Raw genomic sequence first — 55,929 nt, 5'->3', positions numbered from 1 at the left:
GCCTTGCCAGCGATGGCCTTCTACCTGACCGTCACCACCAGCTTGCCCACTGCCTTGCGCCCCGCCAATTCCCCAATCGCCACTCCCGCCTCCGCCAATGGATAGGTCTTCGACACCAGTGGCTTGAGCTTGCCCTCGGCAAACCAGGCGAACAGTTGCTGGAAGTTCGCCGCATTGTCTGCCGGCTGACGCTGGGCGAACGAGCCCCAGAACACCCCAAGCACCGCCGCACCCTTGAGCAGCACCAGGTTGGCCGGCAGCTCCGGAATCCGCCCGCTGGCAAAGCCCACCACCAGCAACCGGCCATTCCAGGCCAGGCCGCGCACCGCCTGGTCGAACAGGTCACCGCCCACCGGATCGTAGATCACGTCCACACCCTTGCCGCCGGTCAGGCGCTTGATCTCGTCCTTGAGGCTGTGCTGGCTGTAGTCGATCAGTTCGTCCGCGCCCGCAGCCCTGGCGGTTTCCAGCTTCTCGGCGCTGCTGGCCGCGGCAATCACTTTTGCGCCCATGGCCTTGCCGATCTCCACGGCCGCCAGGCCCACGCCACCGGAGGCGCCGAGCACCAGCAGCGTTTCGCCAGGCTGCAACTGGCCACGCTGGCGCAGGGCGTGCATCGAGGTGCCGTAGGTCATGCCGAAGGCCGACGCGGTGGTGAAGTCCATGCCCTCGGGGATCGGCAATACGTTGTAGGCCGGAACCGCCACCTGCTCGGCGAAGCTGCCCCAGCCGGTCAGGGCCATGACCCGGTCGCCCGGTTTGAACGCGCCGGCGTGTTCGCCCGCAGCGGCCACTACGCCGGCAGCCTCGCCACCGGGCGAAAACGGCAGCGGCGGCTGGAACTGGTACTTGCCCTGGATGATCAGGGTGTCGGGGAAGTTGACGCTGGCCGCATGCACGTCCAGCAGGATCTCGTTCTTCTTCGGCGTCGGGCTGGTGACGTCTTCCAGTACCAGGTCGCTGGCCGGACCATGGGCTTTGCACAACACGGCTTTCATCGGGGCTATTCCTTTGCGGGTGGTGGCCGATAAGTACAGGTGTGCAAGGTGCCAGGTCAACGAGCATGGCCTGGGCTGAATGGTCGGGCATAAGCCCGGGCTTGGGTTTGGCCGGTGGGCTGGGTATGCTGGCGCCAACTGTTTGAGGAGCGAATTCGTGAAAGCGTGGATCTTGATGGTACTGGCGCTGATGCTGCCAGCGGCTGCCATGGCCGAAGAAAAGGAAGAGGCTGCAGCGCCCAAGGTTTCCTATATCAGCCTGACCCCGCCCTTCGTTGGCAACTATGCCCTCGATGGTGGCCCGCGGCTGCGGGTGTACAAGGCCGATGTGGCGCTGAAGGTCGAGGGCGATGCCGATGCTGCCGCGGTCAAGCACCACGAGCCGTTGATCCGCAACCAGTTGGTCGCGCTGTTCACCCAGCAGACCCTGGACGCCATGAGCAACGTCGAAGCCAAGGAAAAACTGCGTCAGGAAGCCCTGAAGCAGGTTCAGCAGGTACTGGAAAACGAAGAAGGCCGTCCGGTCGTCGAAGACCTGCTGTTCAACAACCTGATCGTCCAGTAATCACGAGGTCAGGCTGCGGCGGAACCGCGCCAGGGCGATCGCGAAGAACGCCAGGCCGATCGCTGTCAGGGCCAGCAGGTCTGGCCAGACCACCGAAGCCCCGGCGTCGCGGAACAGAATCGCGGCGCCCAGGCTGACGAAGTGGGTCGAGGGCGACAACTGCATCACCCATTGCAGCCACTGCGGCATGCTGTCCAGCGGCGTACTGCCACCCGAGAGCAACAGCATCGGGATGATCACCGGGATCGCCAGCAGGCCGAACTGCGGCGTCGACTTCGCCAGGGTCGCGAGAAAGATCCCCAGCGCCGTACTGGCGAACAGATACAGTGCTGTCACTGCCAGGAACAGCGGCAGCGAGCCGGCCAGCGGCACACCCAGCGCGCCCTTCACCACCACCTCCAGCGACACCCAGGTGCACAGCACCACCACCAGGGCGTTGCTGCCGATTTTCGCCAGCATGATTTCCAGCGCCGTCAGCGGCAGCACCAGCAGATGGTCGAGGGTGCCGTGCTCGCGTTCGCGCAGCAGCGCGGTACCGGTGAGGATGATCGCCAGGATGGTGATGTTGTTGACGATCTGGATCACCGCCAGGAACCAGCCGCCTTCCAGGTTCGGGTTGAACAGCGCCCGTGGCTCCAGCAGCGCCGGGCTGCGGCTGGCGCTGCCGGCGGGGCTGGCGTAGTCCAGCAGCTCGCGCTCGAAGATCCGTCCGATGTAGCCGGCGCCCATGAAGGCCTGGCTCATGGCCGTTGCGTCGACGTTGATCTGGATTTCCGGCGAGCGTCCGGCCAGCAGGTCGCTGTGGAAATTGACCGGGATGTTGATGACGAAGGTGAACAGGCCGCTGTCCAGGCTCGGGTCCATGCGCTCGTAGCTCAGTGGCACGGCGGGCTGGAACTCCGGCGGCTGCAGCGCTTCGGCGAGTTTACGTGAAACCAGGCTGTGGTCTTCGTCGACCACCGCGACACTGGCGTTGTGCACGCCGATCACCGAGCCCGCCGCCGGCATGTAGATCGCCACGCTGAAGGCGTAGAGCAGAAACAGCAACAGGACGCTGTCGTGGCGCAGGCTGGTCAGCTCTTTCAGGCCCAGGCGCAGGGTATGTGCCAGTCGCTGCATCAGGCCTCCTGTTTCTTCAGCATGACCAGGCTCAGCCCGGTGAAGGCGGCAAAGAAGCCCAGCAACGCCAGGCACTGCGGCCACAGTTCGCGCAGGTCCAGCGCCTTGGTGAAGGTGCCGACAGCGATGTCGAGGAAATAGCCGGCGGGGAACAACTGACCCATCAGCGCCGCCGAACCGTCCAGGGACGAACGCGGCACGATCAGCCCGGAAAACTGGATGGTCGGCAGGCTGGTAAGAATCATGGTGCCGAGGATCGCGGCAATCTGGGTACGGGTGAACGCCGAGATCAGCAGGCCCAGGCTGGTGGTCGCCAGCAGGTACAAAATACCGCCGCAGGCCAGGGCCAGGGCGCTGCCCTTGAAGGGAACGCCGAACAGCCAGCGGTTCATCGCCACCAGCAACGCCAGGTTTACCAGGCTCACCGCCAGGTACGGCGCCTGCTTGCCCAGCAGGAATTCCAGGCGGGTCAGCGGCGTGGCGTAGAAGTTGGTGATGGAGCCCAGTTCTTTTTCGCGGACGATGCCCAGCGCAGTGAGCATGGCCGGGATGAAGGCGAGGATCAGCGCCATCACGCCGGGGCCGATGGCGTTCACGCTGATCACGTCCTGGTTGTAGCGAAAGCGCGTCTCCAGTTTCACCGCGGCCTGCCGCGATTGCGCCGGGCTGCTCAGCGCTGCCAGTTGTTCGAGGTTGGCCTGATGCACGGCCTCGACGTAGTTGCGGCTGGTCTCGGCGCGAAACGGCATGCCGCCATCGAGCCAGGCGGCGACCACCGGCTGACGCCCGGCCAGCAGGTCGCGGCCGAAGCCTGGCGGTATTTCCAGGGCCAGCTTGATCTCCGAGCGTTGCAGGCGCTGGTGCAACTGCGCCGGGTCGTGGATCGGCGGCTGTTCGGCAAAGTAGCGCGAGCCGCGGAAGGCTTCGAGGTAGGCGCGGCTCTGCGGGCTCTGGTCCTGGTCGTAGACGGCGAACGCGAGGTTTTCCACATCCAGGGAAATGCCGAAGCCGAAGATCACCATCATGAACAGTGCGCCGAGCAGGGCGAAGGCCAGGCGCACCTTGTCCCGCAGCAGTTCCTTGCCTTCGCGGCTGGCCACGGCGATCAGCCGGATCAGGCTGAAGCCCCGGCGGGGTGGCGGGCTGGCCGGGGCGGCGGGAGAGTCGATGGTCGCAGCCGGGGCTTGCGGGGTGCTGCCCTGGGCCTGTTCCAGGCAGGTCACGAAGGCATCTTCCAGGGTCTCGCCGCCGTAGTACCGCTGCAGCGCCGCCGGGGTGTCGCAGGCCAGCACCTTGCCGGCGTGCATCAGCGAGATGCGGTCGCAGCGCAGGGCTTCGTTCATGAAATGGGTGGAGAGGAAGATGGTCACGCTCTGTTCCCGCGACAGCTCGATCAGCAGTCGCCAGAAATCGTCACGGGCGGCCGGGTCGACGCCGGAGGTGGGTTCGTCGAGGATCAGCACCTCCGGCCGGTGCAGAACCGCCACTGCCAGTGAAAGACGCTGGCGCAGACCCAGCGGAAGGGCACCGGATTGCTGTTCGGCCACGGAGCCCAGGTCGAAGCGCTCGATCAGCTCGGCGATACGCGGGGTGCTGTCGGCGGGCTTGAGGTCGAACAGCCGGGCGTGCAGTTCCAGGTTCTGCCGCACGCTGAGTTCGCCGTACAGCGAAAAACTCTGCGACATGAAGCCGACCCGCTTGCGTGTCGCCAGGTCGCCGGCGTCCACCGGGCGGCCGAGCAGGGTGGCGCTGCCCTCGCTGGCCGGCATCAGGCCGGTGAGGACTTTCATGGTGGTGGTCTTGCCGCAGCCGTTGGAGCCGAGGAAGCCGAAAATCTCACCACGGCCGATGGCGAAGCTGACCTTGTTCACCGCCGTGAAGTCGCCGAAGCGCAGGGTGAGTTCGTGGGCCTCGATGGCGATGGGGGTGTCGCTGGCATCCCGGGGCGGGATCTGCAGCGGCTCGGCGTTGTGCCCGGCGTCGCCCTGGAAGTGAGTGAAGGCCTCGTCCAGCTTGCCGGACGGTGTGACGGCGGCCAGTTCGCTGCTGGGGCCGGCGGCAATCAGCCGGCCCTGGTCGAGCATCAGGCAGTGCTCGAACTGTTCGGCTTCCTCCATGTATGCCGTGGCCACCAGCAAGGTCAGTTGCGGGCGCTGCTGGCGCACCTGCTCCACCAGTTCCCAGAAGCGCCGTCGTGACAGCGGGTCGACGCCGGTGGTGGGCTCGTCGAGGATCAGCAGGTCAGGTTCGTGGATCAGCGCGCAGCACAGCCCGAGTTTCTGCTTCATGCCGCCAGACAGCTTGCCTGCCGGGCGCTCGGCGAAACGGGCGAGGTCGGTGGCGTCGAGCAGGGTGCGCATGCGCGCTTCGCATTCGGCGCGGGACAGGCCGAACAGCGTGGCGAAAAAACGGATGTTTTCGCTGATCGACAGCTCCGGGTATAGGTTGCCACCCAGGCCTTGGGGCATGAAGGCGATACGAGGGTAGAGGCTGGCGCGGTGCGAACGCTTGCGGATCGGGCCGCCGAGCACGTCCAGTTCGCCCTCTTGCAGGCGCTTGACCCCGGCGATCAGGCCGAGCAGCGAGGATTTGCCGGCGCCGTCCGGGCCGATCAGGCCGCAGCGGGTGCCGGCGGGCAGTTCGAAGCTGATGTCGCGCAGGGCCTCCAGATCGCCATAGCGATGATGGATGCCCCGGGCCTGCAGGGCCGCGCCGTTCATTGCAGGTTGGCCGGCCAGTCCACGGTGGCGGTGCGCACATAACCGGCGCCGGGCATGCCGGGTTTGGCCTGGGGCACGGCATCGGGCGCGGTCAGGCGCAGTTTGACCCGGAACACCAGCTTCTGCCGCTCGTCACGGGTTTCCACCTGTTTGGGGGTGAACTGTGCCTTGGCGGCGACGAAGCTGATCTTTGCCGGCAGCGCCTGGTCGGGCAGAGCGTCGAGGACGATCCTTGCCTCGTCGCCAATGGTCAGGCGTCCGGCGGTGGAGGCGGGCAGGTAGAGGTTCATGTACTGGTCGCTGGGGTCGATCAGCAACAAGACTCGGCCGCCGGCACCGAGCACTTCGCCGGGCTCGGCCAGGCGCAACTGGATCACGCCGTCGAGGGGCGCGCGCAGGCTGCTGTCGTCGATTTCGCTGGCCAGTTGCGCCACCTGGGCCTGCGCCGCGCCGATGGCGGCATTGATCGCGGCCAGTTGCGCCTTGGCGGCGACCACCGCGGAGTTGCTGGTGTCGAAGCGCGCCTGTTGCTGGTCGAGCAACTGCTGGCTGGCGTACTTGCGCTGGAACATCTCGCGGATCCGCTTCAACTCCTGGCTGGCCAGCAGTTGCTCGCTCTGGCGCAGTTGCACCGTGGCCTGGGCGGCGGCGTAGTTCTCCCGGGCACGGGCCACTTCGGCCTCGGCCTGGGTGCGCTGGGCTTCGAGGGTGCGGTTGTCGATACGGGCGAGCAACTGGCCGCGGGTGACCTTGTCGCCTTCATCCACCAGGACTTCGGCAAGGCGCCCCGGGACTTTGCTGGCAATCTGCACTTCGGTGGCTTCGAGCCGCCCGTTGCCCATCGCCAGGCCTTCCGGCAGGCGGTCATGCAGGGATTTCCAGTAGCCCAGGCCACCTGCGGCCGCCAGCAGCACGAGCAGTGCGCCGGCGAAAATCCTGGGAGTGTGTTGGCTCATCGAATAGCTCCTGCTGCTGACACGTCAGAGTGTGACGTCCCGCCTGCCCTGGCGGTTTGATTCGCGTCAAATGAGCCCCGATCCTACGCGGATCAGCGGAGATTGAGTATCGCCGCCCACTGTTCGGCTGTGACCGGCATCACAGACAGGCGACTGCCTTTCTGTACCAGCGGCAGTTCATCCAGTGCGGCCTGCTGCTTCAGGTAGCCGAGTCCAAGCACTTTGGGGAAGGTTTGCACGTGGGCGACATCCACTGCGCTCCAGGGATTTTTCTCGGCGCTGGCCTTGGCGTCGTGATAGTGGCTTTGCGGATCGAGGGCGGTGGGGTCGGGATAAGCGGCCTTGCTGATCCGGGCGATGCCAGCGATGCCTGGCTCGGGGCAACTGGAGTGGTAGAAGAAGAATTCGTCGCCTTCGGCCATCGCCCGGATGAAATTGCGCGCCTGATAGTTGCGCACCCCGTCCCAGCGGGCCTCGCCGAGCCGTGCCAGATCGCTGATCGAGAGTTCGTCGGGTTCGGATTTCATCAGCCAGTAGGCCATGGGTTCAGCTCCTGTCATTCGCTGAAACAACCTGTTGCATCAAACCGACGACCGGCTGACGTCAACATTTGATTGTGGAAGAGTGTTGTCGGAAAATGCGCCAATTTTAAGCTTGACGCTGCTGCACGGCCTATAAAAAGAACCGTCGCGGACATCGTGATCAGTTTGCCTTAGGGGGGCAATCGATGAATCGCAAACCGGACCTGCTCTGGATTCTCGTTTTTGTATTTGGTCTGGGTGTCGTCACCACCGGTTACGCCCAAAGCTTCTGGGAACGCAAAGCCGAAATCGCCTATCAGCAAGCGCCGGTGAACACCGCTCAGCGCTGATTCCGTGGCGCCTGTCAGTGCGCCAGATACCAGCTTCTATCCGACACGGTGCCCTGTAGCGGCACGTCCCAGCTGGCCTGAGCCAGTCGTTCCACCTTCTGGCATTCGTGGGCCAACCCCAGCAGCAGGGGTTTCTTCCACGCCTTGCGCCGGGCCTGATACGCCAGGCTGCGGTCATAGAAGCCACCGCCCATTCCCAGGCGGCCGCCTACTTCATCGAAGCCCACCAGCGGCAGCAGGATCAGGTCCAGCGCCCAGACCGGGCGTTGCCGCGCCTGGCTGATGCGCGGCTCGGGAATGCGGAAGCGGTTGGGCCGCAGTTTTTCACCCTGGTCGAAGCGCTGGAAGGCCATCTTGGTCCGCGGCCAGGCATGCAGGACCGGCAGATAGGTGCGCTTGCCCCGGCGCTGGGCCTCGCGCAGCAGCAGGCGCGGGTCGATCTCGCTGTCGTTGGGCAGGTACAGGGCAATGTGGCGGGCTCGGCGGAACAGCGGATGCTGCGCCAGTTGCCGGTACAGGCCACGGGCGGCCTGGCGTTGCTCGGCCGGACTGAGGGCGCGGCGGGCATTGCGTAGCAGGCGTCGGAGTTGGGGGCGGGTGAGCGGCGCGGTGTCGGTCATGGCACTTACTACCCCTTTGAGCGAGCGTCACGTTTGACGTCGCGAATGTTCGCGCGAAGGGAGAGGGCGCGAACAAATGAAAGCAGGCTCCCCGGATGAACCGCTGTCGGTGTAGCCCTTGAACCCGAGAGTTCAAGGTGGAGATTGCAGGGGGCGTTAAGGCTTTCCGTCAAGCGGACATGCACACCTGCCCCAACGTGCAACCCCCGTGGTTGTGCGTATCGGCTCAGGGACATGACCGACTGGCAAGCACTCCAGGGAGTGGGCGGGAGTATACAGAAACTCAGTTGGCTTTTGTATCCGCGTCGTCGGCCAGGGCCTGGTCGACGCGATCGAGCAACTCGCGGACCTGCTCACGGGTGGCGCCGCCGCTCTGGGCGTCCGGGCGCTCCTGGTTGTGCAGCAGGTCGTGGGTGATGTTCAGTGCGGCCATTACGGCGATGCGGTCGGCGCCGATCACTTTGCCGCTGCTGCGGATCTCACGCATCTTGCCGTCGAGGTAGCGCGCTGCGCTGATCAGGTTGCTGCGCTCTTCCGGCGGGCAGATGATCGAATACTCTTTGTCGAGGATCTGCACGGTGACGCTGTTGGTTGAACTCATGAGTCTTGCTCCAGGGCCTTGAGCCGCGAAATCATCGATTCGACTTTCTGTCGCGCGATTTCGTTTTTTTCGATGAGGTGAGCGCGCTCCTCGCGCCAGGACTTTTCCTGCCCGGATAGGAGTGCGTTTTGCCGTTTTAGTTGCTCGACCCGCTCAATCAGCAGTTCGAGCCGGCTCTTCAGCGTTTGCAGCTCGTTTTCTTGCATTGCTCGCCACCCGATTCGGTCTGACTGTGACTGCTTGACTACTTGAGCCCGATGCGCCGCACGCGCCGCAAATGCCGCGTCGATGGTCTTGGCGCGCCTGCCGGTGCTAGGATACAAGGCCTTCATTCTAGTCATTGCGCCGTCTGGCGCCTAGTTGCCATGTCCAATACCCAATCGCCGTACACCGCTTTCGCCACCCTGCTCAACAGCAACGGTCACCCCGTTTCTCCCGCCGAATTGCACGGCCTGCTGCTGGGTCGCAGTTGCGCCGGTGCCGGGTTCGACGCCGACGCCTGGCTCGCCGACGCCGCCAACGTTCTGGAAACCGAGCCGGTAGACAACGTTCGCAATGCTTTGATCGGCCTGCAGGAAATGGTCAAGGGTGAACTGACCGGCGAAGACATCACCATCGTCCTGCTGCTGCCGGGCGACGACCAGTCGCTGACCGAGCGCGCCGGTGCGCTGGGCCAGTGGTGCCAGGGCTTCCTGACCGGTTTCGGCCTGAACTCCGGTGGCCTGGACCTGAGCGACGAGGCCAGGGAAGTACTGCAAGACCTTACCGCTATTTCGCAAGTCCAGGACGCCCTGGAAGAATCCGAAGACGGCGAAAGCGACTATATGGAAGTGATGGAGTACCTGCGCGTTGCGCCGCTGCTGCTCTACACGGAGCTGGCCAAGCCGGTCGCCACCGCTGCCAAACCTTCCTTGCACTGAGGCCGAACAGGGGTTCCCCGTGGCAACCACCCATATCCCGAAAGCGGAATACGCCCGGCGCCGCAAGGCGCTGATGGCGCAGATGGAACCCAACAGCATCGCCATCCTGCCGGCGGCCGCGGTGGCCATCCGCAACCGCGACGTCGAGCATGTCTATCGCCAGGACAGCGACTTCCAGTACCTCAGCGGCTTCCCCGAGCCCGAAGCGGTGATCGCCCTGATTCCCGGACGCGAGCACGGCGAGTACGTGCTGTTCTGCCGCGAACGCAACCCCGAGCGTGAGCAATGGGATGGCCTGCGCGCCGGCCAGGACGGTGCGGTCCGTGACTTCGGTGCCGACGACGCGTTCCCCATCAGCGATATCGACGACATCCTTCCCGGCCTGATCGAAGGCCGCGACCGGGTCTACTCGGCCATGGGCAGCAACCCTGAATTCGACCGTCGGCTGATGGAGTGGATCAACGTGATCCGCTCCAAGGCGCGTCTGGGGGCATCGCCGCCGAACGAATTCGTTGCCCTGGATCATCTGCTGCACGACATGCGCCTGTATAAATCAGCGGCGGAAGTGAAGGTCATGCGCGAGGCCGCGGAGATTTCCGCCCGTGCCCATGTGCGGGCCATGCAGGCCTGCCGTGCCGGCCTTCACGAGTACAGCCTGGAAGCCGAGCTGGACTACGAGTTCCGCAAGGGCGGGGCGAAGATGCCGGCCTACGGGTCGATCGTCGCCGCCGGGCGCAACGGCTGCATCCTGCATTACCAGCAGAACGACGCACCGTTGAAAGACGGCGACCTGGTGCTGATCGATGCCGGTTGCGAGATCGACTGCTACGCCAGCGACATCACCCGCACCTTCCCGGTCAGCGGGCAGTTCTCGGCGGAGCAGAAAGCGATCTACGAACTGGTGCTCAAGGCGCAGGAAGCGGCTTTTGCCGTCATCGCGCCGGGCAAGCACTGGAACCACGCCCACGAGGCCACGGTGCAAGTGATCACCGAAGGCCTGGTGGAGCTGGGGCTGCTCAAGGGCGAGGTCAGCGAACTGATCGAAAGCGAGGCCTACCGGGCCTTCTACATGCACCGCGCCGGACACTGGCTGGGCATGGATGTACATGATGTCGGCGAGTACAAGGTCGGCGGTCAATGGCGCGTGCTCGAACCGGGCATGGCCCTGACGGTCGAACCGGGTATCTACATTGGCGCCGACAACCCGAACGTCGCGAAGAAATGGCGCGGCATTGGCGTACGGATCGAGGACGACGTAGTGGTCACCAGACAAGGTTGTGAAATCCTCACCAGCGGCGTGCCGAAGACGGTCGCCGAGATCGAGGCCCTGATGGCCGCCGCGAGAAGCCAGGCCGCATGAGCCGGGTCAATCTGGCAATCATCGGTGGCGGCCTGGTGGGCGCCAGCCTGGCGTTGGCCCTGCAGGCCGGCGCTCGCGCCCGCGGCTGGAAGATCCTGCTGATCGAGCCCTTCGCCCCCGGCGACAGCTATCAGCCCAGCTACGACGCACGTTCCTCCGCGCTGTCGTTCGGCACCCGGCAGATCTACGAGCGCCTCGGTATGTGGCAGGCCATCAGTCGCCGCGCCGAGCCGATCCGGCAGATTCAGGTCTCCGACCGTGGCCGCTTCGGTGCGACCCGGCTCGATGCGCTGGAAGAAGGCGTTCCGGCCCTGGGCTATGTGGTGGAAAACGCCTGGCTCGGTCAGTGCCTGTGGCAGGGCCTCGATGCCGACGTGGTGAGCTGGCGCTGTCCGGCGGAAGTGACCGCGATGCAGCCACTGGGCGACGGTTACCGCCTGTCCCTCAACGACGACACGGTACTGGACTGCGATCTGGCCGTACTCGCCGATGGCGGTCGTTCGGGCCTGCGCGAGCAGTTGGGCATCCACGTCAGCCAGCGCCCGTACCACCAGAGCGCGCTGATCGCCAATATCACTCCGAGCGAGGCCCACTGCGGCCAGGCCTTCGAACGCTTCACCGACGAAGGCCCGATGGCCCTGCTGCCGCTGCCGGAAAACCGCTGTGCGCTGGTCTGGACCCGTGCCGGGATGGACGCCAGGCGGCTTGCCGAGCTGGATGAGCGCAGCTTCCTCGCCGAACTTCAAAGTGTCTTCGGCTATCGCCTCGGCGCCTTGCGCCAGGTTGGCGCAAGGCACCTGTACCCGCTGTCGCTGGTGGAAGCCCAGGAACAGGTCCGCCCACACCTGGTGGTGCTGGGCAACGCCGCCCACAGCCTGCATCCGATTGCCGGGCAGGGCTTCAACCTGTCGCTGCGCGACGTGCAGTCGCTGGCTGACGGCCTGCTGGCCGGGCCGCAGGTGCCGGGCGACTTCGCGACGCTGCGGGTCTATCGCGAACGCCAGCGCCTCGACCAGGACCTCACCGTCGGTTTCTCCGACAAGGTCACCCGCCTGTTCGGCACCGCGCAGCCGTTGATCGCCACCGGCCGCAACCTCGGCCTGCTCGGTCTCGACCTGTTGCCGCCGGCCAAGCGCTGGTTCGCCCGCCAGGCCATGGGCCTCGGCACCCGCCCTGATCTCCAGGGCAAGGCATGACCCCTCTTTTCTCTTACGCGGAACAGGCTTGAAGCATGGACATGCGCGCGGATCTGTTGATTGTCGGTGCCGGTATGGTCGGCAGCGCCCTGGCACTGGCCTTGCAGCACAGTGGCCTGGAAATCCTCCTGCTGGATGGCAGCCCGATGTCGGTGCAGCGCTTCGATGGCGATGCGCCGTTCGAACCCCGGGTCAGCGCCCTGTCGGCGGCCAGCCAGCGTATCCTTGACCGGCTCGGTGCCTGGCAGGGCATTGCCGAACGGCGTGTCAGCCCCTACTCGGACATGCATGTCTGGGACGGTAGCGGCACCGGGCAGATCCATTTCTCCGCCGCCAGTGTGCACGCCGAGGTGCTTGGCCATATCGTCGAGAACCGCGTGGTGCAGGACGGCCTGCTGGACCGTCTGCACGATAGCGAGATCGGTCTGTTGGCCAACGCCCGGCTCGAGCGCATGCGCCGCTCCGGCGACGAGTGGCTGCTGACCCTGGCCGATGGCCGTCACCTGCGGGCGCCGCTGGTGATCGCCGCCGACGGCGCCAACTCGGCGGTGCGCCGCCTGACCGGCTGCGAAACCCGCGAATGGGATTACCTGCATCATGCGATCGTCACCAGCGTGCGCTGCGCCGAGCCGCATCAGGGGACGGCGTGGCAGCGCTTCACCGACGAAGGGCCGCTGGCGTTCCTGCCGCTGCTGCGCGATGGCAGGCAGGACTGGTGTTCGATCGTCTGGTCCACCACGCCAGAGCAGGCCGAGAAACTCATGGAGCTGCCTGAAGAGGCGTTCCTGGCTGCGCTGGAGCGAGCCTTCGAAGGTCGTCTCGGCAAGGTGCTTCAGGCCGATCCGCGGCTCTGCGTACCCTTGCGTCAGCGCCATGCCAAGCGCTACGTGGCCGAAGGTCTGGCACTGATCGGCGATGCGGCCCATACCATCCACCCGCTGGCGGGGCAGGGCGTCAACCTGGGCTTCCTGGATGCCGCCGTCCTGGCCGAAGAACTGCAACGGGCCTACGAGCGCGGCGAGCGCCTGGCCGACGTGAAGGTTCTGAGCCGCTTCGAGCGCCGGCGCATGCCTCACAACCTGGCGCTGATGGCGGCCATGGAAGGTTTCGAGCGTCTGTTCCAGGCCGATCCGTTGCCTTTGCGCTGGCTGCGCAACAGCGGTCTGAAGTGGGTCGAGCAGATGCCCGAAGCCAAGGCGTTGTTCGTGCGTCAGGCGCTGGGCCTGAGTGGTGATCTGCCGGAGCTGGCGAAGCTCTGACGCTGGCCGAATCGCCCGCAACATCTGGTAACGCCTCGGCGGGTCGTTCGGTTTGTGATGCCAAATGACATTAACTACCATTTGCGCCTCATTTGACTTCCCGAGGAGCGCTACCGATGTCGCCACGCAAGCACTTACTGGCTGCCCTGACTCTCACCCTGTTCAGCGGCGTTGCCCAGGCGGCGGACGAGGTGGTGGTGTATTCCTCGCGCATCGATGAGCTGATCAAACCGGTGTTCGACGCCTACACCGCCAAGACCGGCGTGAAGATCAAGTTCATCACCGACAAGGAAGCGCCGCTGATGCAGCGCATCAAGGCCGAGGGCGAGAACGGCGTGGCCGACCTGCTGCTGACCGTCGACGCCGGCAACCTCTGGCAGGCCGAGCAGATGGGTATCCTGCAGCCCATCAAGTCGCCGGTGATCGATGCCAACATTCCGCCGCAGTACCGCGCGTCTTCCCATGACTGGACCGGCCTGAGCCTGCGGGCGCGGACCATCGTCTACTCCACCGACCGGGTCAAGCCCGAAGAGCTGAGCACCTACGAGGCGCTGGCCGACAAGCAATGGGAAGGCCGCCTGTGCCTGCGCACGGCGAAGAAGGTCTACAACCAGTCGCTGACCGCCACCATGATCGAAACCCATGGCGCCGAGAAGACCGAAGCGTTGGTCAAGGGCTGGGTCAACAACCTGTCCACCGACGTGTTCTCCGACGACAACGCGGTAATCCATGCCATCGCCGCCGGCCAGTGCGACGTCGGCATCGTCAACACCTACTACTACGGCCGCCTGCACCAGCAAGACCCGAAACTGCCGGTCAAGCTGTTCTGGCCCAACCAGGGCGACCGTGGCGTTCACGTCAATCTCTCGGGCATCGGCCTGACCAGGCACGCCCCGCATCCGGAAGCGGCCAAGGCGCTGGTCGAATGGATGACCGGCGAGGAAGCGCAGAAGATGTTCGCCGGTATCAACCAGGAATTCCCGGCCAACCCGAAAGTCGCGCCATCCGAGGAAGTAGCGGCCTGGGGCAGCTTCAAGGCCGACAGCCTGCCGGTGGAAGTGGCCGGCAAGCGTCAGGCTGAAGCGATTCGCTTGATGGATCGCGCTGGCTGGAACTGAGTTTCAAGCCTTATCCTTGCGGCACCTCTGAGGGCCTCATCGCTGCCTGGGTGTCTACACCGCTTGCGATCTTGTGGGAGCGGATTCATCCGCGAAGGGCCGCGACGCGGCCCCAAACCGGTATCCCGGGTGTCTCAGCCAGACCGGGGATTCAGGCTTTACGACGGCTTCGCCGCCGTTCCGGTGAATCCGCTCCCACCGGATCGTAGTAGCCTGACGCTCTGCGCTTGCCAGCGATGAGGCCGTCAAAACACTCTATTCCCCGAGATCTGACCCGTGTCCCGCCCCGCCCAACGCCGCTGGTATCCCCTGGTTTTCGCCATCGCCGCGCTGGTGATGCTGCCGCTGAGCGTGCTGCTGCTGTCGTGGCAGAGCGTCGATGTGCAGATCTGGTCGCACCTGCTCGACACCCAGATGAACCGTTTGCTGGGCAACACGGCGACGCTGGTGCTCGGCGTGGGTATCGGCGTCACCCTGTTGGGGGTGAGTCTGGCCTGGCTCACCAGCCTCTGCGAGTTTCCCGGCCGGCGCTGGCTGGACTGGGCCTTGATGCTGCCGTTCGCGATTCCCGCCTACGTGCTGGCTTTCGTGTTCGTCGGCCTGCTGGACTTCTCCGGCCCGGTGCAGACCCTGCTGCGTGAGTGGTTCGGGCCGATGCGCCTGCCGCGAGTGCGCTCCACCGGCGGGGTGATCATTGTCCTGGTGCTGGTGTTCTACCCCTACGTCTACCTGCTGGCGCGCACGGCCTTCCTGGCTCAGGGCAAGGGCCTGATGGAAGCGGCACGGGTGCTGGGCCAGTCGCCACTGCAGGCGTTCTGGCGGGTGGGCCTGCCCATGGCGCGGCCGGCGATTCTGGCGGGCGTCGCGCTGGCCTTGATGGAGACCCTGGCCGACTTCGGCGCGGTCTCGGTGTTCAACTTCGACACCTTTACCACGGCCATCTACAAGACCTGGTACGGCTTCTTCAGCCTTCCCAGCGCCGCGCAACTGGCCAGCCTGCTGTTGCTGGTGGTGATGCTGGTGCTGTACGGCGAGCGGCGTGCCCGTGGCGCGGTGCGGGCCAGCAACGAGCGCCCGCGAGGCAAGGCGCTCTATCACCTGCGCGGGATCAAGGCACTGGCGGCCAGCGGCTGGTGCCTGCTGGTGTTCGCCTGCGCCTTCGTGGTACCGGTGTTGCAACTGCTGGCGTGGTTCTGGCAGCGCGGCCGCTTCGATCTGGACGAGCGCTATGCCGCGCTGATCCTGCACACCCTCTACCTCGGCGGCATGGCGGCACTGATCACAGTCAGCGCGGCCATGCTGCTGGCGTTCGCCCGGCGTCAGTCCTCGGCGCCCGGCATTCGCGCCGGGGTCAGCCTGGCCAATCTCGGCTACGCCTTGCCCGGCTCGGTGCTGGCGGTATCGATCATGCTGGCATTCAGTTACCTGGACCGTGAACTGGTGATACCGCTGTCCGGCTGGTTGGGCGGCGCTGGCAAGCCGCTGTTGCTGGGTAGCGTGTCGGCGCTGCTGTTGGCGTACCTGGTGCGTTTCATCGCTGTGGCCTACGGCCCGCTGGAAAACAGCCTGGGTCGCATCCGTCCGTCGTTGCCAGAGGCGGGGCGCAGCCTCGGTGCCAGTGGCCCGCGATTGTTTTTCAAAGTGTATTTCCCGCTGCTGGTCCCCGGCGCCCTTAGCGCCGCCTTGCTGGTGTTCGTCGATGTGCTCAAGGAAATGCCGGCGACCTTGCTGATGCGCCCGTTCGGCTGGGACACGCTGGCGGTGCGGATCTTCGAGATGACCAGCGAGGGCGAGTGGGCGCGGGCTTCGCTGCCGGCCCTGACGCTGGTGCTGGTGGGGCTGTTGCCGGTCATCGGGCTGATACGGCGTTCGGCGCGGCACCCCGGTCAAAGCCACTGAGGATGTAACCCGGTCGCCTTGCGGATACAATGCGCGGCATTCGCTGCGGCCGGTCACTGGCCGGGTAGCAGGAACGCTGCCTTCAGTCGCAGCTTCGCCACGCCCGGAAGGAGAAACCCATGGGACAGCGTACGCCTCTGTATGACCTGCACCTGGCGCTTGGCGCCAAGATGGTCGATTTTGGCGGTTGGGATATGCCCCTGCATTACGGCTCTCAGGTCGAGGAGCACCATCAGGTGCGCCGCGACTGTGGAGTCTTCGACGTGTCGCACATGACGGTGATCGACATCAATGGTGCCGACGCCACCGAATGGCTGCGCCACCTGCTGGCCAACGATGTCGCCCGTCTGGGCGAAACCGGCAAGGCCCTGTACAGCACGCTTCTGAACGATGACGGTGGAGTCATCGACGATCTGATCGTCTACCGCACCGACGACGGCTATCGCCTGGTGGTCAATGCCGCGACCCGCGACAAGGACCTGGCCTGGCTCGAAGCACACAAGAGCGGGTTCGAGGTACAGTTCCGCGAGCGTCCCGAACTGGCGATCCTCGCCATTCAGGGGCCGCATGCGCGGGAGAAGGTGGCAGAGCTGCTGAGCGCGGCCCGCGCCGAACTGATCCGCGAGCTCAAGCCGTTCGAAGGTCGCTTCGAGGGTGACTGGTTCATTGCCCGCACCGGCTACACCGGTGAGGACGGTCTGGAGATCATCCTGCCTGCGCTGCAGGCGCCGGCGTTCTACAACGACCTGGTCGGCGCCGGCATCGCTCCGAGCGGTCTGGGGGCACGCGACACCCTGCGTCTCGAGGCCGGCATGAACCTGTACGGCAACGACATCGACGAAACGCACTCGCCGTTGACCTCGAACCTGGCCTGGAGCATCGCCTGGGAGCCGCAGGACCGCGATTTCGTGGGCAGAAAGGCACTCGAGGCCGAGCAAGCGCGCGGTATTTCATTGAAACTGGTGGGCCTGGTGCTCGAAGAGCGCGGCGTCCTGCGTGCCCACCAGGTGGTTCGTGTAGCGGAAATTGGCGAAGGTGAGATTACCAGTGGTAGTTTCTCTCCTACGCTGAGCAAGGCGATTGCACTGGCGCGCCTTCCAATGGCGACTGCCGACCGTGCCGAGGTGGAGATCCGCGGCAAGTGGTACCCGGTGCGGGTGGTCAAGCCGACGTTCGTGCGCCACGGCAAGATCCTGATCTGAATTCATTCCGGCGGGCCGACCGCTGACCTGTTGAGGAAAAACAACTATGAGCAATGTTCCCGCCGACCTGCGTTTTGCCGAAAGCCATGAATGGGCACGGCTGGAGGCCGATGGTACCGTGACCGTCGGTATCAGTGACCATGCCCAGGAAGCCCTGGGTGACGTGGTATTCGTCGAACTGGCGGAAGTGGGCAAGGTCTTCGCCGCGGGCGATGCAGCGGGCGTTGTGGAATCGGTCAAGGCCGCCTCCGACATCTACGCCCCGGTGGGCGGCGAAGTGATCGCCGTCAACGAAGAGCTGGCCGACAACCCGGAGCTGCTCAACGAAGAGCCCTACGAATCGTGGATCTTCAAGCTGAAGCCGTCCAACCCGTCCGAACTGGACAAGCTGCTGGACGCCGCAGGCTACAAGGCTGCCATCGGCGAGTAATCGCGATAGCAGTTTTTCCCACGCAATCGGCGATCCCTTCCTAGACTCTATAAGCCCCGAGCTGACTCGGGGCTTGGTCCAGGAAGAGAGAGCCGTTATGTCGTTGCCATCCCTCAGCCAACTGCAAGACCTCAATCCTTTTCTGCGTCGCCACCTCGGCCCCGACGCCGCCGAACAGCAAGCCATGCTCGACGCCCTGGGTGTCGCCAGTCGTGCCGAGCTGATCGAGCAGACCGTACCGCCCGGTATTCGCCTCAACCGCCCCCTCGACCTGCCGCCGGCGCTGGATGAACAGGCCGCCCTGGCCCGGTTGCGCGAGTACGCCGAGCAGAACCAGTTGTGGACCAGCCTCATCGGCATGGGCTACCACGGCACCCGCACGCCCACGGTCATCTTGCGCAATGTGCTGGAGAATCCTGGCTGGTATACCGCCTACACGCCGTATCAGCCGGAGATCGCCCAAGGCCGGCTGGAAGCCTTGTTGAACTATCAACAAATGGTCATCGACCTCACCGGCCTGGACCTGGCCAATGCTTCGCTGCTGGACGAAGCCACCGCCGCAGGCGAAGCCATGGCCCTGGCCAAGCGGGTGGCCAAATCCCGCAGCAACCGTTTCTTCGCCGATGAGCATTGCCATCCGCAGACCCTCTCGGTGCTCCAGACCCGTGCTGAAGGCTTTGGCTTCGAGCTGATCGTCGACTCGCTGGACAACCTTGACCAGTACGAAGTCTTCGGCGCCCTGCTGCAATACCCCAATACCCATGGCGGCGTGCACGATCTGCGTCCGACCATCCGGCATCTGCATAGCCAGCAGGCGATCGCCTGCGTCGCCGCCGACCTGCTGAGCCTGGTGCTGTTGTCGCCGCCGGGAGAGAAAGGCGCCGACGTGGTGCTCGGCTCCACCCAGCGCTTTGGCGTGCCCATGGGCTATGGTGGCCCGCACGCGGCGTATTTCGCCTGTCGCGACGACTTCAAGCGGGCCATGCCCGGGCGCATCATCGGCGTGTCCAAGGATGCCCGTGGCAGTCTGGCGCTGCGCATGGCCCTGCAGACCCGTGAGCAACACATCCGCCGCGAGAAGGCCAACTCGAATATCTGCACCGCCCAGGTGCTGCTGGCCAATATCGCCGGGTTCTACGCGGTCTACCACGGCCCGCAGGGGCTGAGGCGGATTGCCCAGCGGGTGCACCGGCTCACCGTGATCCTCGCCGCTGGCCTTGAGCGCGGGGGGATCAAGCGCCTCAACCGGCACTTCTTCGACACCCTCACCCTGGAGGTGGGCGGTACTCAGACCGCGATCATCCAGAGTGCCGAAGCGGCGCAGATCAACCTGCGCATCCTCGGCCGCGGACACCTGGGCGTGAGCCTGGACGAGACCTGCGACGAGAGCACCGTACTGCGCCTGTTCGACATTTTCCTCGGTGCCGATCACGGCCTGCGGGTCGACGACCTGGACCGTGAGGAACTGCCCGCCGGCATCCCCGAGTCGCTGCTGCGTCAGTCGGATTTCCTGACCCACCCGGTGTTCAACCTGCATCACAGCGAAACCGAGATGCTGCGTTACCTCAAGCAGCTGGAGAACAAGGACCTGGCGCTCAACCAGTCGATGATCCCGCTGGGCTCCTGCACCATGAAGCTAAACGCCAGCAGCGAGATGATCCCCATCACCTGGCCGGGCTTCGCCGACCTGCACCCGTTCGCGCCGGTAACCCAGGCAACGGGCTACAAGGCGATGATCGACGAGCTGGAGCGCTGGCTGTGCGCGATCACCGGCTTCGACGCCATCTGCATGCAGCCCAACTCCGGCGCCCAGGGCGAGTACGCCGGGCTGCTGGCGATCGCCAAGTACCACCGCAGCCGCCAGCAGGGCCAGCGCGACATCTGCCTGATCCCTGCTTCGGCCCACGGCACCAACCCGGCATCGGCGCAGATGGCCGGCATGCAGGTGGTAATCGTGGCCTGTGACAGCGCCGGCAACGTCGATCTGGAAGACCTCAAGACCCGGGCGGCGGAGGCCGGCGAGCGGTTGTCCTGCCTGATGGCGACCTATCCCTCGACCCACGGAGTATACGAAGAGGGTATCAGCGAGATCTGCGAGGTCATCCACCGCCATGGCGGCCAGGTCTACATGGACGGCGCCAACCTCAACGCCCAGGTCGGTCTGGCACGGCCCGCCGATATCGGTGCCGACGTGTCGCACATGAACCTGCACAAGACCTTCTGCATCCCCCACGGGGGCGGCGGGCCGGGCATGGGGCCGATCGGCGTCAAGGCGCACCTGGCGCCCTTCGTCGCCAGCCACCCGGTGATCCCGGTGCCCGGGCCTGACCCGCAGAACAGCGCGGTCAGCGCGGCGCCCTGGGGCAGTGCGAGCATCCTGCCGATCAGTTGGATGTACATCGCCATGATGGGGCCGCAACTGGCCGACGCCAGCGAGGTGGCGATCCTGTCGGCCAACTACCTGGCACAGCGCCTGGGCGGAGCCTTCCCGGTGCTCTACCGCGGGCGCAACGAACGGGTAGCCCACGAATGCATCCTCGACCTGCGCCCGCTCAAGGCCCTGACCGGCATCACCGAGGAGGATGTCGCCAAACGCCTGATGGACTATGGCTTCCATGCGCCGACCATGTCGTTCCCGGTGCCGGGCACCCTGATGGTAGAACCCACCGAAAGCGAACCGAAGGCTGAGCTGGACCGTTTCGTCGAAGCGATGCTGAGCATCCGCGCGGAAATCTCCGAGGTGCAGAACGGCAACTGGCCGGCCGAGGACAACCCGCTCAAGCGGGCGCCGCACACCCTCGCCGACGTGCTTGGCGCGTGGGAGCGGCCCTACAGCATCGAACAGGGCGTAGCGCCCACGGCGCACACCCGGGCGCACAAATACTGGCCGGCGGTGAACCGCGTGGACAACGTCTACGGCGATCGCAACCTGTTCTGCGCCTGCGTGCCGGTGGAGGACTATCGCTGAGGGGAGAAGGGCGACCGGCTCGGGTCGCCCTTGGGGGCTTACTCGGTGATCGCGCTGTTGCGCGCCAGGATGGCGTTCGCCAGTTCCATATCGGTGGCGTTCAGGCTCGGGTTTTCTGCGCGTGCCTGGCGCATGGCGGCTTCCAGGAACGGACCTCGGATCACGCCTTCGCTGGCGACGAAACTGCCGGCGTCATCCTGGGCGGCGGCCACCAGCTTGTGGTCGCGGGACGTCAGGTACGTCGAGGCGGTGGTCGCGCCCGAGGAAATCACGTTGCGCCAGAAGGTGTCGGCCATGGCGGAGGCCGAGGCGAGGGTCAGCAGGGTAAGGGAGGCGATGGCAAGAGGGCGACGCATGGGTGTGGCTCCAGGTTTTTTGGGGGCGCCGTGAGGGCCTCATCGCTGGCAAGCCAGCGATGAGGCCCTCGAAAGCACCGTGCTTGGACAGTTGCCAAAGGACTAGTTCCTGATGGCACTATGCCGAAACCCGCTCCACCTCGATCATCGTGGTTACGCCCGCTGCGACCTTGCGCAACCCATTCTCCCGCAGATCGCGCATGCCCTCGGCCCTTGCCCGCTGGCGCAGCGCCTGAAGGTCGCAATTTCCGTCGATCAGCGTCTTGAGCCCGGCGCTTATCGTCATTACCTCATACAGGCCGGTACGTCCCTGGTAGCCCGTCTGCCGACACTCCTTGCAGCCGGTGGCACTGGCCTGGCCCGGTGTCTTGCAGGCGCTGCACAGTGTCCGTGCCAGCCGCTGGGCCACGACACCTGCCAGGGTCGCCTTGATCAGGTAGTGCGCCACCCCCAGTTCCAGCAACCGGCCGATGGCACCGCAGGCGTCGTTGGTGTGCAGGGTCGAGAGCACCAGGTGGCCGGTCAGGGCGGCCTGGATGGCCACCTGTGCGGTTTCCAGGTCGCGGATCTCGCCGATCATGATGATGTCCGGGTCCTGGCGAAGCAGGGCGCGCACACCATTGGCAAAACCGAGGTCGATGCCCGGCTGGATCTGGGTCTGGTTGAACGCCGGTTCGATCATCTCGATGGGGTCTTCCAGGGTGCAGACGTTGACCTTCGGCGTCGCCAGTTGCTTGAGGGCACTGTAGAGGGTGCTGGTCTTGCCCGAGCCGGTCGGGCCGGTCACCAGGATGATGCCGTTGGGCTGCTGCAGCATCGCCTGCCAGCGGGCCAGCTCATCGCCGTCCAGTCCGAGGCTCTGGAAGTCCTGGTCGAGCAGGTGCGGATCGAAGATACGGATCACCAGTTTCTCGCCGAAGGTGGTCGGCAAGGTCGAGAGGCGCAGCTCTATTTCGTCGCCACCCAGGGTGCGGGTCTTGATCCGGCCGTCCTGGGGGCGGCGCTTTTCCGCGACGTTCATGCGCCCCAGGGTTTTCAGGCGGCTGGTGATGGCCAGTGTGACAGCGGGCGGGAAGGCGTAGGTGTCGTGCAGCACACCATCGATGCGCAGCCGCAGCCGGCCTTGCTCGCGACGGGGTTCGAGATGGATGTCGCTGGCGCGCTGCTCGAACGCGTATTGCAGCAACCAGTCGACGATGCTGACGATGTGCGCGTCATCGGCTTCGGGTGAGCCGTCGCCCAGTTCCAGCAGTTGTTCCAGATTGCTCCCGCTGGTTGCCGGCATGTCCAGGTGGCTGGCGCCATGGACCGAATGGGCCAGGCGGAAGAAGTCCTCGCTGAGCTGACGAATCCGCGTCGGGCTGGCGATCACCCGCCGGACCGGGCGCTTGAGCACTTGCGCCAGGTCTGCCTCCCAGCCGCGCACATAGGGTTCGGCGCTGGCTACGGTGACGCTGTCGCGATCCTGGGCCACCGCCAGAATGCCGTGGCGGCGGGCGAAGGCAGCGGACATCAATCCCGTCATCCCCGCCAGATCGATATCCAGCGGATCGAGGCGCAACCAGGGCTGGCCCGCTTGCTGCGCCAGCCAATGGCCCAGGGTTTCCAGGTCCAGCACCTGGCCGGGGCGACCCAGGTCGTCCAGGCGCTGGCTGGCGAGGTATTCGAGGGGGTGGCCGTCGTGCGGCACGTTGCGCAGGCGTTGGCAGGCCGCCGGGGCGATACGCTGTTGGGCGAGCAGGTCGTCGAGCAGGCTGGGCAGGTTCAGCCTGCGGTCGGATTCGGGCAGGGGCATGGCGACATCCTTGTGCCGGGTTGAGGGCCAGGCAAGGCTAGTCGCCGCATTGGCGCGGACGCGCTCAGAACAATTGCCGGGTATTTCCCCGCGGGGCTTCGGTCAACAGGGCGGTGTGCAGGGCAACCTCGCAGACGCAGATCAGGTTGCGCATTTTTTGTTCGATGAGTTGCGCCCGGTGCCAGCTGAGGCCATCGATGGTGAGGTCGAGGTGCAGCAGGTCGGCCTGCTGGCGCATGTTGACTTCGTGGGGCATCAGGCACTGCAGGGCGAACAAGTTCAGCACGCGGCACAGGCTGTCGGATTCGGCTTCGATTTGCAGTTGATAGTGGTAGCGGGTCTTGTTGTTTTCGCTGATGACGCTGCCGGAATGGCCCAATTGCGTGGCTGAGAAGTGGTCGGGCCGTTCAAGTGCAGTCATGGGAATTCTCCTAAAACAATGGAGGAATCTTTACACGACGACCGAGAGATTATTTACCTATCATTGGCCGGAATGAATGTTTTTCGAATTGTTCAATTCGCTGATAAGGGTAATGGAGAAATAGTCATGCAAAGCGAGCTGGACGCCTACGACCGCCGCATCCTGGCCCTGCTGCAAGAGGACGCTTCGCTGTCCAGTGCACAGATCGCCGAGCGGGTGGGCTTGTCGCAATCGCCGTGCTGGCGGCGGATTCAACGGCTGAAGGAAGAGGGCGTGATTCGAGCGCAGGTGACGCTGCTGGATCGCAAGAAGATCGGCCTGAACACGCAGATTTTCGCCGAGGTGAAGCTCAACGCCCACGGTCGCTCCAACTTCGCCGAGTTCACCGAGGCGATCCGCGGCTTTCCGGAAGTGCTGGAGTGTTATGTGCTGATGGGCAACGTGGACTTTCTGTTGCGTATCGTCACCCCGGATATCGAGGCCTACGAGCGCTTCTTCTTCGAGAAGCTGTCGATGGTGCCGGGAATTCAGGAGGTCAACTCGACGGTGGCGCTGTCGGAGATCAAGTCCACCACCAGTCTGCCTGTCGTGCGTTGAGGGCTGTCGCGGACGGGCCCTGGCGCCCGTCCGCGATACGCAGGCTTACTTGCGCGCCAGTTGTTTCCAGGCCCGGCACTGGGACACGGCGAAGGCCTGTTGCACGCGGGCATCCAGTACTTCGTCGCTGATCGGCAGGTTGGCCAGGTGGTGCAGCTTGGTCAGCTCGCCGTAGAGACGGTCCAGCTCCGGCACTTCGACCAGTACGCTGCGGGCATGATGCAGCCAGGCCAGCAGGCGCTCGATACGCGGCAGTTGCTCGGCGAGGTCTTCCGGCTGCTGCTGGTACAGCGGCAATTGCAGGGCCTTGGCTTCATCGCCCAGTTCCACGGTCAGCCAGTTGGCCAGTTGCGCCGCGCCCTGGCGTTCGCCGCGCTTGTTGCGCTCGGCGGTCCAGCCACGGGCCAGCAGCCAGCGCGAGGTCTCCAGGGAGAACTGGCCCCAGCGGGTATCCAGCAGTTCGTCGTCGAACTGCTCCGGCGCGGCGCGGCGTACGTCTTCGTCGTCGTTGCCGGCCAGCACCAGGGTGCGCCAGTCTTCCAGCAGGGCGTCGAGGCTGTTGCGCAGGGCGCGGGTGGTCGCACGCGGCGCGGCCTGGCCGAGGCTACTGGCCAGGGCACGCAGTTCGGCCAGGCACTGTACCCAGTCCTGCAGCAGGCGCCAGTGGCCGGTGTGGCGGTATTGCTCGGCCAGGCGCTGGCTGCTGCCGAGCAGTTGCCAGGCGATGGCGGCGAAGGCGTCGTCCAGCGACATTTCCGCGTTCACTTCAGCAGCAGGCAGGTCGACCTGGTAGCTGGCCGGGTCGAGCAGGCGGTAACCGCGCTCGGCCTTGCTGATGTCGCAAGGGAACAGCGGCAGCGTGGCAGACAGCTCGGCGGCCAGCTCCAGTAGCGCTTCGGGATCGCCTTCGCGCAGTTCCAGCTCCAGCTCGCAGATTTCTTCCTTCTGCTTGCCGGCGCTGACGGTACCGAGGTCCAGCGCGGCTTCGATCACGACCTTGGACTTGCCGCGGCCCCAGGCGATATCGGCGAACTCGCGGACGAAATCGGTGGTGAACAGTGGCTTGATGGTTTTCTTGTCCAGCTCGGCCAGTTGCGCGGGCCAGCACTGGTCGTCGAGCTTTTTCAGGTCGAGCTTGGCCTTGGGCAGTTCCCATTGGAACTCGTTGCGCTCGGACAGGCCGGCAACGCTCTGGCCGCGGGTCTTGAGGGTCTGGATCACCACGTCGCCGTCACGGCGCAGGCGCAGGGCGACCTTGGCGGCGGACAAATCGCGCTCCGGGGTGTCGAAGTACTGGTTCAGCAGTTCGCGCTGCTGCCAGCCGGACTTGTTGCGCTTCTTCAGCAATGGGTGCTCGCGCAGGGCAGCGAGGGTCTCGCGGCTGATCCGCAGTTTGATTTCGGTTTCTTTGTTCATTGCTGGGTAACCAGAAGGGCGGGACGTCGTGGTCGTGCAGTGTACAGGACTCGACCGTCCACGGTTTATTCGAGGTGGCCGATGGCCCTATGATGGGGCTCGTTTCCAGGAGAACGCGCATGCCGCTGCCATCGCTCAAGGACCAGTTCGCCGCGTTGATCGCGGCACCTTCGGTCAGTTGTACCCAACCGGATCTGGACCAGTCCAATCGCGCGGTGATCGATCTGCTCGCCGGCTGGCTCGGCGACCTGGGCTTCAACTGTGAGATCCAGCAGGTCACGCCGGGCAAGTTCAACCTGCTCGCCAGCTTCGGCAGCGGCCCCGGCGGCCTGGTGCTGGCCGGCCACAGCGACACTGTGCCCTATGATCCACAGCTGTGGAAAACCGACCCGCTGAAGCTCACCGAAGTCGGCGACCGCTGGGTCGGCCTGGGCGTGTGCGACATGAAGGGCTTCTTCCCGCTGATCATCGAGGCGGTCAGGCCGCTGCTCGACCAGCCGTTCAAGCAGCCGTTGCTGATCCTGGCGACCTGCGACGAGGAAAGCTCGATGTCCGGCGCCCGCGCCCTGGCTGACGCCGGGCGGCCGCTGGGCCGCGCCGCGGTGATCGGCGAGCCGACCGGGCTCAAGCCGATCCGTCTGCACAAAGGCGTGATGATGGAGCGCATCGACATCCTCGGGCGCAGTGGCCATTCGTCGGATCCGTCCCTCGGCCACAGCGCCATGGAGGCCATGCACGAGGTGATGGGCGCGCTGATGGACCTGCGCCGGCAATGGCAGCGCGAATACAACAATGCGCAGTTCAGCGTGCCGCAGCCGACGATGAACTTCGGCTGCATCCACGGCGGCGACAACCCCAACCGGATCTGCGGGCAGTGCGCCCTGGAGTTCGACCTGCGGCCGCTGCCGGGCATGGACCCGCAGGTGCTGCGTGCGGCGATTCGCGGCAAGCTGGCGCCACTGGCCGAGCAGCATCAGGTGACGATCGACTACGCGCCGCTGTTTCCCGAGGTGCCGCCGTTCGAGCAGAGCGCCGATGCGGAACTGGTGCAAGTGGCCGAACGTCTTACCGGTCATGCGGCCCAGGCAGTAGCCTTCGGCACCGAAGCGCCTTATCTTCAGCGCCTGGGTTGCGAGACGCTGGTGCTTGGTCCCGGTGATATCGCCTGCGCCCACCAGCCCGGTGAATATCTTGAAATGTCACGTCTGGACCCTACAGTGCGTCTGTTGCGTGAACTGATCCACCATTACTGCCTCAGCCCGGCCATCGCCCGCTGAGCCATTCCGCTTTCAGAAGGAGACTGCGTGTGACGCCTTGCCTGCTGCGACGATAACGCTCCGAGCGCTGTGTGCTGTTCCGTTCTTGTCTTTGATTCCTACAGGCTCAGGTTATGCCCGAATACGTCAACTGGCTGCGTCACGCTTCTCCCTACATCAACGCCCACCGGGACTGCACCTTCGTGGTGATGCTTCCGGGTGACGGTGTCGACCACCCCAATTTCGGCAATATCGTCCACGACCTGGTGCTGTTGCACAGCCTCGGGGTACGCCTGGTTCTGGTGCACGGTTCTCGCCCGCAGATCGAAAGCCGCCTGGAGGCCCGTGGCCTGAGCGCCCATTACCACCATGGCCTGCGTATCACCGATGCGGCAACGCTGGAGTGCGTGATCGACGCAGTCGGCCAGTTGCGCATCGCCATCGAGGCGCGGCTGTCGATGGACATGGCCGCCTCGCCGATGCAGGGCGCGCGGCTGCGGGTCGCCTCGGGCAACCTGGTGACGGCACGGCCGATCGGCGTGCTGGAAGGTGTCGACTATCACCACACCGGCGAAGTGCGCCGGGTCGATCGCAAGGGCATCAACCGCCTGCTGGACGAGCGCTCCATCGTGCTGCTGTCGCCGCTGGGCTACTCGCCGACCGGCGAAATCTTCAACCTCGCCTGTGAAGACGTCGCCACCCGCGCCGCCATCGAGCTGGCGGCAGACAAGCTGCTGCTGTTTGGCGCCGAGCCGGGCTTGCTGGATGCCCAGGGGCGTCTGGTGCGGGAGATTCGCCCGCAACAGGTCGCGCCGCACCTGGAGCGCCTTGGCTCCGATTACCAGGCCGAATTGCTGGATGCCGCCGCCGAAGCCTGCCGGGGCGGTGTGGCCCGCAGCCATATCGTCAGCTACGTGGAAAACGGAGCGCTGCTCAACGAGCTGTTCACTCGCGAAGGTGGCGGCACGCTGGTGGCCCAGGAGCAGTTCGAGCTGGTGCGTGAGGCGGCGATCGAAGATGTCGGCGGCTTGCTGGAACTGATCAGCCCGCTGGAAGAGCAGGGAATTCTGGTGCGTCGCTCCCGCGAAGTGCTGGAGCGCGAGATCGAGCAGTTCAGCGTGGTCGAGCGGGAAAGCACCATCATCGCCTGTGCGGCGCTGTACCCGATTGCCGATTCCGATGCCGGTGAGCTGGCGTGCCTGGCGGTGAACCCGGAGTATCGCCACGGCGGACGCGGCGATGACCTGCTGGAGCGGATCGAAACCCGGGCGCGGGCGTTGGGGCTGAAGACCTTGTTCGTCCTCACCACGCGGACGGCGCACTGGTTCCGCGAGCGCGGCTTCGTGCCGAGCAGCGTAGACCGGCTGCCGGCGGCGCGGGCGTCGCTGTACAACTACCAGCGTAATTCGAAGATCTTCGAGAAAGCCTTGTAGGCTTGAGGGAAAGCGGATCCTGTGGGAGCGGCTGTTAGCCGCGATTGGGCGCGAAGCGGCCATAAAACCGGTGCTCTCGGTGTGTCAGAAAGACGTTGAGCTCAGGTTTTACGACGGCTTCGCCGCCGATCGCGGCTGACAGCCGCTCCCACGAGGTCCGGACAACGCCATGAAAAACGCCGCCTGATCAGGCGGCGTTTTCATTTACACGGTATGCAGGTACCAGTTGTACTCGAGGTCGGAGATGGAGTGTTCGAACTCCTCCAGCTCGCTTTCCTTGCACGCGACGAAGATGTCGATGTACTTCGGATCGATGTACTTGTTGAGGATCTCGCTGTCGTCCAGCTCGCGCAGGGCATCGCGCAGGTTGTTCGGCAGGCTCTGTTCGACCTGTTCGTAGGCGTTGCCTTCGACCGGGGTGCTCGGCTCGATCTTGTTGGTCAGGCCGTGGTGAACGCCCGCCAGCACGGCGGCCATCAGCAGGTACGGGTTGGCATCGGCACCGGCGACGCGGTGTTCGATACGCACCGCGTCCGGCGTGCCGGTCGGTACGCGCAGGGCCACGGTACGGTTGTCCAGACCCCAGCTCGGCGCATTCGGCACGTAGAACTGGGCGCCGAAACGACGGTACGAGTTGACGTTCGGGCAGAGGAACGCCATCGACGCTGGCAGGGTCTCGAGCACACCGCCGATCGCGTGACGCAGCGCGGCGTTCTGCTCGGGATCCTCGCTGGTGAAGATGTTCTTGCCATCTTTGTCCAGCACCGAGATATGGACGTGCAGACCATTGCCCGCCTGGCCTGGGTAAGGCTTGGCCATGAAGGTGGTGTCCATCTCATGGTCGTAGGCGATGTTCTTGATCAGGCGCTTGAGCAGTACCGCGTAATCGCAGGCCTTCAGTGGGTCGGCGACGTGGTGCAGGTTCACCTCGAACTGCGCCGGGGCGCTTTCCTTGACGATGGCGTCGGCCGGAATGCCTTGCTCCTTGGCACCTTCGAGGATGTCCTGGAGGCAGTCGACGTATTCATCGAGGTCGTCGATCAGGTACACCTGGGTCGACTGCGGACGCTTGCCGGAAATTGGCGAGCGAGGAGGTTGCGGACGGCCGTTCACGTTCTCCTGGTCGATCAGGTAGAACTCCAGCTCGAACGCGGCGCAGATGGTCAGGCCCAGCTCGTCGAATTTGGCCACGACCTGACGCAGGACTTCACGCGGGTCGGCGAAGAACGGCTCGCCCTCGAGCTCGTGCATGGTCATCAGCAGCTGGGCGGTGGGGCGCTTCTGCCAGGGTTCGTTGGACAGGGTATCGGGGATTGGATAGCAGATCCGGTCGGCGTCGCCGATGTCCAGACCCAGGCCGGTGCTCTCGACCGTGGAGCCATTGATATCCAATGCGAAGAGGGAGGCCGGCAGGTTGATGCCTTTCTCGTAAACCTTGTGGAGGCTGGTGCGCTCGATGCGCTTGCCACGCACTACACCATTCATATCTGCAATCAGAAGGTCAACGTAGAGAACCTCGGGATGTTCCTTCAGGAACGCGTTCGCTTCGTTAAGCTGAACGGCACGCGGGGGTACCGACATGATGCAACACCTTTGTTGTTAAAAATATCAATCAAGTGGGGCTTGCAAGCCCAGTCAAACGGAAAGACAGGGTGAAGTCAAGCCAGCCACATGATGCCCTAAAAGGGCGCCGTCGCGGCATTTTTGCTGCAATTGAGGGCGTCGACAAGGGCTGCTTTGGTCTGGCGAGGGCGGAAACGAGAAAGCCGTATTTTATTTTTTACGGGGGAGTTGTGTAAAAAAATGAACAAGGCTAAGCTCGGTCGCAACCCATAACATCAATAATACCGGGGGTTACATGTCACGCCTGCCGATCACCGGCAAGACCGACTGCCCATCGTGGGCGGGTTCGGACGCCTTTTCAGCGAGCCCTGCGCGCTCCACGCCCCTGGCGTTGGCGCCGGCCATAATAGTTGACGGCCACGGCGACATGTTTCCTGTCGTTTCGCTCTCTCATACTGCCTTTCATCACTATAGCGGGCTCCGTTGCATCCCGGAGATCGCCGGTGACGCATTCTCCTCGCGCGGCTTTTGCTTTGGGCCGTCGGGGCATCCAGAATGCTGGAGACGGCCTGTTACAGGCGTCCTGACCACAGTCCAGGCATTTACCTCCTGAGGTATTTATGAGTAGCAGCAATCTCGACCAGCTCACCGATTGGCTGAAAGAGCACAAGATCACCGAAGTCGAATGTCTGATCAGCGACCTGACCGGTATCACCCGGGGCAAGATCTCGCCGACCAACAAGTTCATCGCCGAAAAGGGCATGCGCCTGCCCGAAAGCGTCCTGCTGCAGACCGTGACCGGCGACTACGTGGATGACGACATCTATTACGAGCTGCTGGACCCGGCCGACATCGACATGGTGTGTCGCCCGGACGCCGACGCCGTGTTCCTCGTGCCATGGGCCATCGAGCCGACCGCCCAGGTGATTCACGACACCTACGACAAGAAGGGCAACCCGGTCGAGCTATCGCCGCGCAACGTGCTCAAGAAAGTGCTGAAACTCTATGCCGATAAAGGCTGGCAGCCGATCGTGGCGCCGGAAATGGAGTTCTACCTGACCAAGCGCTGCGAAGACCCGGACTTCCCGCTGCAGCCGCCGATTGGCCGCTCCGGTCGCCCGGAAACCGGACGCCAGTCGTTCTCCATCGAAGCGGCCAACGAATTCGACCCGCTGTTCGAAGATGTCTACGACTGGTGCGAACTACAGAACCTCGACCTGGACACGCTGATCCACGAAGACGGCACCGCACAGATGGAAATCAACTTCCGTCATGGCAACGCCCTGTCCCTGGCCGACCAGATCCTGGTGTTCAAGCGCACCATGCGCGAGGCCGCGCTCAAGCACAACGTCGCCGCCACCTTCATGGCCAAACCCATGACCGGCGAGCCGGGCAGCGCCATGCACCTGCACCAGAGCATCATCGACGTGCACACCGGCAAGAACATCTTCTCCAATGAAGATGGCAGCATGAGCGATCTGTTCCTGCACCACATTGGCGGCCTGCAGAAATTCATACCCGAAGTACTGCCGCTGTTCGCGCCGAACGTGAACTCGTTCCGCCGCTTCCTGCCGGACACCTCGGCCCCGGTCAACGTCGAATGGGGCGAAGAAAACCGCACCGTCGGCCTGCGTGTACCGGATGCCGGCCCGCAGAACCGCCGCGTCGAGAACCGCCTGCCCGGCGCCGACGCCAACCCTTACCTGGCCATCGCCGCGAGCCTGTTGTGTGGCTACATCGGCATGGTCGAAGGCATCAACGCCAGCGCACCGGTGCAGGGCCGCGGCTACGAGCGCCGCAACCTGCGCCTGCCGCTGACCATCGAGGACGCCCTGGACCGCATGGAAAACTGCCGTGCGCTGGAGTCGTACCTGGGCAAGAAATTCATCGCCGGCTACGTGGCGACCAAGCGTGCCGAGCATGAGAACTTCAAGCGAGTGATCAGTTCGTGGGAGCGTGAGTTCCTGTTGTTCGCGGTCTGATCGAACCCCGGGGCCGCAGGAGCGCGGCCGCCAGAAAACGGAGAAGCACATGAGCGTCAAGAACCCGCAAACCCGCGAGTGGCAGGACCTGAGTCGTGATCATCACCTGGCGCCTTTCAGCGACTATAAGCAGTTGCACGAAAAGGGCCCGCGGGTCATCACCAAGGCCCAGGGCGTGCACCTGTGGGACAGCGAGGGCAACAAGATCCTCGACGGCATGGCCGGCCTGTGGTGCGTGGCGGTCGGCTATGGCCGTGAAGAACTGGCTGAGGCCGCCAGCAAGCAGATGCGCGAGCTGCCGTACTACAACCTGTTCTTCCAGACCGCTCACCCACCGGCGCTGGAACTGGCCAAGGCCATTTCCGATGTGGCGCCGGCCGGCATGAGCCATGTGTTCTTCACCGGTTCCGGCTCCGAAGGCAACGACACCGTGCTGCGCCTGGTCCGTCACTACTGGGCGCTCAAGGGCAAGCCGCAGAAGAAGGTGATCATCGGCCGCGTCAACGGCTACCACGGCTCCACCGTGGCCGGTGCCAGCCTGGGCGGCATGTCCGGCATGCACGAGCAGGGCGACCTGCCGATTCCGGGTATCGTCCACATTCCGCAGCCGTACTGGTTTGGCGAAGGCGGCGACAAGACCCCTGAGGCATTCGGCATCTGGGCCGCCGAGCAACTGGAGCAGAAGATCCTCGAAGTCGGTGTCGACAACGTCGCCGCCTTCATCGCCGAGCCGATCCAGGGCGCTGGCGGCGTGATCATTCCGCCAGACAGCTACTGGCCGAAGGTCAAGGAGATCCTCGCTCGCTACGACATTCTGTTCGTCGCCGACGAAGTGATCTGCGGCTTTGGCCGGACCGGCGAATGGTTCGGTTCCGACTACTACGGCCTCAAGCCTGACCTGATGACCATCGCCAAGGGCCTGACCTCTGGCTACATCCCCATGGGCGGCGTGATCGTCCGTGACGAGGTGGTCAAGGTGCTCAATGAAGGCGGCGACTTCAACCACGGCTTCACCTATTCCGGCCACCCGGTGGCGGCGGCGGTAGGTCTGGAAAACCTGCGGATCCTGCGTGACGAGAAGATCGTCGAGAAGGTCCGCGAGGAAACGGCACCCTATTTGCAGAAACGTCTGCGCGAGCTGAACGATCACCCGCTGGTGGGCGAAGTCCGCGGCCTGGGTATGCTCGGCGCGATCGAACTGGTGAAGGACAAAGCCACTCGTACACGTTACGAAGGCAAAGCCGTTGGCATGATCTGCCGGCAGTTCTGCTTCGACAATGGCCTGATCATGCGCGCCGTGGGCGACACCATGATCATCGCTCCACCGCTGGTGATCAGCCGCGAGGAAATCGATGAACTGCTGGAAAAGGCTCGTAAATGCCTGGATCTGACGCTCGAAGCGCTGGGCTGATCTGCTGCTAGGCTGGCTGGGTGGCACTACGGCACTACCGGGGCGGCGCTTTCCTTGAAAGAGCGCCTCGGAACTTGCCAGACTAGCGCCTGTTTCAGTCGCCCAGCGCGTTGCGCCACAGGACACGGGCTGCTGAACAGATGGCTTTATAAAAATTCTGGAGCAATAACGCATGAAGAAAATGGGCAAGACGTTGCTGGCCGCAGCCCTCATGGGTGCCATGGCCTCCGCTGTTCAGGCCGAAGACAAGGTACTGAACGTTTACAACTGGTCGGACTACATTGCGCCGGACACCATCGAGAAGTTCGAGAAAGAGACCGGTATCAAGGTCAAGTACGACGTCTTCGACAGCAACGAAACCCTTGAAGCCAAGTTGCTGGCAGGCAAGTCGGGTTACGACATCGTCGTACCGTCCAACAACTTCCTGGCCAAACAGATCAAGGCCGGTGTCTACGACGAGCTGGACAAGTCCAAGCTGCCAAGCTGGAAGAACCTCGACGAAGACCTGCTCAAGGCTGTCGGTGATGCCAGCGACCCGGGCAACAAGCACGCCTTCCCCTACATGTGGGGCTCCATCGGCATCGGCTACAACCCCGAGAAGGTCAAGGCCGCGCTGGGCATCGACAAGATCGACTCCTGGGACGTGGTGTTCAAGCCCGAGAACATCGCCAAGCTCAAGAGCTGCGGCGTGAGCTTCCTCGATGCACCAACCGAAATGATCCCGGCCGCGCTGCATTACCTGGGCAAGCCGAGCAACAGCACCTCCAAGGAAGACCTGAAGGCCGCCGAGGACCTGTTCCTGAAGATCCGTCCTTCGATCACCTACTTCCACTCCTCCAAGTACATCGGTGACCTCGCCAACGGCAACATCTGCGTGGCCGTGGGCTACTCGGGTGACCTGGAGCAGTCCAAGGCCCGTGCCCACGAGGCCGGCGACAAGGTCAAGCTGGACTACATCATTCCGAAGGAAGGCGCCGGCACCTTCTATGACATGGTCGCCATCCCCAAGGATGCCGAACACAAGGAAGCCGCCTACAAGTTCATGGAGTTCCTGCTCCAGCCTGAAGTCATGGCCGGTATCACCAACGCCGTGCGCTTCCCGAACGGCAACAAGGCGGCGACCCCGTTCGTTGACAAGGACATCACCAGCGACCCGAGCATCTACCCGCCGAAAGAGGTGAAGGAGCAGCTTTACGCGATCGCAGCGCCTGCGGCAGATGCCCAGCGCCTGATCACCCGCAGCTGGACCAGGATCAAGTCGGGCAAGTAAGCCGACTTGCCCCCCAGGCGCGGTGAAAGCCGCGTCCTGTGGGGGCTGCAATGCAAAATTCTTTTGCCGGTAGGGTGTATCGAAGGTAAGTTGCGCGCCGGTTTGCATGTCCGGCAGGTAAATCTGTCGCATGCCCCACGGGCACTAATGTAGAGGACCTCCCACTTGTCTATTTCCGTTTTTCGCAAGGCCGTTCTGGCTGGAGCGGGTCTGACGCTGGCATGCAGCGTCCAAGCGGCGCCCACGGTGCACATTTACAACTGGTCGGACTACATCGGCCAGACCACCCTGGCGGACTTCGAGAAGTCGACCGGCATCAAGCCGCTGTACGACGTCTTCGACTCCAACGAAACCCTGGAAGGCAAGCTGCTGGCCGGTCGTACCGGCTATGACGTGGTGGTGCCGTCCAACCATTTCCTCGGCAAACAGATCAAGGCCGGCGCGTTCCAGAAACTCGACCGTGCGCAGTTGCCGAACTGGAACAACCTCGATCCGGCCCTGCTCAAGCGCCTGGAGCGCAATGACCCGGGCAACCAGTACGCCGTGCCTTACCTGTGGGGCACCAACGGCATCGGCTACAACGTCGAGAAGGTCAAGGCGGCGCTGGGTACCGACACGATCGATTCCTGGGCCATGCTGTTCGAGCCGGAGAACATCAAGAAACTCTCCAGTTGCGGCGTCGCCTTCCTCGATTCGGCGGACGAAATGCTTCCCGCCGTGCTGAATTACCTCGGGCTCGACCCCAACAGCACCGATCCGAAGGACTACGAAAAGGCCGAGAAAACGCTCATGGCCGTGCGTCCCTACGTGACCTATTTCCACTCGTCCAAGTACATCTCCGACCTCGCCAACGGCGACATCTGCGTGGCCGCAGGCTTCTCCGGCGATGTGTTCCAGGCCAAGGCCCGCGCTGAAGAAGCCGGCAAGGGCGTGGACGTGGCTTATGTGATTCCTAGGGAGGGGGGCAACCTCTGGTTCGACATGCTGGCCATCCCCAAGGATGCCGGCAACGTCAAAGAGGCCCATGCCTTCATCAACTATCTGCTCGAGCCTGCGGTCATTGCCCAGGTGAGCGATTACGTGGGTTACGCCAACCCCAACCCCAAGGCTGGCGAACTGATGGACCAGGATGTGCGCAACGACGCGGCGGTTTACCCGTCGCAGGAAGTAATCGACAAGCTGTACGTCAACTCTGAGCTACCGCCCAAAGTGCAGCGTTTGATGACCCGCATCTGGACCAAGGTCAAGTCGGGCAAATAAATATCCGCACCCGTCACGGCAGGGACGGGTACAGAACATACTGTTGGGAGTTTCACACATGGCAGTTGCCTCCGGCGCCTATAAGAAAGCCCTTGAAGGCGACCAGCAACCTAAACAGGTACTGGTCAAGATCGACAGGGTCACGAAGAAGTTCGACGAAACCGTCGCGGTGGACGATGTCTCCCTCGAAATCAAAAAGGGCGAGATCTTCGCCCTGCTCGGCGGCTCCGGCTCGGGTAAATCCACCCTGCTGCGCATGCTGGCCGGTTTCGAGCGTCCCACCGAAGGACGGATTTTCCTCGATGGCGTCGATATCACCGACATGCCGCCCTACGAGCGGCCCATCAACATGATGTTCCAGTCCTACGCGCTGTTCCCGCACATGACCGTGGCGCAGAACATTGCCTTCGGCCTGCAGCAGGACAAGATGCCCAAGGCCGAGATCGAGGCCCGTGTGGCCGAGATGCTCAAGCTGGTGCACATGACCCAGTACGCCAAGCGCAAGCCGCACCAGCTCTCCGGCGGCCAGCGCCAGCGCGTGGCCCTGGCCCGCTCGCTGGCCAAGCGTCCGAAGCTGCTGCTGCTCGACGAGCCGATGGGGGCGCTGGACAAGAAACTGCGTTCGCAGATGCAGCTCGAACTGGTCGAGATCATCGAGCGGGTCGGCGTGACCTGCGTGATGGTGACCCACGACCAGGAAGAGGCCATGACCATGGCCCAGCGCATCGCCATCATGCACCTGGGCTGGATCGCCCAGATCGGCAGCCCGATCGACGTCTACGAGACCCCGACCAGCCGCCTGGTCTGCGAATTCATCGGCAACGTCAACCTGTTCGAGGGTGATGTGGTCGACGACGCCGAAGGCCATGCGCTGATTTCCAGCCCGGAGCTGGAGCGCAACATCTACGTCGGCCACGGCATCACCACGTCGGTGGAAGACAAGCACATCACCTACGCCCTGCGTCCGGAAAAGCTGCTGGTCACCACCCAGCCTCCGGCCGAGGACTACAACTGGTCCCGCGGCAAGGTGCATGACATCGCCTACCTGGGCGGCCACTCGGTGTTCTACGTCGAGCTGCCGAGCGGCAAGATCGTGCAGTCCTTCGTCGCCAACGCCGAACGCCAGGGCTCGCGGCCTACCTGGGGTGACGAAGTCTACGTCTGCTGGGAAAACGACAGCGGCGTGGTACTGCGGTCATGAACATGCGCAAGCTCAAGCGAGCGCTCCACCGCATAACACCCGAGGGGCGCCACCTGGTCATCGGCGTCCCGTTCCTGTGGCTGTTCCTGTTCTTCATGTTGCCGTTCTTCATCGTCCTGAAGATCAGCTTCGCCGAAGCCGACGTGGCGATCCCGCCGTACACCGAAATCTACAGCTACGTCGAGGGCAAGGTCCAGTTGATCCTCAACCTGGCCAACTACGGCCTGCTGACCGAGGATGAGCTGTACATTTCGGCCTATCTCGGCTCCTTGAAGATGGCCTTCTTCAGCACGCTGCTGTGCCTGCTGATCGGCTACCCGATGGCCTACGCCATCGCCAACGCCAAGAAGGAAACCCAGACCGTGCTGTTGCTGCTGATCATGATGCCGACCTGGACGGCGATCCTGATCCGCGTGTATGCCTGGATGGGCATCCTCAGCAACAACGGCCTGCTCAATGCCTTCCTGATGTGGCTGGGGCTGATCGACGAGCCGCTGCAGATCCTCAACACCAACCTTGCGGTGTACATCGGCGTGGTCTATTCGTACCTGCCGTTCATGATCCTGCCGCTGTTCGCCAACCTGGTGAAACACGACCAGAGCCTGCTGGAAGCCGCCTCGGACCTGGGTTCGAGCACCTTCAACAGCTTCTGGAAAATCACCGTGCCGCTGTCCAAGAACGGCATCATCGCCGGCTGCATGCTGGTATTCATCCCGGTGGTGGGCGAGTTCGTCATTCCTGAGCTGCTGGGCGGTCCGGAAACCCTGATGATCGGTAAAGTCCTCTGGCAGGAATTCTTCAACAACCGCGACTGGCCTGTGGCCTCGGCCCTGGCGGTGGTGATGCTGGCGATCCTGATCGTGCCGATCCTGCTGTTCAACCGCAGCCAGGCCAAAGAGATGGAGGGCAGGGCATGAAACGTTTCGGATTCTCCAAGCTGATGCTGGTCCTCGGCCTGTTGTTCATCTACCTGCCGATGCTGATCCTGGTGATCTACTCGTTCAACGCCTCCAAGCTGGTGACGGTGTGGGGTGGCTGGTCGGTAAAGTGGTACGTCGGCCTGCTGGACAACACCCAACTGATGGGCTCGGTGATGCGCTCGCTGGAAATCGCCACCTACACCGCGATCGCGGCGGTGGCGCTGGGCACCCTGGCGGCCTTCGTGCTGACCCGGGTCACCCGCTTCAAGGGCCGTACCCTGTTCGGTGGCCTGGTCACCGCGCCGCTGGTCATGCCTGAGGTAATCACCGGTCTGTCGCTGTTGCTGCTGTTCGTGGCCATGGCGCAGATGATCGGCTGGCCGCAGGAGCGCGGCATCGTCACCATCTGGATCGCCCACACCACGTTCTGTGCCGCCTACGTGGCGGTGGTGGTGTCGGCCCGCCTGCGCGAGCTGGACCTGTCCATCGAAGAGGCGGCCATGGACCTCGGTGCGCGGCCGTGGAAGGTGTTCTTCCTGATCACCATCCCGATGATCGCGCCGTCGCTGGCAGCGGGCGGCATGATGTCCTTCGCCCTGTCGCTGGACGACCTGGTACTGGCGAGCTTCGTGTCGGGTCCGGGTTCCACCACCTTGCCGATGGAAGTGTTCTCGGCGGTGCGCCTGGGCGTGAAACCGGAGATCAACGCCGTGGCCAGCCTGATCCTGCTGGTGGTGTCGTTCGCCACCTTCCTGGTGTGGTACTTCAGCCGTCAGGCCGAAGAGCGCCGCAAGCGCGCGATCCAGCAGGCCATCGAAGAGAGCGCTGCGGATTCGTGGAAACAGCCGGATGTGCGTCGTCCGGCCCAGGCCTGATCTGAGGCCTTGAGGGCCTCATCGCTGGCAAGCCAGCTCCCACAGTGTCCGCGCCATGCACAAAACCCTGTGGGAGCCGGCTTTGCCGGCGATGAGGCCGTCAACACCGGCGCATGACTACTTGCCTGGCACCAACCGCAACGTCCCCTCCGTCTCCCCCGCCAACCCCAACCACGCCCGCTGGTATTTCCCCTCGATATACGGCGTTGCCTGATCGGCATAATGCCTGTCGAACAGCACCCCACTCTGCCCGACCGGATTGATACTCAGCGCCGTCCCCGCATCGGCGAAGTCGATCAACCGTCGTGTCGATGGCCCATAGGTCACCGGCCACGGCGCCGGCCCGATCTTCGCCGACAGGTTGTTCGGTACTTCATGCGTCCCCGGTGCCGCGAACGGGCCGACATTGAATAGCCTATCCAGGGGCTTCTGCATGCCCAGCGGATGGCCGTGGGTGAGGGTGTGCGCCTTGCCCCATTGCCAGCTTGCCGGGTCGTTGCCGAGGGTCTCGCGCAGGTGGGCGAGGGTGTTGTCCCAGGCCAGTTTGACCACTGCCGTGCGGCTGCCCCGTTCGCTGCTGCCCTGGGTGTCCCACCATGGCGAATCGGCGTCGGCAGCCAGGCGCGGCAGCGCAGCGTCGATCACCCGGGTCGAGAGCAGGGCCTGGAACCAGGCATCGCCCAGTTCATCGTGCATCGCCGCGTAGGCCAGCTCAAAGAGGAACTGGTTGAACAGCGTGGCATTGACCGAGTCCAGCGGGTAGTCGCCACGCCAGCCGGCCAGCTGCTCCACCAGTTCGCGGCCCTGATCGTCCTGCACCACCTGGCGCAGCACACCGAGCAACGGTCCCAGCGTGCGCGGGCCGTAGTCGGTCGTGGTGCCCAGTTGCAGCGCCTGGCTGTTCTGCAGGTCCCATTTGACCTGATCGTCGGCCAGTTGCCGGTCCAGTTGCTGACCGCGGTCGGCGAGGTTGTAGTAGCCGGGCACCGGCATGCCGGTCGGTGACAGCGGCTGGAAGTTGGCCGAGACGATGTAGCCGCTGGCCGGGTTCTCCGACTGCGGGTTGGCGCTGAACGGGTAGAAGCCCGATTTGTCGGCCTGGGCCGTGCTGCCGTCGAGGATGAAGGACGGGTTCACGCCTTGCGGACGGATCGGCAGCGCCGCTGCCGCCCACCAGCCGATATCGCCACGGGCGTTGGCCCAGACGAAATTCAGCCCCGGCGCCTGGACCTTCTGGACCGCACTGCGCATGGCGTCGAGGGTGCTGGCGCGGTTGATTTCGTAGAAGCCGTCGAGGATCGGGTTCTCGGTTTCAAGGAAGGCCCACCACATGGCCACCGGCGTGGGGCCAGCGTCTTCGCCGAGCACCTTGTTGACGATCGGCCCATGGGGCGAGCGCAGCAGGGTGATGGTCTGGTCCGCCTCGCCCTTGACCTTGAGGGTCTGCTCGGTGCGGGTCAGCGCCTGCCATTGGCCGCCGATCATCACCTGGTCCGGATGCTCCGGATTGACCCGCTCGGCGATCAGATCGACGTCATCGTTCTGGAACATGGTCAGGCTCCAGCCGAACTCGCGGTTGTGCCCGAGGGACGCGAAGGGGTTGAGCGCCTGGTGATAGCCATAGAGGTGGAAACCCGGAGCTGACAGCTCGGCCTCGTACCACACCGCAGGCACCGAGAAGCGAATATGCGGGTCGCCAGCCAGCAACGGCTTGCCACTGCGGGTGCGACTGCCGCTCACGGCCCAGGCGTTGCTGCCCTCGAACTGCGGCAGCCCGGCCTCGCCGAGGGCCTGCTGACTGACCATCGCCAACTGGCCGAGACTCTTCCAGTCGGCATCGGCCAGGGCCGGGGCGCGTTGCAGCACGCCGTCGGGGTGCCAGTCGAGGTCGAACACCTTCAGGTAATCGGCGCCCAGGTGGTCGCGGACGAAGGTCAGCAGCGGCTCGGTGCGGAACGCGGCGGCGAAGCTGTAGGCCATGAAGCCGGCGATGCTCAGGGTGTCCTGGGCTGTGAACGGGCGCGGCGTGATGCCGAGCACATCGAACTCCATCGGCTTGGGATGCGTGTCCTGCCAGGCGTTGACCCCTTCCAGATACGCCTGCAGGGCCTTCCAGGCCGGTGATTGCTTGTCCTGGCGATCGACGTAGACCTGCGCCTGTTCGCCGATGCGCAGGCTGCGGAACAGGGTGTCGGTGGCCACCAGCTTCGGCCCCAGCACCTGGGCCAGCTCGCCTTGGGCCAGGCGTCGGGTGATCTCCATCTGGAACAGGCGGTCCTGGGCATGGACGTAGCCCAGGGCGCGGTACAGGTCGGATTCGTTCTGCGCCTGGATATGCGGCACGCCGCGCTCGTCGTAGCGCACGCTGACCGGTGCCTGCAACCCCGCCAGGGCCAGTTCGCCCTCGCGCTGCGGCTGCTTGCCCTGCACATACCAGTAACCCGCGCCGGCGGTCACGGCAGCGATGGCGACGGCGAGAAGAGTGAGGCGGCGTTTCATCGAAGCTCCTTGGGGAGGGAGGCCGGGATCTTCGTCCAGCGAGAGGGTCATGATCGGACAGAGGATAGACTTTGCCAGCCGATAGATCAGCCAGGAGTGATGGCCAATGGACCTCAGCGAAAAACAGAAGATGCTCACCGGCCAGTTGTACCGCGCGACCTGTCCGGTGCTGCAGGCCGAGCAGATTGCCAACAAGCACTGGATGCAGCGCTACAACGACTCGGTCGAACTGCTCAACGAACAGCGCCATGAATTGCTGCGGGGGCATTTCGCCCGGGTGGGCGCCGATGCGGTGATCCGTCCGCCGTTCTACTGCGACTATGGCTACAACATCGACCTGGGCGCCCGGGTGTTCATGAACTTCAACTGCGTGATCCTCGATGTCTGCCCGGTGAGCATCGGCGACGACTGCCAGATCGGTCCGGCCGTACAGATCTACACCGCCGACCATCCCCGCGACCCGCAACTGCGCCGCAGCGGCCTGGAAAGCGGCAAGCCGGTGAAGATCGGCAGCAATGTATGGATTGGTGGTGGGGCGATCATTTTGCCGGGCGTAACCGTGGGCGATGACGCGATCATCGGGGCCGGCAGCGTGGTGAGCCGGGATGTGCCGGCGGGGGCGACGGTGATGGGGAATCCGGCGCGGGTGAGGTAGGGAAACGCCGCTATCGCGGGGGCGATAGCGGCGTTGGGTCAGGCGGGTTTGAAGCCGGGCTTGCCGTTGGCGGCGCGCCATTGTTTGATGCGGTTTACGACGCCTTCGGGGCTGTCGTCTTCGCCTTCGGCGGGGAAGCAGATGACCCGAAAGGCATCGGGAAGCTCACTGATGGTTTCGATGTGATCAAGTACGCCGTTGATGAGTTTTTCGTAGGCTCGCCCTTGCAGTGTCGAGTCGTTCCGGAACAGCATCGTCACGAGTGCCAGAAACTCGGTTTCGGTGTAATCCTCAATGCGCGATCTCAGGTCCATTATTTTTCCCCTTTTTTATGCGAGTCGATATGAGCCCTCGGCGTCATGATGAGCAGATTGTCGATGTCATAGACTGCGCCTCCCTCGGCTACAGGATGAATATGGTGCAGTTCTAGAACTCGTCTTTTTCCTGCCAAGCCTTCTTCTGTAAAGGGTGCTCCGCCATTGCGCATTTTGTTCAGGCTGATGGCCTTGAAGTGTTTACTCAACTCAGGATCACTGGCCAGGGCTTTCCATATTTCTTCACGCATCTTGTCCCACCGGCCATACATCCGTCCCCTTAACTGGTCCGCGATCCGCGTAGGAATAGGGGCACCTGACGGCCCGTATATGGCTTCTCTCCAGCCCGATATATCCCGACCGTTTCCTGTTCCGGCCCCCGCGTAATCCCGCGGGTTCTTGAACATGATGTAGACCGGCTCAAGCCCTGAATCAGCCGGGAAGGTGATGATGTAGTCATGGAAGTCGACATCGTCACTGGCGGGCAGCGGCACCATTTCCGGCACGGTCGGCACGCTGATGAAGCCGGGATAGAGCCTGTTTGGCTGAGCCTCTGCCGGCAGCGACGTGGAGCTGTCGCCCGGCGCGGCCTCGGGCGTCCAGAGCACGGTGATCGCGCCCGGCCCTTCGCTGGTGAAGCGGTAGGCACCGCGCGCTTCGTCCCAGGTAGCGGCCCGCACGGGCACCTGGGGGGAGATGCCTTCGGCATTGGTCGGAACGATCTCGACGTGAGCGTTCTGGCCGACCAGCCCGGAGATGAGGCGCATCGGCAAGGGGAAGCTTTCGCCTGCGTGCTCCAGCACTTCCCGCCAGTCGATGTCCAGGTTCAGGTCGGTGAACGGGATGCTCAGGCCGTAGCGTTCGTCATGGCCCAGTCGCAGCGAGAACAACAGCAGCGAGGCGATCTCCACGGCGACCCTGGGCTTTCCCTTGAGAACCGGGCGTACGGCGCGCAGGGCGGCCTTGAGCGCCGGGCGGACTCCGGCGAGCGCCGCCATCGACGAGGCGTTCGGGGTAATGACCTGTGGCTGCAGCACCGCGCTGGTGGCGAGGCTGAAGGTGGCCGGACGCTGGTGCGCCTCGCTGCCCTCGAGCGCGGCGAGGCGTGCCAGTTCGCGTTGGGCGTTACCCACGGCGGTCATCGCCCGGTCGCCGCCCTCTTCGGTCAAGCGGTCGATCTCCGGCTTGGCTGCCGTGTAGGCGGCGACGGCCTGGGCACTGTGTTCCAGCCGTTGGTTGATGCGCGCCCGGGTGGCGTCGGCAAGGGGAAAGTTGAGCTCAACCTGCAAAAGCTTCTGGTCCATCCCGAGGCGCATGCTCTGGCTATTGATCTCGAAGCGGGCCGTGCGCAGGGCGTTCCTGGCTTCCAGAAGCTCGGCGATCGCCCGCCGGATGTCATCGACAGACAGCAGTGGGTCGAGTGGCAGGCCTGCTTCGGGTTCGTCGCGGGAGAACCGCGCCAGATGCTCCTCCAGCGTGTGAAGGCTGGACGCGTGCTTGTGGCGGGCCTGGTCCAGGTTGAGGAGCGCGAGTTCCACCTTGTGGATTTTCTGCTCGCGCTTTTTCTCTTGCCGGGCCGCACGTTCGCCCCATCGCTCGGCGCTTTTTCGGGAAACCTCCAAGCCCTTGCTACGGGAGACCAGGTGGTCGACAGACTTGCTCAGCAGCCTTGCCTCATAGGCCGCCTTGAAGGACGCCAGCCAGGTTTTCCTGGGGTTTTCAGGGGCGTTCGGGCTGCTGGCGATCCGCAGGTAATCGGCGACGGTCTTGCCGATCGGGTCTGTGCCATAGAACGCCAGTGCAAGGTGTCGGGCGCCAATCAGTTCGACACGCTTGCTGGCCAGCAACTGCTCGGTTGCCGTCAGCCTCGCGCCGATGGCCTCCAGCTCCGGCAAGCCCTCCAGGGGGCCTGCGGCGGTGTGGACCTGCTTGTCGAGGCTCTGCTTCAGCCCGGTATCAGCGCGGGCGTGGTCCCGTTCCACTTCCTGCTTGTCGGTTTCGTACTCGGTGACGAGATCGAGTACCAACCTGCCAGGCTGATAGTGCGAGGTGAAATAGCCTTCCTGACGCTGCATGTGAGCGAACAGACGATCGGTGCCGATGTTCGAGGCGGTGAGTTCGAGTATTCGGCTCGAATGGGTATTGAGGGTGGGCAGATTGACTGCCGTTTGTTTCGACATACAGGCTCTCCTTTGCGTGTATGTGCGAAACCTAAGGGGCGGCTTACGCCTGCAAGATGTAAATAGTTATCGTCATGATTCCGATTGTTTCACCCCGGTTCACGGCTTCCACGGGCAATAGCAGCCCACGGCCATTGTTTGCGTCACCTGCACCTTCCGTCCCTGGGTCAGCGCCTGCAGGATGGGCTCGATGAAGCTGTTGCTGGCATTGCAGGTGGCGCCCTCGCTGTAGGGGCCGAAGTAGGCGAGGTTGCCGTTCTGGTCCCAGATCGCCACGGCGGGGCTGGCCGGCAGGTGTTCGGCGCCGGGCAGGCTGGCGATCGGTTCGAGTGCGGCGAGCGGGGCGGGAAGTTGGCCATGGCTGCCGGGCCTTTGCAGCACATGGAAAGACACGCCTTGCGGGGCGTAGTGCTCGATCAGTTCGGCCAGGTGTTGCTGGTTGCCGACATTGCACGGGCAGGCCGGGTCCCAGAAGTGCACCAGGCGGATCGGGCCGGGGCCGGCGAGGTCGGCGGGCAGGCGCAGCTGGTCGCCGGCGAACAGCGCGGTCTGGTTGTCGAACGGCCTCAGGTAGCGGCTCTGGAAACTGTCGTAGGCCCACCACAGGCCAACGGCGCAGAACAGGAGGGTGACGGCGGCGAGCAGTGTTTTCCCCGACATGGGCAATACCGGCAAATAAGGGGGGCCAGCTTGCCATGCCTCCGTCGACAGATGAATATCGCAGATCAATCCTTTGTCGTCTTTCCGGAAGTCCCCCATGTCCGCGTCGTTCCAAGCCGATTCCCTGCGTGCCAGCCTGCAACCGCTGGCGGCCCGTGAGCCGTTGTCGGAACAGGGGCGGGCCTACCAGCGCTTCTATGGCCTGGACCGAGTGGGCAGTGAGACAAGCTGGCTGGGGCGTTTCGACCGCGCCGGGTTCGAGGTGGTGGCGCAGGTCTGGCTGCCGGCCGAACCCGTGGCGACGCTGGTCATGCTCCACGGTTTCTACGATCACATGGGGCTGTACCGCCATGCGATCGAGTGGGCGGTGGGGCGCGGCTTCGCGGTGATTGCCTGCGACCTGCCGGGTCATGGCCTGTCCAGCGGCGAGCGGGCCAGCATCGGTGATTTCGCGATCTACCAACAGGTGCTCGACGCGCTGTTCCAGCACGCGGCCGAGCTGGCGTTGCCACAACCCTGGCACTTGCTTGGCCAGAGCACCGGCGGCGCCATTGCGGTCGATCACCTGCTTCACCACGCGGACGACAGCCCCGTCAGCGGTGAAGTGATTCTCTTGGCGCCGCTGGTGCGGCCACGGGCCTGGGGCTGGTCGAAGTTCAGCTACTGGATGCTGCGCCCCTTCGTCGATGGCATTGCCCGACGCTTCAGTGAAAACACCAACGATCCGACCTTCCTGCCGTTCCTGCTGGCCGACCCGTTGCAGCCCAGGCGCCTGCCCACTGCCTGGGTCGGTGCCTTGCTGGCCTGGGTGCGGCGGATCGAGGCGGCGCCCCGATGCGCACGCCGGCCGTTGATCGTGCAGGGTGAGGATGACATGACGGTGGACTGGCGCTACAACCTCGAAGTGCTCAAGGCCAAGTTCGACGCGCCGCACGTCTTGATGCTGCCGCAGGCCCGGCATCATCTGGCCAATGAGTTGCCGGAGATCCGCCGGCGTTATTTCGCCTTCATCGACCAGGCCCTGGGCTGATCACTTCAGGTCCGAGCTGCTCTGGCCCACGGCGAGGCCGGCGCGGATAGCGGCCAGGGCCGCCTTGTAGTAGGTCTGGCCTTCGCTGGATTCGGCAAAGGTAGCGAATTCTTCCAGTTCGGCGTCGGACAGGTCGCGGTAGACATACAGCAGGGTGTTGTTGAGGTCTTCGCCGATCTGTTGCATCAGGCGCTGGCGCTGGCCGTCGAGCATGCCCTGGGCCTGGCCGCCGCCGAACAGGCCGGGGATCATCTGGCTGAGGCTGTCGGCGGCGACCCCGGCGATCGCCAGGCTGACTTCGGCGCCGGCTTCGCGGGCCGGCAGTGCCTGGGCCAGGTGGCCGACGATCAGCAGACGGTTGTCGCTGGCCTGCATTTTCGGCAGGCCCTTGGCATTCTTGGCCAACTGGTCACGGCGGGTGGCGAGCAGTTCGGCGGCCACGACCTTGCGGCCCAGCGGCGACTGGAAGAAATTCAGCGCAGGCGCGGGATCGGGCAGGTTGGCACGCAACTGGGCTTCAGCGCGGCGGTCCACGGCCTTGGCTTCGAAACGCTGGTTACTGTTGTCCACCAATGCCTGGAACACCGCGGGCGGCAGGCTTTTCTGGTAGCGCTGCTGGGCGGCGGCAATGGCATCGGAGAAGTGGGCGCGCTGTTCGGGCCAGCCGGCGACCTTGTACAGTTGACCGAGGGTGTCTGCCCAGACAGGCGTGGTGCAGATCATCAACAGCAGAAAAAACAAACGGCGCATTCAGGACTCCTGTCGGCAGTCCGCTATTGTCCGTGGCCTTGCGGGGCTTTGTCGAGACGCCCGTGCGGTCATGCGACCAAGTGGCCCTGTCGATTTTTCCGACGGCCCGATACTATTCGCGCCATGCACATATTCTCCGAACATCCGCACATACCGAGCATCGTCGATGACCTCGCCAGCCAGGGCTGGTCGCGCCGGGAAGGCTTCCTGCCCGAGGCCCTGACCTGCGCCCTGACCGCCGAGTGCCGCCAGCGCGCCGCCGAGGGCGAACTGGCACCTGCCTCGGTGGGGCGCGGGCAGGGCCAGGAAGTGCGCGAGGGCATTCGCGGTGACCACATTCTCTGGCTCGAACCCGGTCAGTCCGAGGCTTGCGACCAGTACCTGGCGCTGATGGACAGCCTGCGCGAAGCGCTCAACCGCGACTTCTACCTGGGTCTGGAAGATTTCGAGTGCCATTTCGCGCTTTATCCGCCAGGCACCTTCTACCGCAAGCACCTGGACCGGTTCCGCGACGATGATCGCCGGACCGTGTCGGCGATCATCTACCTCAACGAACAGTGGGCGCCGGAAGATGGCGGCCAGTTGCGCATGTTCCTCGCTGACGGCCGCGAACTGGACGCCGAACCTGTGGGCGGCAGCCTGGTGGTGTTCATGTCTGCCGACATTCCTCACGAAGTGCTCCCGGCCGGCCGCGAGCGCCTGTCGGTCACCGGCTGGTTCCGCCGTCGTGGCAACGCCCCGTTCTGATTTGCCCAAGGTGCTGGTGAGCGCCTGTCTGCTGGGCCAGCCGGTACGCTATGACGGTCGCAGCAGTGGCCATCCCGATCTGTTGCAGCTCTGGCAGCAGCAAGGCCGTGTCGTGCCGCTGTGCCCGGAAGTGGCTGGCGGTCTGCCGACGCCACGTCCGCCTGCGGAAATCCCTGGTGGGCAGGGCGGCGCGGTGCTGGATGGCGAGGCGCGGGTGGTGACCGTGCAGGGCGAGGATGTCAGCGCCGAATTTCTTGCCGGGGCGCGGCTGGCGCTGGAACTGGTGCGGCGTCACGGAATTCGCGTGGCGGTGCTCAAGTCGGGAAGTCCGTCTTGTGGCAACCGGCAGGTCTACGACGGGACATTCAGCGGCTGCAAGATCGACGGGGAAGGGGTGACGAGCGCCTTGCTGCGGCGCGAGGGGGTGCAGGTGTTCAGCGAGCTGGAACTGGAGACGGCGGCCAGGGCGTTGGGGCTGTAGGGCCGTCGCAGCCATTGTGTTGCTGCTGCCCTCATCGCTGGCAAGGCCAGCTCCCACAGGGCGCCAGGCATGCCCCTGATTTTGGAAGCTGGCCTTGAATTCAGGCTATTGCTTTGGTGCTTCGCTGGCATCCACGCCGAACCACTTTTTCGACAGCTCGCTCAGCCGTCCATCGGCCTTGACCCGCTGCAGGGCGTTGTCCAGCGCACTCTGGAATGCCGGATTGCCCTTCTGGAACGGAATCGCCAGTTTGAGTACCGGGCCGAACGTCGCGCCCTCAGCCACTGGCAATTTGCTTTCGCGGATCGCGTACGGTACCAGCAGCCGATCGCTGACGGCGCCATCGATCTGGTCGTCCGCCACTTCCTTGATCGGCTGGATGGCGTCCTGGTAGTTGCGCAGGTCGACACCCTCGACCTTCTGCGCCTGTTCGGCAAAGCTGCTGCCCTGCACCACGCCAAGACTGTGACCTTTGAACGCTTCAAGGTTGCGCAACGGGCGCTTTTCTTCCTGGCGCACGATCAGTTGCGCGCTGGTGTAACTGTAGGGCGTACTGAAATCCAGCCGCTCTTTCAATTCTGCAGTAGTGGCGATCTGATTCAACGCGATATCGTACTTGCCACTTTCGACGCCGGAGAGCAGATCAGCGGAATCGACCACCACGAAGTCGGCATTTACGTCCAGTTCCCGGGCCAGCAGTTGTCCCAGTTCAATTTCGAATCCACTCAACTGGCCGGCGGTATCGCGGAAGTTGAAAGGTGGCGTATTGGCTTCAATGGCAATTCGCAATTCATTGCGGTCGCTGACGTCATCCATCAGTTCCGCGTGCGCCCACGGGCTGAGCAGGCTGGCGGCAAATAGTGCCCCGGTAATGAAACGCATGAGAGCCCCTTTCTTGTCATTGGCAATTAAACACAGCTTGCCGCGGCTTTCTGGTAATGCCCCGGTCAAGAGCCCCTTGTGACCGCATCTTGCTCTGGATGTTTAACGGTAGTTGAAATATTTCTGCCCGATTCTTGCAACTTCATGTTTTGTCGGCAAATAAAAAAGGGAGGCCACGAGGGCCTCCCTTTTCATTGACGCAGATCGCTTAGAACAGAACGCGGGAACGGATGGTGCCCTTGACCTGTTGCAGTTTCTCTTGCGCCAGGTCCGAATACTCGGCGTCGACGTCGATAACCACGTAACCGACTTTCTCGTTGGTCTGCAGGAACTGACCGGAGATGTTGATGCCGTTTTCAGCGAAGACTTTGTTGATCTCGCTGAGCACACCCGGGATGTTTTCGTGGATGTGCAGCAGACGGTGCTTGCCAGGGTGCGCCGGCAGGGCAACTTCAGGGAAGTTGACCGACGACACCGACGTACCGTTATCGCTGTACTTGACCAGCTTCTCGGCCACTTCCAGGCCGATGTTGGCCTGGGCCTCGGCAGTCGAACCACCGATGTGCGGGGTCAGGATCACGTTGTCCAGGCCACGCAGCGGGCTTTCGAACTCTTCGTCGTTGGAGCGAGGCTCGACCGGGAAGACGTCGATGGCGGCGCCGATCAGGTGCTTGTCCTTGATCGCGGCGGCCAGGTGGTCCAGCTGGACGACGGTGCCGCGGGCGGCGTTGATCAGGATCGAGCCCTTCTTCATCGCGCGGATTTCCTTCTCGCCGATCATCCACTGGGTGGACGGCAGCTCAGGTACGTGCAGCGAGACGATGTCGGCCAGGCCGAGCAGTTCGTGCAGGCTGGTGACCTGGGTCGCGTTGCCCAGCGGCAGCTTGGTCAGCGGGTCGAAGAAGAACACCTGCATGCCCAGGCTCTCGGCCAGGACCGACAGTTGGGTGCCGATCGAGCCGTAGCCGACGATGCCCAGCTTCTTGCCGCGGATCTCGAAGGAGTTGGCCGCGCTCTTGATCCAGCCGCCACGGTGGCAGGAAGCGTTCTTCTCGGGGATACCGCGCAGCAGCAGGATGGCCTCGGCCAGCACCAGCTCGGCAACGGAGCGGGTGTTGGAGTACGGAGCGTTGAACACGGCGATGCCGCGCTCGCGGGCTGCGTCCAGGTCAACCTGGTTGGTACCGATGCAGAAACAGCCGACGGCGACCAGTTTCTTGGCGCAGTCGAAGATCTCTTCGGTCAGTTGAGTGCGGGAGCGGATGCCAATGAAGTGGGCATCGGCGATCTTTTCCTTCAGCTCGGCTTCCGGCAGGGAACCGGTGAGGTACTCGATGTTGGCGTACCCGGCGGCCTTGAGGACGTCCACGGCATTCTGGTGGACGCCTTCGAGAAGAAGGAACTTGATCTTGCTCTTATCGAGAGAAACCTTGCTCATCTGCGTAAACCTGTGTCCCGGAGAAAAAATGGCAGGGAAGTGGAGCTGGCGCAGAATCGGCGGGAAAGCACGATCAGCGGGGGGCGTATGCTAGCATACCGACGCCGCGCTCAGACCATCCCTGCCACGTGAAGTGTGCTCAGGGTGACCATGAATAGTTCGAGAGTTCCGCCGATGACCGATCCTGTTCTGCTTGCTGAACTGATGACCCTTGTCGAGCCCGGCAAGGTGCTGACCGATGCCGCTTCGCTCGAAGCCTATGGCAAGGACTGGACCAGACACTTCCCGCCAGCCCCATCGGCCATCGTGTTCCCCAAGGACATCGAGCAGGTCCAGGCCATCGTGCGCTGGGCCAACCGCCACAAGGTCGCGCTGGTGCCGTCGGGCGGCCGCACCGGGCTTTCCGCGGGCGCCGTGGCGGCCAACGGCGAAGTGGTGGTGTCCTTCGACTACATGAACCGCATCCTCGACTTCAACGCCTTCGATCGCACCGTGGTGTGCCAGCCGGGCGTGGTGACCGAGCAACTGCAGAATTTCGCCGAGGAACAGGGCCTTTATTATCCGGTGGACTTCGCGTCAGCAGGTTCCAGTCAGATTGGCGGCAATATCGGCACCAATGCCGGTGGGATCAAGGTCATTCGCTACGGCATGACCCGTAACTGGGTGGCCGGCCTGAAGGTGGTCACCGGCAAGGGCGACCTGCTGGAACTGAACAAGGACCTGATCAAGAACGCTACCGGCTACGATCTGCGCCAGCTGTTCATCGGCGCCGAGGGCACCCTGGGCTTCGTGGTCGAGGCGACCATGCGCCTGGACCGGGCACCGAAGAACCTGACGGCAATGGTCCTCGGCACGCCCGACTTCGATTCCATCATGCCGGTGCTGCACGCCTTCCAGGGCAAGCTGGATCTCACCGCCTTCGAGTTCTTTTCCGACAAAGGGCTGGCCAAGATCCTCGATCGTGGCGACGTGCCGGCACCGTTCGAGACGCCGTGCCCCTTCTACGCCCTGCTGGAGTTCGAGGCCACCACGGAGGACGTCGCCAACGATGCACTGGCGCTGTTCGAGCACTGTGTCGAGCAGGGCTGGGTGGTCGACGGCGTGATGAGCCAGAGCGAGCAGCAGTTGCGCAACCTGTGGAAGCTGCGCGAATACCTCTCCGAAACCATTTCCCACTGGACGCCGTACAAGAACGACATTTCGGTCACGGTTTCGAAAGTGCCGGCATTCCTGCGGGATATCGACGTCATCGTCAGTGAACGTTACCCGGACTTCATCGTCGTCTGGTACGGCCATATCGGTGATGGCAACCTGCACCTGAACATCCTCAAGCCCGACGACATGAGCAAGGACGAGTTCTTCGCCAAGTGCGCCACCGTCAACAAGCAGGTGTTCGAAACCGTCGAGAAGTACAACGGTTCGATCTCCGCCGAGCACGGCGTGGGCATGACCAAGCGCGATTACCTCGGTTACAGTCGTTCGTCGGCGGAAATCGAATACATGAAAGCAGTCAAGGCGGTCTTCGACCCCAACGGGATCATGAACCCGGGCAAGATCTTCGCGCCCGAGTAAGTCCGCAGCAGATTCAACCAGCGCTCCAGGAGTCGGCAATGAGCTATCAGCACCAATATGTAGACGGAACCCGTATCCACTTCCCGCTGGGCAAGGTGGTGTGCATCGGGCGCAACTATGCCGAACACGCCAAGGAACTGGATAACCCGATCCCCACCGAGCCGCTGCTGTTCATCAAGCCGGGCAGCTGCGTGGTGCCGTTCGAGGGTGGTTTCAAGATTCCGGCCGAGCGTGGCTCGGTGCACTACGAGGCTGAAATCGCCGTGCTGCTGGGCAAGTCGCTGTCGTCTCACCCTTCCGAGGAAGAAGTGCTGGATGCCATTTCCGGCTTCGCCCCGGCGCTGGACCTGACCCTGCGTGACCTGCAGGCGCAGTTGAAGGAAAAGGGCCTGCCCTGGGAGCGCGCCAAGTGCTTCGATGGCGCTTGTGTCCTGCCGCCGTTCGTTGCCGGCAGCACCTTCGAAGACCTTGCCGATATCGGCATTCGCCTGACCATCGACCGCCAGGTTCGCCAGGACGGCAACAGCGCACTGATGCTCAACCCCATCGTGCCGATGATCCAGCACATGGCGTCGCAGTTTTCCCTGCAGGCGGGTGATGTGATCCTGACAGGTACGCCGGTAGGCGTGGGCCCGCTCAATCCGGGCGACGAACTGGTACTGGAGCTGCCAGGCGCCAGTCGTTTCGAAAGCCGGGTTCTTTAACGCGGCCGGGGTGGCCGGCACAGGCCGCCCCCGTTGTTTTTCAAAGCGCTTCGTCGGGCTTTGCCGTTTTTTTCACAAAACATCCGGATAATTCCTGCTCGGCCCTACTGCCCCATCTCTCAGGCAGGCAATCAACAGGAACTCTCCGAATGGCCCTTTCTCTTCCTTCCGATGGCCCGTTGCCGTCGGTACGCAAGCGCCCGATCGCGCTGCGCTGGTCTACCTGGACGGCAATTGCCGCTGTGATCGGCTATGGCGTGGCGATCGCCATGCATTGGGACGACCGCGGCCTGCTCTGGGTACAGGAGCGCTTCCAGAGCCAGATCGAGCAGAAGGCCAGTGTCTGGTTGCCGGATTATTACGTCGATATCGATGCCAAGGTCTTGCCGGGCATGGAGAAAGATGAAGCGTCCGACCTTTCCTATGATCCACAGCGCAAGACCCTGTTTTCGGTCATGGGCAAGAATCCGTTCCTGGTGGAACTGAGCCTGGACGGCGATGTGCTGCGCAAGATTCCGCTCATCGGCTGGGCCAACCCCGAAGGTGTGGCGGTGATGGCCGACCGGCGCCTGGCCATTGCCGACGAGCGGCAGCACAACCTGACGTTCGTCACCCTCGACGATGCGACCCGCGAGCTGAACATCAAGGACTTCCCGCAGTACGACCTCGGCCCCTCGGAAAACCAGAACAAAGGCTTCGAGAGCGTCGCCTGGGATCCTGCCCAGCAACGTCTGGTGCTGGGCGAGGAACGCCCGCCGCGGCTGTTCGTCTGGCGCACCGACGGGCGTTCGGCGCTGAGCGGCGCCAAGCAGGAACTGCCCAATGACGACCTTGACCTGCGCAACCTCTCTGCCCTGGGCATCGATCCGAGGACCGGGCACATGCTGGCGTTGTCGGCTGACTCCAACCTGTTGCTGGAGCTGGACGAGCACGGCGAGCAGGTCAGCTTCATGACGCTGCTCGGCGGTTTCAATGGTCTCGATAAACGCATCCCGCGGGCCGAAGGCGTGGCGATGGACGAGCACGGCACGCTGTATATGGTCAGTGAGCCAAACCTGTTCTATCGCTTCAAGAAGGACTGAACTGAAGATTTTACCGATAGTGGCATTAAGCTTCACTTCAGTTGGCTATGGTTAGATTCGCGCCGTTCCGTTTCTTGCCGAGTCCCGCCGAATGCGCCGCTACCTTCGACTTCCCCTGATTGCCGCTGTCGTTGCCTTGCTGGGCCTGTTGCTGCTGGGGGTGGCGGGCCAGCACTACCGTCTCTTCGAACGCGGCTGGTTCAACCTCAAGACCTGGTGGCAGCCGGCCGAGCAGAGCATCGGCCTGGATCGCTACCGCGTGGTGATCGAAGCGCGGCCCATCGACGGGCTGGATGAAGACATTTCGGCGCTGACCTTCGATCCGGACCGTAACAGCCTCTTCACAGTCACCAACAAGAATCCCGAGTTGATCGAGCTGTCGCTCGAAGGCCGTATCCTGCGCCGTGTCCCGCTGACCGGCTTTGGTGACCCCGAGGCGGTGGAGTACGTGGGGCGTGACAGCTACGTCATTACCGACGAGCGGGAACAGCGGCTGATCCGTGTGCGCCTGACCGGCGATACGCCCTTCCTCGATGCCAAGGACGCCGAGCAGCTCACGCTGGGTATCGGCCTCAACGGCAACAAAGGATTCGAAGGACTGGCCTACGACCAGCAAGGCAAGCGCCTGTTCGTGGCCAAGGAGCGCGACCCGATGCTGATCTACGAGGTCCACGGTTTCCCCCATGACAACCCCGAACAGCCTTATGCCGTGCATGTGGTGCAGGACAGCAAGCGCGATTCGAAGCTGTTCGTGCGGGATTTGTCGAGCCTGCAGTTCGATGAGCGCAGCGGGCATCTGCTGGCGCTGTCGGATGAATCGCAACTGGTGCTGGAACTGGATGTGAAGGGTCGGCCGTTGGCCAGCCTGTCGTTGCGCAAGGGTTTCCAGGGCTTGAGCCAGAGCGTACCCCAGGCGGAAGGCATCGCGATGGACGATGCGGGAGCGTTGTATCTGGTGAGCGAGCCGAATCTGTTCTATGTGTTCAAGAAACCGGCAGATTGACAGCCGGGGCCTGCGTTGCAGGCCCCGGGTCGATCGTCAGACCTTGAGGGTCTTCACGCCTTCAGCGGTGCCCAGCAACAGCAGATCCGCCGGGCGCGCCGCGAACAGGCCGTTGGTGACCACGCCAACGATGGCGTTGATCTGTGCTTCCAGCTCCACCGGGTTGGTGATCTGCAGGTTGTGCACGTCGATGATGATGTTGCCGTTGTCGGTCACCACGCCTTCGCGGTAGACCGGGTCGCCGCCCAGTTTCACCAGTTGGCGCGCCACATGGCTGCGGGCCATGGGGATGACTTCCACCGGCAGCGGGAAATTGCCCAGTACCGGCACCAGCTTGCTGGCGTCAGCGATGCAGATGAAGGTCTTGGCCACGGCCGCGACGATCTTCTCGCGGGTCAGGGCTGCGCCGCCGCCCTTGATCAGGTTCAGGTGCTCGTCGCTTTCGTCGGCGCCATCGACGTAGAACTCCAGTTCGCTGACGGTGTTCAGTTCATAGACCGGAATACCGTGGCCTTTCAGGCGCGCGGCGGTGGCTTCGGAGCTGGCGACGGCGCCGTCGAAGGCGGTCTTGTGCTTGGCCAGGGCGTCGATGAAGCAGTTGGCGGTCGAGCCGGTGCCGACGCCGACGATGCTCTTGTCGTCCAGCTTGGGCAGAATGAAATCGACAGCGGCCTGGGCAACGGCCTGTTTGAGTTGGTCCTGGGTCATGCGGGCTCCGAAGCGGGGGAGTATCGTGAAGCCGGGCATTATAGCGGCTAAAACCCCGGACTTGCTGTGGTCGCCCGACAGGGCGCTGCGGTAGACTCCGATCCCCCGTCCAGCCGCCCGTGATGCTTTCCCGATGCTCGAACAGTACGTCAAGAAGATCCTCACCTCCCGCGTCTACGACGTCGCCGTGGAAACCCCTCTGCAAGCCGCCGGGCAGCTGAGCAAGCGCCTGGGCAACAACGTGCTGCTCAAGCGCGAAGACCTGCAGCCGGTGTTTTCCTTCAAGATTCGCGGCGCCTACAACAAGCTGGCGCAACTGAGCGAGCAGGAGCGGGCCCGTGGCGTAGTCACCGCCTCGGCGGGCAACCATGCCCAGGGCCTGGCGTTGGCCGCACGGGAAATGGGCGTCAAGGCAACCATCGTGATGCCGCGCACCACACCGGAAATCAAGGTCGAGGGCGTGCGCTCGCGGGGCGGCAAGGTGGTGCTGCACGGTGATTCGTTCCCCGAGGCGCTGGCCTATTCGCTGAAACTGGTCGAGGAAAAGGGCTTCGTCTATATCCACCCCTACGACGACCCGCACACCATCGCCGGCCAGGGCACCGTGGCCATGGAAATCCTGCGCCAGCACCCGGGCCGCCTGGACGCGATCTTCGTGCCGGTCGG

General features: G+C 63.9%; 51 protein-coding genes and 1 other RNA gene (1 of these 52 cut by a window edge). 30 read left to right on the top strand and 22 right to left on the bottom strand.

The genetic code is table 11. The annotated features are described in order from the left end of the window. Positions 1-20 precede the first annotated feature (20 nt). Entirely contained in the window at positions 21-998 is a 978-nt protein-coding gene (locus tag AC05QJ_RS31035; RefSeq protein WP_476744973.1) for an NADPH:quinone oxidoreductase family protein, read from the bottom strand. A gap of 157 nt (positions 999-1,155) precedes the next feature. Between AC05QJ_RS31035 and AC05QJ_RS31030 the strand changes: the two genes are divergently transcribed. Beyond that, entirely contained in the window at positions 1,156-1,563 is a 408-nt protein-coding gene (locus AC05QJ_RS31030; protein WP_476744972.1) for a flagellar basal body-associated protein FliL, read from the top strand. On the opposite strand, the gene AC05QJ_RS31025 is transcribed toward AC05QJ_RS31030, so the two are convergent. The 4 genes from AC05QJ_RS31025 to AC05QJ_RS31010 form a co-directional block, all read right to left on the bottom strand. After that, on the bottom strand, positions 1,564-2,682 hold the full coding sequence (locus AC05QJ_RS31025) for an ABC transporter permease (protein ID WP_476744971.1): 1,119 nt from the start codon (positions 2,680-2,682) through the stop codon (positions 1,564-1,566). It abuts the gene before it with no gap. After that, positions 2,682-5,402 (bottom strand): ribosome-associated ATPase/putative transporter RbbA, encoded by a 2,721-nt coding sequence (gene rbbA / locus AC05QJ_RS31020; RefSeq protein WP_476744970.1) that lies wholly within the window; start codon positions 5,400-5,402, stop codon positions 2,682-2,684. The genes AC05QJ_RS31025 and rbbA overlap by 1 nt, the downstream gene beginning before the upstream one ends. Continuing rightward, positions 5,399-6,358, bottom strand: a complete 960-nt coding sequence (locus tag AC05QJ_RS31015; protein WP_476744969.1) for an HlyD family secretion protein — start codon at positions 6,356-6,358, stop codon at positions 5,399-5,401. The genes rbbA and AC05QJ_RS31015 overlap by 4 nt, the downstream gene beginning before the upstream one ends. A gap of 92 nt (positions 6,359-6,450) precedes the next feature. After that, positions 6,451-6,900, bottom strand: a complete 450-nt coding sequence (locus AC05QJ_RS31010; RefSeq protein ID WP_476744968.1) for an EVE domain-containing protein — start codon at positions 6,898-6,900, stop codon at positions 6,451-6,453. A gap of 185 nt (positions 6,901-7,085) precedes the next feature. Here AC05QJ_RS31010 and AC05QJ_RS31005 point away from each other — a divergent pair, with 185 nt between their 5' ends. Continuing rightward, positions 7,086-7,229 (top strand): hypothetical protein, encoded by a 144-nt coding sequence (locus AC05QJ_RS31005; protein ID WP_476744967.1) that lies wholly within the window; start codon positions 7,086-7,088, stop codon positions 7,227-7,229. 14 nt (positions 7,230-7,243) lie between these two features. On the opposite strand, the gene AC05QJ_RS31000 is transcribed toward AC05QJ_RS31005, so the two are convergent. The 4 genes from AC05QJ_RS31000 to AC05QJ_RS30985 form a co-directional block, all read right to left on the bottom strand. Next, complete coding sequence (locus tag AC05QJ_RS31000) at positions 7,244-7,849, bottom strand: 5-formyltetrahydrofolate cyclo-ligase (protein WP_476744966.1); 606 nt, start codon at positions 7,847-7,849, stop codon at positions 7,244-7,246. Between the two features lie 84 nt (positions 7,850-7,933). Continuing rightward, a non-coding RNA gene (gene ssrS / locus AC05QJ_RS30995) (6S RNA) lies at positions 7,934-8,113 on the bottom strand. A 19-nt stretch (positions 8,114-8,132) separates the two neighbouring features. After that, a complete protein-coding gene (locus tag AC05QJ_RS30990) occupies positions 8,133-8,450 on the bottom strand; it encodes a cell division protein ZapA (RefSeq protein WP_476744965.1) in 318 nt (105 codons plus the stop codon). Next, a complete protein-coding gene (locus AC05QJ_RS30985; RefSeq protein WP_476744963.1) occupies positions 8,447-8,656 on the bottom strand; it encodes a TIGR02449 family protein in 210 nt (69 codons plus the stop codon). The genes AC05QJ_RS30990 and AC05QJ_RS30985 overlap by 4 nt, the downstream gene beginning before the upstream one ends. Before the next feature lie 159 nt (positions 8,657-8,815). Here AC05QJ_RS30985 and AC05QJ_RS30980 point away from each other — a divergent pair, with 159 nt between their 5' ends. The 9 genes from AC05QJ_RS30980 (at position 8,816) to gcvP (ending at position 20,802) form a co-directional block, all read left to right on the top strand. Continuing rightward, positions 8,816-9,370, top strand: a complete 555-nt coding sequence (locus AC05QJ_RS30980) for a YecA/YgfB family protein (protein WP_476744962.1) — start codon at positions 8,816-8,818, stop codon at positions 9,368-9,370. Positions 9,371-9,389: 19 nt separating this feature from the next. After that, a complete protein-coding gene (gene pepP / locus AC05QJ_RS30975; RefSeq protein WP_476744961.1) occupies positions 9,390-10,730 on the top strand; it encodes a Xaa-Pro aminopeptidase in 1,341 nt (446 codons plus the stop codon). Next, positions 10,727-11,926, top strand: a complete 1,200-nt coding sequence (gene ubiH, locus AC05QJ_RS30970; protein WP_476744960.1) for a 2-octaprenyl-6-methoxyphenyl hydroxylase — start codon at positions 10,727-10,729, stop codon at positions 11,924-11,926. The genes pepP and ubiH overlap by 4 nt, the downstream gene beginning before the upstream one ends. Positions 11,927-11,967: 41 nt before the next feature. Further along, a complete protein-coding gene (locus AC05QJ_RS30965; RefSeq protein WP_476748044.1) occupies positions 11,968-13,185 on the top strand; it encodes a 2-octaprenyl-3-methyl-6-methoxy-1,4-benzoquinol hydroxylase in 1,218 nt (405 codons plus the stop codon). Positions 13,186-13,301: 116 nt separating this feature from the next. After that, positions 13,302-14,303, top strand: a complete 1,002-nt coding sequence (locus tag AC05QJ_RS30960; RefSeq protein WP_476744959.1) for an extracellular solute-binding protein — start codon at positions 13,302-13,304, stop codon at positions 14,301-14,303. A gap of 276 nt (positions 14,304-14,579) precedes the next feature. Beyond that, a complete protein-coding gene (locus AC05QJ_RS30955) occupies positions 14,580-16,202 on the top strand; it encodes an ABC transporter permease (protein WP_476744958.1) in 1,623 nt (540 codons plus the stop codon). A gap of 119 nt (positions 16,203-16,321) precedes the next feature. Further along, positions 16,322-17,404 (top strand): glycine cleavage system aminomethyltransferase GcvT, encoded by a 1,083-nt coding sequence (gcvT, locus tag AC05QJ_RS30950; protein ID WP_476744957.1) that lies wholly within the window; start codon positions 16,322-16,324, stop codon positions 17,402-17,404. A 46-nt stretch (positions 17,405-17,450) separates the two neighbouring features. Then, entirely contained in the window at positions 17,451-17,834 is a 384-nt protein-coding gene (gene gcvH, locus AC05QJ_RS30945; RefSeq protein WP_476744956.1) for a glycine cleavage system protein GcvH, read from the top strand. 97 nt (positions 17,835-17,931) lie between these two features. Beyond that, entirely contained in the window at positions 17,932-20,802 is a 2,871-nt protein-coding gene (gene gcvP, locus AC05QJ_RS30940) for an aminomethyl-transferring glycine dehydrogenase (protein ID WP_476744955.1), read from the top strand. Between the two features lie 38 nt (positions 20,803-20,840). On the opposite strand, the gene AC05QJ_RS30935 is transcribed toward gcvP, so the two are convergent. The 3 genes from AC05QJ_RS30935 to AC05QJ_RS30925 form a co-directional block, all read right to left on the bottom strand. Then, on the bottom strand, positions 20,841-21,158 hold the full coding sequence (locus AC05QJ_RS30935) for a DUF2388 domain-containing protein (RefSeq protein WP_476744954.1): 318 nt from the start codon (positions 21,156-21,158) through the stop codon (positions 20,841-20,843). A gap of 118 nt (positions 21,159-21,276) precedes the next feature. Then, positions 21,277-22,953: a GspE/PulE family protein gene (locus AC05QJ_RS30930; protein WP_476744953.1), complete on the bottom strand. Its 1,677-nt coding sequence runs from the start codon at positions 22,951-22,953 to the stop codon at positions 21,277-21,279. A gap of 64 nt (positions 22,954-23,017) precedes the next feature. Beyond that, positions 23,018-23,374, bottom strand: coding sequence for a hypothetical protein (locus tag AC05QJ_RS30925; protein ID WP_476744952.1), 357 nt, complete (start codon positions 23,372-23,374; stop codon positions 23,018-23,020). A 126-nt stretch (positions 23,375-23,500) separates the two neighbouring features. Here AC05QJ_RS30925 and AC05QJ_RS30920 point away from each other — a divergent pair, with 126 nt between their 5' ends. Continuing rightward, positions 23,501-23,971, top strand: a complete 471-nt coding sequence (locus AC05QJ_RS30920) for an Lrp/AsnC family transcriptional regulator (RefSeq protein ID WP_476744951.1) — start codon at positions 23,501-23,503, stop codon at positions 23,969-23,971. Positions 23,972-24,016: 45 nt separating this feature from the next. On the opposite strand, the gene AC05QJ_RS30915 is transcribed toward AC05QJ_RS30920, so the two are convergent. After that, complete coding sequence (locus tag AC05QJ_RS30915; RefSeq protein ID WP_476744950.1) at positions 24,017-25,387, bottom strand: CYTH domain-containing protein; 1,371 nt, start codon at positions 25,385-25,387, stop codon at positions 24,017-24,019. A gap of 119 nt (positions 25,388-25,506) precedes the next feature. Here AC05QJ_RS30915 and argE point away from each other — a divergent pair, with 119 nt between their 5' ends. Both argE and argA read left to right on the top strand, forming a co-directional pair. Continuing rightward, positions 25,507-26,664, top strand: a complete 1,158-nt coding sequence (gene argE / locus AC05QJ_RS30910) for an acetylornithine deacetylase (RefSeq protein ID WP_476744949.1) — start codon at positions 25,507-25,509, stop codon at positions 26,662-26,664. 113 nt (positions 26,665-26,777) lie between these two features. Further along, the gene (gene argA / locus AC05QJ_RS30905) at positions 26,778-28,076 is read left to right on the top strand and encodes an amino-acid N-acetyltransferase (protein WP_476744948.1); all 1,299 of its coding nucleotides are present in this window, start codon (positions 26,778-26,780) and stop codon (positions 28,074-28,076) included. A gap of 204 nt (positions 28,077-28,280) precedes the next feature. Here the strand turns inward: argA and AC05QJ_RS30900 are convergent, their stop codons facing one another. Continuing rightward, on the bottom strand, positions 28,281-29,657 hold the full coding sequence (locus AC05QJ_RS30900; protein WP_476744947.1) for a glutamine synthetase family protein: 1,377 nt from the start codon (positions 29,655-29,657) through the stop codon (positions 28,281-28,283). Between the two features lie 602 nt (positions 29,658-30,259). Here AC05QJ_RS30900 and AC05QJ_RS30895 point away from each other — a divergent pair. The 7 genes from AC05QJ_RS30895 to AC05QJ_RS30865 all read left to right on the top strand — a co-directional run bounded on the left by AC05QJ_RS30895 (position 30,260) and on the right by AC05QJ_RS30865 (position 38,558). Further along, positions 30,260-31,621, top strand: coding sequence for a glutamine synthetase family protein (locus AC05QJ_RS30895; protein WP_476744946.1), 1,362 nt, complete (start codon positions 30,260-30,262; stop codon positions 31,619-31,621). A gap of 49 nt (positions 31,622-31,670) precedes the next feature. Then, the gene (locus tag AC05QJ_RS30890) at positions 31,671-33,032 is read left to right on the top strand and encodes an aspartate aminotransferase family protein (protein ID WP_476744945.1); all 1,362 of its coding nucleotides are present in this window, start codon (positions 31,671-31,673) and stop codon (positions 33,030-33,032) included. A 172-nt stretch (positions 33,033-33,204) separates the two neighbouring features. Then, positions 33,205-34,302 (top strand): polyamine ABC transporter substrate-binding protein, encoded by a 1,098-nt coding sequence (locus AC05QJ_RS30885; RefSeq protein WP_476744944.1) that lies wholly within the window; start codon positions 33,205-33,207, stop codon positions 34,300-34,302. 165 nt (positions 34,303-34,467) lie between these two features. Continuing rightward, on the top strand, positions 34,468-35,562 hold the full coding sequence (locus tag AC05QJ_RS30880; RefSeq protein ID WP_476744943.1) for a polyamine ABC transporter substrate-binding protein: 1,095 nt from the start codon (positions 34,468-34,470) through the stop codon (positions 35,560-35,562). 58 nt (positions 35,563-35,620) lie between these two features. Beyond that, a complete protein-coding gene (gene potA / locus AC05QJ_RS30875; RefSeq protein ID WP_476744942.1) occupies positions 35,621-36,763 on the top strand; it encodes a polyamine ABC transporter ATP-binding protein in 1,143 nt (380 codons plus the stop codon). After that, positions 36,760-37,680: an ABC transporter permease subunit gene (locus AC05QJ_RS30870; RefSeq protein WP_476744941.1), complete on the top strand. Its 921-nt coding sequence runs from the start codon at positions 36,760-36,762 to the stop codon at positions 37,678-37,680. Before potA ends, AC05QJ_RS30870 begins: the two co-directional genes overlap by 4 nt. Further along, the gene (locus AC05QJ_RS30865; protein WP_476744940.1) at positions 37,677-38,558 is read left to right on the top strand and encodes an ABC transporter permease subunit; all 882 of its coding nucleotides are present in this window, start codon (positions 37,677-37,679) and stop codon (positions 38,556-38,558) included. The genes AC05QJ_RS30870 and AC05QJ_RS30865 overlap by 4 nt, the downstream gene beginning before the upstream one ends. Positions 38,559-38,675: 117 nt before the next feature. Here the strand turns inward: AC05QJ_RS30865 and AC05QJ_RS30860 are convergent, their stop codons facing one another. Further along, a complete protein-coding gene (locus tag AC05QJ_RS30860; RefSeq protein WP_476744939.1) occupies positions 38,676-41,057 on the bottom strand; it encodes a penicillin acylase family protein in 2,382 nt (793 codons plus the stop codon). Between the two features lie 106 nt (positions 41,058-41,163). Between AC05QJ_RS30860 and AC05QJ_RS30855 the strand changes: the two genes are divergently transcribed. Beyond that, positions 41,164-41,712 (top strand): sugar O-acetyltransferase, encoded by a 549-nt coding sequence (locus tag AC05QJ_RS30855; RefSeq protein WP_476744938.1) that lies wholly within the window; start codon positions 41,164-41,166, stop codon positions 41,710-41,712. 38 nt (positions 41,713-41,750) lie between these two features. Here the strand turns inward: AC05QJ_RS30855 and AC05QJ_RS30850 are convergent, their stop codons facing one another. From AC05QJ_RS30850 to AC05QJ_RS30840, 3 genes are all read right to left on the bottom strand, one after another. Beyond that, complete coding sequence (locus tag AC05QJ_RS30850; protein WP_476744937.1) at positions 41,751-42,026, bottom strand: bacteriocin immunity protein; 276 nt, start codon at positions 42,024-42,026, stop codon at positions 41,751-41,753. Then, positions 42,026-44,206 (bottom strand): S-type pyocin domain-containing protein, encoded by a 2,181-nt coding sequence (locus tag AC05QJ_RS30845; protein WP_476744936.1) that lies wholly within the window; start codon positions 44,204-44,206, stop codon positions 42,026-42,028. The genes AC05QJ_RS30850 and AC05QJ_RS30845 overlap by 1 nt, the downstream gene beginning before the upstream one ends. A gap of 99 nt (positions 44,207-44,305) precedes the next feature. After that, positions 44,306-44,866: a DUF6436 domain-containing protein gene (locus AC05QJ_RS30840; RefSeq protein ID WP_476744935.1), complete on the bottom strand. Its 561-nt coding sequence runs from the start codon at positions 44,864-44,866 to the stop codon at positions 44,306-44,308. A 97-nt stretch (positions 44,867-44,963) separates the two neighbouring features. Here AC05QJ_RS30840 and bipL point away from each other — a divergent pair, with 97 nt between their 5' ends. Then, positions 44,964-45,896 carry a phospholipase BipL gene (gene bipL / locus AC05QJ_RS30835; protein ID WP_476744934.1) on the top strand — a complete coding sequence of 311 codons (933 nt, stop codon included), beginning with the start codon at positions 44,964-44,966 and terminating at the stop codon, positions 45,894-45,896. On the opposite strand, the gene AC05QJ_RS30830 is transcribed toward bipL, so the two are convergent. Next, positions 45,897-46,646 (bottom strand): hypothetical protein, encoded by a 750-nt coding sequence (locus AC05QJ_RS30830; RefSeq protein WP_476744933.1) that lies wholly within the window; start codon positions 46,644-46,646, stop codon positions 45,897-45,899. A gap of 114 nt (positions 46,647-46,760) precedes the next feature. Here AC05QJ_RS30830 and AC05QJ_RS30825 point away from each other — a divergent pair, with 114 nt between their 5' ends. Together AC05QJ_RS30825 and AC05QJ_RS30820 are read left to right on the top strand one after the other, a co-directional pair. After that, positions 46,761-47,393, top strand: a complete 633-nt coding sequence (locus AC05QJ_RS30825) for a 2OG-Fe(II) oxygenase (RefSeq protein WP_476748043.1) — start codon at positions 46,761-46,763, stop codon at positions 47,391-47,393. Beyond that, complete coding sequence (locus AC05QJ_RS30820) at positions 47,374-47,874, top strand: 2-thiouracil desulfurase family protein (protein ID WP_476744932.1); 501 nt, start codon at positions 47,374-47,376, stop codon at positions 47,872-47,874. The genes AC05QJ_RS30825 and AC05QJ_RS30820 overlap by 20 nt, the downstream gene beginning before the upstream one ends. Positions 47,875-47,979: 105 nt before the next feature. Here AC05QJ_RS30820 and AC05QJ_RS30815 read toward each other — a convergent pair whose 3' ends face one another. Further along, positions 47,980-48,756, bottom strand: coding sequence for a transporter substrate-binding domain-containing protein (locus AC05QJ_RS30815; RefSeq protein WP_476744931.1), 777 nt, complete (start codon positions 48,754-48,756; stop codon positions 47,980-47,982). A gap of 208 nt (positions 48,757-48,964) precedes the next feature. Continuing rightward, positions 48,965-50,194, bottom strand: coding sequence for a phosphoglycerate dehydrogenase (serA, locus tag AC05QJ_RS30810; RefSeq protein WP_476744930.1), 1,230 nt, complete (start codon positions 50,192-50,194; stop codon positions 48,965-48,967). Positions 50,195-50,368: 174 nt separating this feature from the next. Here serA and AC05QJ_RS30805 point away from each other — a divergent pair, with 174 nt between their 5' ends. The 4 genes from AC05QJ_RS30805 (at position 50,369) to AC05QJ_RS30790 (ending at position 54,555) form a co-directional block, all read left to right on the top strand. Further along, complete coding sequence (locus tag AC05QJ_RS30805) at positions 50,369-51,766, top strand: FAD-binding oxidoreductase (RefSeq protein ID WP_476744929.1); 1,398 nt, start codon at positions 50,369-50,371, stop codon at positions 51,764-51,766. A gap of 38 nt (positions 51,767-51,804) precedes the next feature. Next, the gene (locus AC05QJ_RS30800; RefSeq protein ID WP_476744928.1) at positions 51,805-52,470 is read left to right on the top strand and encodes a fumarylacetoacetate hydrolase family protein; all 666 of its coding nucleotides are present in this window, start codon (positions 51,805-51,807) and stop codon (positions 52,468-52,470) included. Positions 52,471-52,619: 149 nt separating this feature from the next. Continuing rightward, positions 52,620-53,552 (top strand): SdiA-regulated domain-containing protein, encoded by a 933-nt coding sequence (locus AC05QJ_RS30795; protein ID WP_476744927.1) that lies wholly within the window; start codon positions 52,620-52,622, stop codon positions 53,550-53,552. A 91-nt stretch (positions 53,553-53,643) separates the two neighbouring features. Beyond that, entirely contained in the window at positions 53,644-54,555 is a 912-nt protein-coding gene (locus AC05QJ_RS30790; RefSeq protein WP_476744926.1) for an SdiA-regulated domain-containing protein, read from the top strand. A 36-nt stretch (positions 54,556-54,591) separates the two neighbouring features. Here the strand turns inward: AC05QJ_RS30790 and rpiA are convergent, their stop codons facing one another. Beyond that, positions 54,592-55,263: a ribose-5-phosphate isomerase RpiA gene (rpiA, locus tag AC05QJ_RS30785; RefSeq protein WP_476744925.1), complete on the bottom strand. Its 672-nt coding sequence runs from the start codon at positions 55,261-55,263 to the stop codon at positions 54,592-54,594. A gap of 133 nt (positions 55,264-55,396) precedes the next feature. Between rpiA and ilvA the strand changes: the two genes are divergently transcribed. Next, positions 55,397-55,929: the beginning of a threonine ammonia-lyase, biosynthetic gene (gene ilvA, locus AC05QJ_RS30780; protein ID WP_476744924.1), read on the top strand. The gene runs 982 nt beyond the window's last position; 533 of the gene's 1,515 nt are visible here — the first part of the coding sequence; the start codon lies at positions 55,397-55,399; its stop codon lies off the right edge, out of view.

This window comes from Pseudomonas sp. TUM25319, assembly GCF_056388475.1.
The sequence above is the reverse complement of the archived record's forward strand: the minus strand, read 5'-3'. Positions and strand labels throughout refer to the sequence as shown.

Excerpts from the sequence above, each read along its gene's own strand:
- AC05QJ_RS30885 (WP_476744944.1), top strand. The coding sequence starts at position 33,205 with ATGAAGAAAATGGGCAAGACGTTGCTGGCCGCAGCCCTCATGGGTGCC.
- argE (WP_476744949.1), top strand. The coding sequence starts at position 25,507 with ATGCCGCTGCCATCGCTCAAGGACCAGTTCGCCGCGTTGATCGCGGCA.
- AC05QJ_RS30965 (WP_476748044.1), top strand. The coding sequence starts at position 11,968 with ATGCGCGCGGATCTGTTGATTGTCGGTGCCGGTATGGTCGGCAGCGCC.
- AC05QJ_RS30830 (WP_476744933.1), bottom strand. The coding sequence starts at position 46,646 with ATGCGCCGTTTGTTTTTTCTGCTGTTGATGATCTGCACCACGCCTGTC.
- AC05QJ_RS30935 (WP_476744954.1), bottom strand. The coding sequence starts at position 21,158 with ATGCGTCGCCCTCTTGCCATCGCCTCCCTTACCCTGCTGACCCTCGCC.
- potA (WP_476744942.1), top strand. The coding sequence starts at position 35,621 with ATGGCAGTTGCCTCCGGCGCCTATAAGAAAGCCCTTGAAGGCGACCAG.
- AC05QJ_RS30865 (WP_476744940.1), top strand. The coding sequence starts at position 37,677 with ATGAAACGTTTCGGATTCTCCAAGCTGATGCTGGTCCTCGGCCTGTTG.
- serA (WP_476744930.1), bottom strand. The coding sequence starts at position 50,194 with ATGAGCAAGGTTTCTCTCGATAAGAGCAAGATCAAGTTCCTTCTTCTC.
- AC05QJ_RS30870 (WP_476744941.1), top strand. The coding sequence starts at position 36,760 with ATGAACATGCGCAAGCTCAAGCGAGCGCTCCACCGCATAACACCCGAG.
- rpiA (WP_476744925.1), bottom strand. The coding sequence starts at position 55,263 with ATGACCCAGGACCAACTCAAACAGGCCGTTGCCCAGGCCGCTGTCGAT.
- AC05QJ_RS30920 (WP_476744951.1), top strand. The coding sequence starts at position 23,501 with ATGCAAAGCGAGCTGGACGCCTACGACCGCCGCATCCTGGCCCTGCTG.
- AC05QJ_RS30915 (WP_476744950.1), bottom strand. The coding sequence starts at position 25,387 with ATGAACAAAGAAACCGAAATCAAACTGCGGATCAGCCGCGAGACCCTC.
- AC05QJ_RS30980 (WP_476744962.1), top strand. The coding sequence starts at position 8,816 with ATGTCCAATACCCAATCGCCGTACACCGCTTTCGCCACCCTGCTCAAC.
- AC05QJ_RS30805 (WP_476744929.1), top strand. The coding sequence starts at position 50,369 with ATGACCGATCCTGTTCTGCTTGCTGAACTGATGACCCTTGTCGAGCCC.
- AC05QJ_RS30895 (WP_476744946.1), top strand. The coding sequence starts at position 30,260 with ATGAGTAGCAGCAATCTCGACCAGCTCACCGATTGGCTGAAAGAGCAC.
- AC05QJ_RS30890 (WP_476744945.1), top strand. The coding sequence starts at position 31,671 with ATGAGCGTCAAGAACCCGCAAACCCGCGAGTGGCAGGACCTGAGTCGT.
- AC05QJ_RS30930 (WP_476744953.1), bottom strand. The coding sequence starts at position 22,953 with ATGCCCCTGCCCGAATCCGACCGCAGGCTGAACCTGCCCAGCCTGCTC.
- AC05QJ_RS31025 (WP_476744971.1), bottom strand. The coding sequence starts at position 2,682 with ATGCAGCGACTGGCACATACCCTGCGCCTGGGCCTGAAAGAGCTGACC.
- AC05QJ_RS30900 (WP_476744947.1), bottom strand. The coding sequence starts at position 29,657 with ATGTCGGTACCCCCGCGTGCCGTTCAGCTTAACGAAGCGAACGCGTTC.
- AC05QJ_RS30795 (WP_476744927.1), top strand. The coding sequence starts at position 52,620 with ATGGCCCTTTCTCTTCCTTCCGATGGCCCGTTGCCGTCGGTACGCAAG.
- AC05QJ_RS30985 (WP_476744963.1), bottom strand. The coding sequence starts at position 8,656 with ATGCAAGAAAACGAGCTGCAAACGCTGAAGAGCCGGCTCGAACTGCTG.
- AC05QJ_RS30855 (WP_476744938.1), top strand. The coding sequence starts at position 41,164 with ATGGACCTCAGCGAAAAACAGAAGATGCTCACCGGCCAGTTGTACCGC.
- gcvH (WP_476744956.1), top strand. The coding sequence starts at position 17,451 with ATGAGCAATGTTCCCGCCGACCTGCGTTTTGCCGAAAGCCATGAATGG.
- AC05QJ_RS30860 (WP_476744939.1), bottom strand. The coding sequence starts at position 41,057 with ATGAAACGCCGCCTCACTCTTCTCGCCGTCGCCATCGCTGCCGTGACC.
- AC05QJ_RS30800 (WP_476744928.1), top strand. The coding sequence starts at position 51,805 with ATGAGCTATCAGCACCAATATGTAGACGGAACCCGTATCCACTTCCCG.
- AC05QJ_RS31015 (WP_476744969.1), bottom strand. The coding sequence starts at position 6,358 with ATGAGCCAACACACTCCCAGGATTTTCGCCGGCGCACTGCTCGTGCTG.
- AC05QJ_RS30840 (WP_476744935.1), bottom strand. The coding sequence starts at position 44,866 with ATGTCGGGGAAAACACTGCTCGCCGCCGTCACCCTCCTGTTCTGCGCC.
- AC05QJ_RS30815 (WP_476744931.1), bottom strand. The coding sequence starts at position 48,756 with ATGCGTTTCATTACCGGGGCACTATTTGCCGCCAGCCTGCTCAGCCCG.
- AC05QJ_RS31035 (WP_476744973.1), bottom strand. The coding sequence starts at position 998 with ATGAAAGCCGTGTTGTGCAAAGCCCATGGTCCGGCCAGCGACCTGGTA.
- AC05QJ_RS30790 (WP_476744926.1), top strand. The coding sequence starts at position 53,644 with ATGCGCCGCTACCTTCGACTTCCCCTGATTGCCGCTGTCGTTGCCTTG.
- AC05QJ_RS30845 (WP_476744936.1), bottom strand. The coding sequence starts at position 44,206 with ATGTCGAAACAAACGGCAGTCAATCTGCCCACCCTCAATACCCATTCG.
- AC05QJ_RS30925 (WP_476744952.1), bottom strand. The coding sequence starts at position 23,374 with ATGACTGCACTTGAACGGCCCGACCACTTCTCAGCCACGCAATTGGGC.
- gcvT (WP_476744957.1), top strand. The coding sequence starts at position 16,322 with ATGGGACAGCGTACGCCTCTGTATGACCTGCACCTGGCGCTTGGCGCC.
- bipL (WP_476744934.1), top strand. The coding sequence starts at position 44,964 with ATGTCCGCGTCGTTCCAAGCCGATTCCCTGCGTGCCAGCCTGCAACCG.
- AC05QJ_RS31010 (WP_476744968.1), bottom strand. The coding sequence starts at position 6,900 with ATGGCCTACTGGCTGATGAAATCCGAACCCGACGAACTCTCGATCAGC.
- argA (WP_476744948.1), top strand. The coding sequence starts at position 26,778 with ATGCCCGAATACGTCAACTGGCTGCGTCACGCTTCTCCCTACATCAAC.
- AC05QJ_RS31000 (WP_476744966.1), bottom strand. The coding sequence starts at position 7,849 with ATGACCGACACCGCGCCGCTCACCCGCCCCCAACTCCGACGCCTGCTA.
- AC05QJ_RS30990 (WP_476744965.1), bottom strand. The coding sequence starts at position 8,450 with ATGAGTTCAACCAACAGCGTCACCGTGCAGATCCTCGACAAAGAGTAT.
- AC05QJ_RS31005 (WP_476744967.1), top strand. The coding sequence starts at position 7,086 with ATGAATCGCAAACCGGACCTGCTCTGGATTCTCGTTTTTGTATTTGGT.
- ubiH (WP_476744960.1), top strand. The coding sequence starts at position 10,727 with ATGAGCCGGGTCAATCTGGCAATCATCGGTGGCGGCCTGGTGGGCGCC.
- gcvP (WP_476744955.1), top strand. The coding sequence starts at position 17,932 with ATGTCGTTGCCATCCCTCAGCCAACTGCAAGACCTCAATCCTTTTCTG.
- AC05QJ_RS30850 (WP_476744937.1), bottom strand. The coding sequence starts at position 42,026 with ATGGACCTGAGATCGCGCATTGAGGATTACACCGAAACCGAGTTTCTG.
- AC05QJ_RS30960 (WP_476744959.1), top strand. The coding sequence starts at position 13,302 with ATGTCGCCACGCAAGCACTTACTGGCTGCCCTGACTCTCACCCTGTTC.
- rbbA (WP_476744970.1), bottom strand. The coding sequence starts at position 5,402 with ATGAACGGCGCGGCCCTGCAGGCCCGGGGCATCCATCATCGCTATGGC.